General features: G+C 64.8%; 50 protein-coding genes and 1 riboswitch (2 of these 51 only partly in view). Of the genes, 19 read left to right on the forward strand and 31 right to left on the reverse strand.

Features of this window, described 5'->3' with window-relative positions:
- Positions 1 to 36, forward strand: partial view of an EAL domain-containing protein gene (locus PVA39_RS20830; RefSeq protein WP_274125657.1) — the 3' portion only. Its footprint begins 2,028 nt before the window's first position; 36 of the gene's 2,064 nt are visible here — the last part of the coding sequence; its start codon lies beyond the left edge, outside the window; its stop codon occupies positions 34 to 36.
- A 264-nt stretch (positions 37 to 300) separates the two neighbouring features.
- On the opposite strand, the gene serB is transcribed toward PVA39_RS20830, so the two are convergent.
- Positions 301 to 1,500 carry a phosphoserine phosphatase SerB gene (serB, locus tag PVA39_RS20835; protein WP_274125658.1) on the reverse strand — a complete coding sequence of 400 codons (1,200 nt, stop codon included), beginning with the start codon at positions 1,498 to 1,500 and terminating at the stop codon, positions 301 to 303.
- Positions 1,501 to 1,679: 179 nt separating this feature from the next.
- On the opposite strand from serB, the gene PVA39_RS20840 reads away from it, so the two are divergent.
- Positions 1,680 to 3,218, forward strand: coding sequence for an AhpA/YtjB family protein (locus tag PVA39_RS20840; RefSeq protein ID WP_274125659.1), 1,539 nt, complete (start codon positions 1,680 to 1,682; stop codon positions 3,216 to 3,218).
- Between the two features lie 153 nt (positions 3,219 to 3,371).
- Here the strand turns inward: PVA39_RS20840 and PVA39_RS20845 are convergent, their stop codons facing one another.
- The 10 genes from PVA39_RS20845 to PVA39_RS20890 form a co-directional block, all read right to left on the reverse strand.
- Positions 3,372 to 3,587: a TOBE domain-containing protein gene (locus PVA39_RS20845; protein ID WP_013793202.1), complete on the reverse strand. Its 216-nt coding sequence runs from the start codon at positions 3,585 to 3,587 to the stop codon at positions 3,372 to 3,374.
- Positions 3,588 to 3,638: 51 nt separating this feature from the next.
- Complete coding sequence (ssuB, locus tag PVA39_RS20850; protein ID WP_274125662.1) at positions 3,639 to 4,451, reverse strand: aliphatic sulfonates ABC transporter ATP-binding protein; 813 nt, start codon at positions 4,449 to 4,451, stop codon at positions 3,639 to 3,641.
- Complete coding sequence (ssuC, locus tag PVA39_RS20855) at positions 4,448 to 5,239, reverse strand: aliphatic sulfonate ABC transporter permease SsuC (RefSeq protein ID WP_274125663.1); 792 nt, start codon at positions 5,237 to 5,239, stop codon at positions 4,448 to 4,450. Before ssuC ends, ssuB begins: the two co-directional genes overlap by 4 nt.
- 52 nt (positions 5,240 to 5,291) lie before the next feature.
- Positions 5,292 to 6,440 carry an FMNH2-dependent alkanesulfonate monooxygenase gene (gene ssuD / locus PVA39_RS20860; protein WP_027908646.1) on the reverse strand — a complete coding sequence of 383 codons (1,149 nt, stop codon included), beginning with the start codon at positions 6,438 to 6,440 and terminating at the stop codon, positions 5,292 to 5,294.
- A gap of 55 nt (positions 6,441 to 6,495) precedes the next feature.
- On the reverse strand, positions 6,496 to 7,461 hold the full coding sequence (locus tag PVA39_RS20865; RefSeq protein ID WP_274125664.1) for a sulfonate ABC transporter substrate-binding protein: 966 nt from the start codon (positions 7,459 to 7,461) through the stop codon (positions 6,496 to 6,498).
- Positions 7,462 to 7,564: 103 nt separating this feature from the next.
- On the reverse strand, positions 7,565 to 8,152 hold the full coding sequence (ssuE, locus tag PVA39_RS20870; protein ID WP_274125665.1) for an NADPH-dependent FMN reductase: 588 nt from the start codon (positions 8,150 to 8,152) through the stop codon (positions 7,565 to 7,567).
- 9 nt (positions 8,153 to 8,161) lie between these two features.
- Positions 8,162 to 8,800 (reverse strand): peroxiredoxin, encoded by a 639-nt coding sequence (locus tag PVA39_RS20875; protein ID WP_274125667.1) that lies wholly within the window; start codon positions 8,798 to 8,800, stop codon positions 8,162 to 8,164.
- Positions 8,801 to 8,936: 136 nt separating this feature from the next.
- Positions 8,937 to 9,488, reverse strand: a complete 552-nt coding sequence (locus PVA39_RS20880) for a sugar O-acetyltransferase (protein WP_274125668.1) — start codon at positions 9,486 to 9,488, stop codon at positions 8,937 to 8,939.
- A 59-nt stretch (positions 9,489 to 9,547) separates the two neighbouring features.
- The gene (locus tag PVA39_RS20885) at positions 9,548 to 10,216 is read right to left on the reverse strand and encodes a DMP19 family protein (RefSeq protein ID WP_274125670.1); all 669 of its coding nucleotides are present in this window, start codon (positions 10,214 to 10,216) and stop codon (positions 9,548 to 9,550) included.
- A gap of 80 nt (positions 10,217 to 10,296) precedes the next feature.
- Entirely contained in the window at positions 10,297 to 12,654 is a 2,358-nt protein-coding gene (locus tag PVA39_RS20890) for a DNA polymerase II (protein ID WP_274125671.1), read from the reverse strand.
- 101 nt (positions 12,655 to 12,755) lie between these two features.
- On the opposite strand from PVA39_RS20890, the gene PVA39_RS20895 reads away from it, so the two are divergent.
- Positions 12,756 to 13,388, forward strand: coding sequence for a class I SAM-dependent methyltransferase (locus PVA39_RS20895; RefSeq protein WP_274125673.1), 633 nt, complete (start codon positions 12,756 to 12,758; stop codon positions 13,386 to 13,388).
- A gap of 150 nt (positions 13,389 to 13,538) precedes the next feature.
- Here the strand turns inward: PVA39_RS20895 and PVA39_RS20900 are convergent, their stop codons facing one another.
- The gene (locus PVA39_RS20900; RefSeq protein WP_274125675.1) at positions 13,539 to 15,413 is read right to left on the reverse strand and encodes a potassium transporter Kup; all 1,875 of its coding nucleotides are present in this window, start codon (positions 15,411 to 15,413) and stop codon (positions 13,539 to 13,541) included.
- A 166-nt stretch (positions 15,414 to 15,579) separates the two neighbouring features.
- Between PVA39_RS20900 and PVA39_RS20905 the strand changes: the two genes are divergently transcribed.
- From PVA39_RS20905 to PVA39_RS20940, 8 genes are all read left to right on the forward strand, one after another.
- Positions 15,580 to 17,106, forward strand: coding sequence for an ATP-binding protein (locus PVA39_RS20905; protein ID WP_274125677.1), 1,527 nt, complete (start codon positions 15,580 to 15,582; stop codon positions 17,104 to 17,106).
- Positions 17,103 to 17,786 carry a response regulator gene (locus PVA39_RS20910; RefSeq protein ID WP_274125678.1) on the forward strand — a complete coding sequence of 228 codons (684 nt, stop codon included), beginning with the start codon at positions 17,103 to 17,105 and terminating at the stop codon, positions 17,784 to 17,786. The genes PVA39_RS20905 and PVA39_RS20910 overlap by 4 nt, the downstream gene beginning before the upstream one ends.
- A 70-nt stretch (positions 17,787 to 17,856) precedes the next feature.
- A complete protein-coding gene (gene betI / locus PVA39_RS20915) occupies positions 17,857 to 18,447 on the forward strand; it encodes a transcriptional regulator BetI (RefSeq protein ID WP_274125679.1) in 591 nt (196 codons plus the stop codon).
- Between the two features lie 549 nt (positions 18,448 to 18,996).
- Complete coding sequence (gene betB / locus PVA39_RS20920) at positions 18,997 to 20,469, forward strand: betaine-aldehyde dehydrogenase (protein WP_274125680.1); 1,473 nt, start codon at positions 18,997 to 18,999, stop codon at positions 20,467 to 20,469.
- Between the two features lie 163 nt (positions 20,470 to 20,632).
- On the forward strand, positions 20,633 to 22,342 hold the full coding sequence (gene betA / locus PVA39_RS20925) for a choline dehydrogenase (RefSeq protein WP_274125682.1): 1,710 nt from the start codon (positions 20,633 to 20,635) through the stop codon (positions 22,340 to 22,342).
- A gap of 109 nt (positions 22,343 to 22,451) precedes the next feature.
- Positions 22,452 to 23,867 carry a multidrug transporter subunit MdtD gene (gene mdtD / locus PVA39_RS20930; RefSeq protein WP_274125683.1) on the forward strand — a complete coding sequence of 472 codons (1,416 nt, stop codon included), beginning with the start codon at positions 22,452 to 22,454 and terminating at the stop codon, positions 23,865 to 23,867.
- A 73-nt stretch (positions 23,868 to 23,940) separates the two neighbouring features.
- On the forward strand, positions 23,941 to 25,320 hold the full coding sequence (dbpA, locus tag PVA39_RS20935) for an ATP-dependent RNA helicase DbpA (protein ID WP_274125684.1): 1,380 nt from the start codon (positions 23,941 to 23,943) through the stop codon (positions 25,318 to 25,320).
- Between the two features lie 303 nt (positions 25,321 to 25,623).
- The gene (locus PVA39_RS20940; RefSeq protein WP_274125685.1) at positions 25,624 to 26,859 is read left to right on the forward strand and encodes a diguanylate cyclase domain-containing protein; all 1,236 of its coding nucleotides are present in this window, start codon (positions 25,624 to 25,626) and stop codon (positions 26,857 to 26,859) included.
- A gap of 4 nt (positions 26,860 to 26,863) precedes the next feature.
- Here PVA39_RS20940 and PVA39_RS20945 read toward each other — a convergent pair whose 3' ends face one another.
- On the reverse strand, positions 26,864 to 27,598 hold the full coding sequence (locus PVA39_RS20945; RefSeq protein WP_274125686.1) for a substrate-binding periplasmic protein: 735 nt from the start codon (positions 27,596 to 27,598) through the stop codon (positions 26,864 to 26,866).
- 269 nt (positions 27,599 to 27,867) lie between these two features.
- On the opposite strand from PVA39_RS20945, the gene PVA39_RS20950 reads away from it, so the two are divergent.
- Positions 27,868 to 29,052, forward strand: a complete 1,185-nt coding sequence (locus PVA39_RS20950; RefSeq protein ID WP_274125687.1) for an NAD(P)/FAD-dependent oxidoreductase — start codon at positions 27,868 to 27,870, stop codon at positions 29,050 to 29,052.
- A 59-nt stretch (positions 29,053 to 29,111) separates the two neighbouring features.
- On the opposite strand, the gene sstT is transcribed toward PVA39_RS20950, so the two are convergent.
- Together sstT and PVA39_RS20960 are read right to left on the reverse strand one after the other, a co-directional pair.
- Positions 29,112 to 30,353 carry a serine/threonine transporter SstT gene (sstT, locus tag PVA39_RS20955; protein WP_274125688.1) on the reverse strand — a complete coding sequence of 414 codons (1,242 nt, stop codon included), beginning with the start codon at positions 30,351 to 30,353 and terminating at the stop codon, positions 29,112 to 29,114.
- 134 nt (positions 30,354 to 30,487) lie between these two features.
- Positions 30,488 to 31,912, reverse strand: a complete 1,425-nt coding sequence (locus PVA39_RS20960; RefSeq protein WP_274125689.1) for an L-serine ammonia-lyase — start codon at positions 31,910 to 31,912, stop codon at positions 30,488 to 30,490.
- Between the two features lie 142 nt (positions 31,913 to 32,054).
- Between PVA39_RS20960 and PVA39_RS20965 the strand changes: the two genes are divergently transcribed.
- On the forward strand, positions 32,055 to 32,996 hold the full coding sequence (locus PVA39_RS20965; protein ID WP_274125690.1) for a LysR family transcriptional regulator: 942 nt from the start codon (positions 32,055 to 32,057) through the stop codon (positions 32,994 to 32,996).
- A 10-nt stretch (positions 32,997 to 33,006) separates the two neighbouring features.
- On the opposite strand, the gene PVA39_RS20970 is transcribed toward PVA39_RS20965, so the two are convergent.
- The 9 genes from PVA39_RS20970 to PVA39_RS21010 all read right to left on the reverse strand — a co-directional run bounded on the left by PVA39_RS20970 (position 33,007) and on the right by PVA39_RS21010 (position 42,317).
- A complete protein-coding gene (locus PVA39_RS20970) occupies positions 33,007 to 33,711 on the reverse strand; it encodes a PqiC family protein (RefSeq protein WP_093506359.1) in 705 nt (234 codons plus the stop codon).
- A 249-nt stretch (positions 33,712 to 33,960) separates the two neighbouring features.
- Entirely contained in the window at positions 33,961 to 36,210 is a 2,250-nt protein-coding gene (gene parC / locus PVA39_RS20975; RefSeq protein WP_274125691.1) for a DNA topoisomerase IV subunit A, read from the reverse strand.
- Positions 36,211 to 36,217: 7 nt separating this feature from the next.
- The gene (locus PVA39_RS20980) at positions 36,218 to 36,742 is read right to left on the reverse strand and encodes a retropepsin-like aspartic protease family protein (protein WP_093506355.1); all 525 of its coding nucleotides are present in this window, start codon (positions 36,740 to 36,742) and stop codon (positions 36,218 to 36,220) included.
- Positions 36,739 to 37,725 carry an esterase-like activity of phytase family protein gene (locus PVA39_RS20985; RefSeq protein WP_274125692.1) on the reverse strand — a complete coding sequence of 329 codons (987 nt, stop codon included), beginning with the start codon at positions 37,723 to 37,725 and terminating at the stop codon, positions 36,739 to 36,741. Before PVA39_RS20985 ends, PVA39_RS20980 begins: the two co-directional genes overlap by 4 nt.
- Positions 37,725 to 39,623 carry a DNA topoisomerase IV subunit B gene (gene parE / locus PVA39_RS20990; protein ID WP_013793230.1) on the reverse strand — a complete coding sequence of 633 codons (1,899 nt, stop codon included), beginning with the start codon at positions 39,621 to 39,623 and terminating at the stop codon, positions 37,725 to 37,727. The genes PVA39_RS20985 and parE overlap by 1 nt, the downstream gene beginning before the upstream one ends.
- A gap of 45 nt (positions 39,624 to 39,668) precedes the next feature.
- A complete protein-coding gene (locus PVA39_RS20995; protein ID WP_274125693.1) occupies positions 39,669 to 40,250 on the reverse strand; it encodes a YqiA/YcfP family alpha/beta fold hydrolase in 582 nt (193 codons plus the stop codon).
- Positions 40,251 to 40,323: 73 nt separating this feature from the next.
- Entirely contained in the window at positions 40,324 to 41,103 is a 780-nt protein-coding gene (gene cpdA, locus PVA39_RS21000) for a 3',5'-cyclic-AMP phosphodiesterase (protein WP_274125694.1), read from the reverse strand.
- A gap of 153 nt (positions 41,104 to 41,256) precedes the next feature.
- A complete protein-coding gene (locus PVA39_RS21005) occupies positions 41,257 to 41,709 on the reverse strand; it encodes a DUF1249 domain-containing protein (RefSeq protein ID WP_093506347.1) in 453 nt (150 codons plus the stop codon).
- Positions 41,700 to 42,317, reverse strand: coding sequence for an NUDIX domain-containing protein (locus tag PVA39_RS21010; RefSeq protein WP_274125695.1), 618 nt, complete (start codon positions 42,315 to 42,317; stop codon positions 41,700 to 41,702). The genes PVA39_RS21005 and PVA39_RS21010 overlap by 10 nt, the downstream gene beginning before the upstream one ends.
- Positions 42,318 to 42,490: 173 nt before the next feature.
- Between PVA39_RS21010 and PVA39_RS21015 the strand changes: the two genes are divergently transcribed.
- Positions 42,491 to 43,246, forward strand: coding sequence for a DUF3298 and DUF4163 domain-containing protein (locus tag PVA39_RS21015; protein WP_274125696.1), 756 nt, complete (start codon positions 42,491 to 42,493; stop codon positions 43,244 to 43,246).
- A 52-nt stretch (positions 43,247 to 43,298) separates the two neighbouring features.
- On the opposite strand, the gene thiC is transcribed toward PVA39_RS21015, so the two are convergent.
- Positions 43,299 to 45,185, reverse strand: a complete 1,887-nt coding sequence (thiC, locus tag PVA39_RS21020; RefSeq protein ID WP_274125697.1) for a phosphomethylpyrimidine synthase ThiC — start codon at positions 45,183 to 45,185, stop codon at positions 43,299 to 43,301.
- A gap of 175 nt (positions 45,186 to 45,360) precedes the next feature.
- A riboswitch (TPP riboswitch) is annotated at positions 45,361 to 45,467 on the reverse strand.
- Between the two features lie 140 nt (positions 45,468 to 45,607).
- On the opposite strand from thiC, the gene PVA39_RS21025 reads away from it, so the two are divergent.
- A complete protein-coding gene (locus PVA39_RS21025) occupies positions 45,608 to 47,038 on the forward strand; it encodes a TolC family outer membrane protein (RefSeq protein ID WP_274125698.1) in 1,431 nt (476 codons plus the stop codon).
- A gap of 283 nt (positions 47,039 to 47,321) precedes the next feature.
- On the opposite strand, the gene waaA is transcribed toward PVA39_RS21025, so the two are convergent.
- A complete protein-coding gene (waaA, locus tag PVA39_RS21030) occupies positions 47,322 to 48,602 on the reverse strand; it encodes a lipid IV(A) 3-deoxy-D-manno-octulosonic acid transferase (protein WP_274125699.1) in 1,281 nt (426 codons plus the stop codon).
- A 57-nt stretch (positions 48,603 to 48,659) separates the two neighbouring features.
- Positions 48,660 to 49,547, reverse strand: coding sequence for a LysR family transcriptional regulator (locus tag PVA39_RS21035; RefSeq protein WP_274125700.1), 888 nt, complete (start codon positions 49,545 to 49,547; stop codon positions 48,660 to 48,662).
- A gap of 86 nt (positions 49,548 to 49,633) precedes the next feature.
- Here PVA39_RS21035 and PVA39_RS21040 point away from each other — a divergent pair, with 86 nt between their 5' ends.
- From PVA39_RS21040 to PVA39_RS21055, 4 genes are all read left to right on the forward strand, one after another.
- Positions 49,634 to 49,966 (forward strand): DMT family transporter, encoded by a 333-nt coding sequence (locus PVA39_RS21040; RefSeq protein ID WP_013793240.1) that lies wholly within the window; start codon positions 49,634 to 49,636, stop codon positions 49,964 to 49,966.
- 39 nt (positions 49,967 to 50,005) lie between these two features.
- Complete coding sequence (locus PVA39_RS21045; protein WP_093506334.1) at positions 50,006 to 51,178, forward strand: NAD(P)/FAD-dependent oxidoreductase; 1,173 nt, start codon at positions 50,006 to 50,008, stop codon at positions 51,176 to 51,178.
- A complete protein-coding gene (locus tag PVA39_RS21050) occupies positions 51,175 to 52,011 on the forward strand; it encodes an aldo/keto reductase (protein ID WP_274125814.1) in 837 nt (278 codons plus the stop codon). The genes PVA39_RS21045 and PVA39_RS21050 overlap by 4 nt, the downstream gene beginning before the upstream one ends.
- A gap of 70 nt (positions 52,012 to 52,081) precedes the next feature.
- Positions 52,082 to 53,041 carry a metal ABC transporter ATPase gene (locus tag PVA39_RS21055; protein ID WP_274125701.1) on the forward strand — a complete coding sequence of 320 codons (960 nt, stop codon included), beginning with the start codon at positions 52,082 to 52,084 and terminating at the stop codon, positions 53,039 to 53,041.
- Positions 53,042 to 53,095: 54 nt separating this feature from the next.
- Here PVA39_RS21055 and hldE read toward each other — a convergent pair whose 3' ends face one another.
- From hldE to msbA, 4 genes are all read right to left on the reverse strand, one after another.
- Positions 53,096 to 54,517 (reverse strand): bifunctional D-glycero-beta-D-manno-heptose-7-phosphate kinase/D-glycero-beta-D-manno-heptose 1-phosphate adenylyltransferase HldE, encoded by a 1,422-nt coding sequence (hldE, locus tag PVA39_RS21060; protein WP_013793244.1) that lies wholly within the window; start codon positions 54,515 to 54,517, stop codon positions 53,096 to 53,098.
- Positions 54,518 to 54,584: 67 nt separating this feature from the next.
- On the reverse strand, positions 54,585 to 55,967 hold the full coding sequence (locus tag PVA39_RS21065) for a PIG-L deacetylase family protein (RefSeq protein WP_274125815.1): 1,383 nt from the start codon (positions 55,965 to 55,967) through the stop codon (positions 54,585 to 54,587).
- 4 nt (positions 55,968 to 55,971) lie between these two features.
- Positions 55,972 to 56,868, reverse strand: a complete 897-nt coding sequence (locus PVA39_RS21070) for a GNAT family N-acetyltransferase (RefSeq protein WP_274125702.1) — start codon at positions 56,866 to 56,868, stop codon at positions 55,972 to 55,974.
- Positions 56,868 to 57,671: the 3' portion of a lipid A export permease/ATP-binding protein MsbA gene (msbA, locus tag PVA39_RS21075; protein WP_274125703.1), read on the reverse strand. 1,026 nt of this gene lie beyond the right edge of the window; 804 of the gene's 1,830 nt are visible here — the last part of the coding sequence; its start codon lies beyond the right edge, outside the window; it ends in the stop codon at positions 56,868 to 56,870. The genes PVA39_RS21070 and msbA overlap by 1 nt, the downstream gene beginning before the upstream one ends.

Genomic DNA, 57,671 nt, shown 5'->3' on the forward strand with positions numbered 1-57,671 from the left:
CAGTCGATGGACTACAACTTCTCGTCGGACGATTGATCAGCGGGGCAGCCCGATTGCCCCGCTGCCGCCTCAAATGTCTTAAAACCTGGTCATACCTTTCAGCCCAGGCTCTTCGATTTTGCAGCTAGGTGGCGGTAGCGGCCGGTGAGTGAAATACGTTTGTAGGAGTGGCTTTAGCCGCGAGCTCTTTGTTTTGCCTTGATCAAAACTCGGCCCTAAAGCCCCTCCTACGAGCTCGCTGAATGTCCGCCTCTGCCTTGCAGTTGCCGCTTCATGCGCACAACGATCGTGAACAGGTGCTTAGCGCTGCAGATCGCGCTCGCGCACACCCAGCAGATACAAAACGCCATCCAACCCAAGGGTCGAGATCGCCTGCTTGGCCGATTGCTTGACCAGCGGTTTGGCGCGGAAGGCCACACCCAGGCCAGCGATGGCCAGCATCGGCAGGTCGTTGGCGCCATCGCCCACGGCGATGGTCTGCTCCAGCTGCAGGCCTTCCTTTTGCGCCAGCTCACGGAGCAGATCAGCCTTGCGCTGGGCGTCGACGATCGGCTCGACGGCAACGCCGGTGACCTTGCCATCGACCACCGCCAGCTCGTTGGCGAATACGTAGTCGATGCCCAGCCTGGCCTGCAGCTGCTTGGCGAAGTAGGTGAAGCCGCCGGACAGGATGGCGGTCTTGTAGCCCAGGCGCTTGAGCTCGGCGAACAACCGCTCGGCGCCTTCGGTCAGGCGCAGCGAGGCGCCGATCTCATCCAGCACGCCGACATCCAGGCCCTTGAGCAGCGCCAGGCGCTCCTTGAAGCTGGCGCGGAAATCCAGCTCGCCACGCATCGCCCGTTCGGTGATGGCCGAGACCTTGTCGCCGATACCGGCAGCCTTGGCCAGTTCGTCGATCACCTCGGCTTCGATCAGCGTCGAGTCCATGTCGAACACCGCCAGGCGGCGATGGCGGCGCTGCAGCGAATCGACCTGGAAGGCGATATCCATGTTCAGCTCGTCGGCCGCGCGCAGGAACTCCGCGCGCAGGCCGGCGGCATCACCCGGCTCACCGCGCAGGGAGAACTCGATGCAGGCGTTGGCCGGCTGCGCATCCAGCGCCACCGGCAGGGACAGCCGCTCGATGCGCTCGATGCTCAGGCCCTGCTCGGCGGTCAACGCGCTGACGCGCTGCAATTGCTCGGCGCTGACCTGGCGGCTCAGCAGGGTGACGATATGACGCTGGCTGCCCTGCCCTTCGACCCAACGCTGATAGTCGGCGGCATCGAGCTGGGTGAAATGCACCTGCTGACCCAGCGTCTGGGTCGCAGCCAGCACGGCTTCGTTCAGCGCCGCAGCATCAGCCACTTCCACCAGGATGCTCAGCGACGAAACGCCATGCACGGCGGACTGGGCGATATCGAGAACGGTGACGCCAGCCTGGGCCAGCACGCCGCTAACGGCTGCCGTGAGGCCGGGCCGATCTTCACCGGTAACGTTGATCAGGACGATTGGGCGCAAGGCTTACTCCGGGGCTCGCAGGACTATGAACGGTCTGCCGAACGGCAATGTGCAGCAGGGCCGGTGAAAAAACGCACATTCTAACCATTTCAGGCCTCTGCCGGCACGCGCGGCGCTTTGCCCTGTGCGGGCCGCTCGCTATACTGCGCGCCACTTCCAGTCAACGAGAGCCGAGCTCTGTGAACCGGCCCGCCCCCGTAAAGCCCGACAACTTCTTCCTCCTGCTCTTCCGTGCACTGCGCCAACGTCGCGTGCCGCTGGCATTGCGCATCGTCAGCCACAGCTTGTTGCTGGTGGCCATGGCGCTGGTGATCTATGCCTGGGTAATCGGCATGCAGTTCAAGCAGGCCATGCAGCAGCAGGCCGAAGCGCTGGGCAGCAGCCTGATCACCCAGACGGCCGCTTCGGCCACCGAGCTGCTGGTGTCCAACGACATCCTCAGCCTCAACGTGCTGCTCAATAACCTGGTGAAGAACCCGCTGGTGGCCCACGCAGCCATCTACAGCGTGGACAACCGCATCCTCGCCGAAGCCGGCACCCGGCCGAGCAAGAACATGCTGGGTGAAACCGAAGGCCTGTATTCGACGCCGATCACCTTCCAGGAGGTAATGGCCGGACAGCTGCGCATCAGCCTGGACATGCAGCAGTTCGAGCAGCCGATGACCATCAGCCTGCAGAGCATGGGCATTCTCAGCCTGATTCTGCTGGCCTTGACCCTGTCGCTGAGCCTGCGTCTGGGCCGGCAGATTTCCACACCGTTGATGCAGATGCGCGTGTGGCTACGTGACCCGGACGACTATGCCCCAGGTGGCAACCGCCAGGACGAGATCGGCGACCTGGCGCGCCAGCTACAGGCGCGCCTGGCGCCGGAGAAGCCGGAACCTGAGCCCGAGCCCGAGCCCGAGCCGGAATTCGACGACCTGGATGAGCTGGGTGAGGACTTTCTCGACGACGAGCAAGAGGACGACCGCAATCAGCGTGACGAGCGCCCTGCCCCGAGCTTCGCGATGCGTGACCTGCGCGACAGCCGCTTTGACAGCGATGACGACTACGACCCGCCGAGCCGCCGCCGTGACGAGCACGACGACGATGCCTTCGCCGACCTCTATGACGACGAAGACAGTCCGGCCGTGAGTGCGCCGAAGGCACCGTGCAAAAGCGCTGTGCTGGCCGTGCAACTGGGCGCCCAAGAGCAGCTGCGTCGCCTGCCGCGTTCGCGCCTGATGGAACTGCTGGAAAGCTATCGCGGCTGCCTGGACAAGGCGGCGACGCTCTACAAGGCCGAGCTGCACACCCTCAACGATGGCAGCAGCCTCATGCTGTTCCATCACGAGGCCAGCGGGGACGATTACCTGACCCATGCCATTTGCTGCGGCGAACTGCTGCGCGCCCTTGGCCACGCCCTGCAGATCGAGGTGGCCGACAGCGGCATCACCCTCCATCTGCAACTGGGCCTGACCCTGGGCGAAGGCCTGCAGGGCCTGAGTCAGGGCGACCTGCTGCTCAGCGAAACCGCCCAGGATGCCCTGGCGCTGTCGCAGCACAGCCGCAACCTGCTGCTGGTCGAGCGCCGCGTCGGCGAAGACGCCACCCTACGCCAGCGCGCACGCATCCGCGCCATCGCCAGCCCCGAAGGCGCCAGTTGCGTCGAGCGCCTGCTCGATCCGTATCCGGCACTGCTGGAACGACAGATGGCCAAGCTGCGCGAAGAGCGGTAGGGATTCGGCAGTAGAGATGAGAAAGGCCGGCATTTATGCCGGCCTTTTTAATGCGCGGTCCATTCGCAGTCAGCTTGTGGAAGCGCGGAGTGGGCAGGATTTTTCGCGGGCATGGCCCGCTCCCACAAATCGTTTCGTAAGGCGCGTCAGCAATCAGAGCTTGGCGATCGACACTTCGGTGGATTTCACGAAAGCGATCACTTCGCTGCCCACCCCCAGTTCCAGCTCGCGCACGGAACGGGTGGTGATCACCGAGGTGACGATGCCGGCGGCGGTCTGCACGTCGATTTCCGACAGCACGTCGCCTTCGACGATTTCCTTGATGGTGCCTTTGAACTGGTTGCGAACGTTGATGGCTTTGATGGTCATGGCTGAATCTCCAGGGGTCGTGAAGTGCCCACAACGGGCTTCAAGTCAGGGTTAGAGCGCCCAGCGCAGCTGGGTCGGCAGGGGTGAAACCGGGCCGGGTTCGGCAGGCAGCGCCGGTATCTGCATCACGCGGTTGAGCACGTCGGCTTCCAGGGCCGCCAAGTGAGCGGAGCCGCGGTTGCGTGGGCGTGGCAGGTTCACTTCGATATCGAGGCCGATCTCGCCGTCCTCGATGAGGATCACCCGGTCCGCGGTGGCTACCGCTTCGCTGACATCGTGGGTAACCAGCAACACGGTGAAGCCGTGCTGCTGCCACAGGCTTTCGATCAGTTGCTGCATCTCGATGCGGGTCAGCGCGTCTAGAGCGCCAAGGGGTTCGTCGAGCAGCAACAGGCGTGGTTCGTGAATCAGCGCGCGGGCCAGGGCAACACGTTGTTTCTGGCCACCGGACAGGGACGCCGGCCACTCGTTGGCGCGATCGGCCAAACCCACTGCTTCGAGCACCTGCTGGGCCTTGGGCCGCCAGTCACCGGTGAGGCCGAGGCCGACGTTGTCGATCACCCGCTTCCAGGGCAGCAGCCGCGCTTCCTGGAACATCAGTCGGGTATCCTCGCGGGTCGCTGCCAACGGCCCGTTGCCGGCCAGCAGTTCACCGCCCGTGGGCGCGTCGAGCCCGGCGAGCAGGCGCAGCAAGGTGCTCTTGCCGCAACCACTGCGCCCGACCACGGCGACGAACTGTCCGGATGGGATACGCAAGTCGATATCCCTGAGTACCTGGCGCTCACCGAAGGATTTCTGGATGCCGCGAATGGTCAGCGGCGTGCCTCGCTTGAGGTTGTGTAAAGCATTCAGTGGCGCATTCATTTCGCAGCCGCTCCCTGATAAGCCGGGTGCCAGCGCAACCAGGCACGTTCGAGGCCACGCGCGGCCAAGTCGGCCAGCTTGCCGAGCACGGCGTAGAGCAGGATCGCCAGCACCACCACGTCGGTTTGCAGAAACTCCCGGGCGTTCATCGCCAGGTAACCGATGCCGGCGCTGGCGGATATCGTCTCAGCGACGATCAGGGTCAGCCACATCAGGCCGAGGGCGAAGCGCACGCCGACCAGAATCGACGGCAGTGCACCGGGCAGGATCACCTGACGGAACAACGCGAAGCCGGACAGACCATAGCTGCGCGCCATTTCAACCAGCGCCGGGTCGACGTTGCGGATGCCGTGATAGGTGTTCAGGTAGATCGGAAACAGCGTGCCGAGGGCGACCAGAAAGATCTTCGCGCTCTCGTCGATGCCGAACCACAGGATCACCAGCGGGATCAGCGCCAGGTGCGGCACGTTGCGGATCATCTGCACCGAGCTGTCGATCAGGCGCTCGCCCCAGGTCGACAAACCGGTGATGAAGCCCAGCGCCAGGCCGATGCCACCGCCGATGGCGAAACCGACGCCGGCGCGCCAGCCACTGATCGCCAGATGCGCCCAGATTTCACCGCTGGCCAGCAGTTGCCAGCCGGCCTCGAGCACTGCGCTGGGCGCCGGCAGAATGCGCGTGGACAACAGCCCCAGCGCTACCGAGCCCTGCCAGGCGACCAGCAGCGCCACGGGCAAGGCCCAGGGCGCCAGGCGTAGGGCCAGGTTATTGAAAGATGTGTTGCTCATCGCGTACCTCGACGATCATCGCGAGGGCTGGGCGCTGCCGCCCGGCCGTTGTTCAACTGGCCGAAGCCGCCTTGGGCAGAATGTCGTTGGCGACCATCTCACCGAACGGACTCACGTAGTTGGCGCCTTCCGGCAGCGCCGGGCGGTTCACCTCCAGATGGGGGAACAGCAGCTCGGCGACGCGATAGGATTCTTCGAGGTGTGGATAACCGGAGAAGATGAAGGTATCGATGCCCAGCGCGGCGTATTCCCTGACCCGTTCGGCGACCGTCGGGCCATCGCCGACCAGCGCCGTGCCGGCACCGCCACGCACCAGGCCGACGCCGGCCCACAGGTTGGGCGACACTTCCAGATTGTCCTTGCTGCCACCGTGCAGGGCAGCCATGCGCTGCTGACCGACCGAATCGAAGCGCGCCAGGGACGCCTGGGCGCGGGCGATGGTGTCGTCGTCGACGTGGGCGATCAGCTTGTCGGCGGCCTTCCAGGCCTCTTCATTGGTTTCCCGCACGATCACGTGCAGGCGAATGCCGAAGCGCACTTCGCGACCCTGAGCCGCAGCCTTTTCGCGCACCTGGGCGATCTTCTCGGCCACCGCGGCGGGCGGCTCGCCCCAGGTCAGGTACAGCTCGACCTGCTCGGCAGCCAGATCCTGCGCCGCTTCCGAGGAGCCGCCGAAGTACAGCGGCGGGCGTGGTTGCTGGACAGGCGGATAGAGCAGCTTGGCGCCTTTGACCTGAATGTGTTTGCCGTCGTAATCGACCACCTCGCCTTCCAGCACGCGGCGCCAGATGCGGGTGAACTCGACCGAGGCTTCGTAGCGTTCGGCATGGGACAGATTGAGGCCATCACCGGCCAGCTCGTCCGGGTCACCGCCGGTCACCAGGTTGAATAGCGCGCGGCCACCGGACAAGCGATCCAGGGTTGCCGCCTGGCGTGCTGCCACGGTCGGGGAAATGATCCCCGGGCGCAGGGCGACGAGGAATTTCAGGCGCTGGGTCACCGGAATCAGCGAGGCGGCGACCAGCCAGGAATCCTCGCAGGAACGCCCGGTGGGAATCAGCACGCCGCCAAAACCCAGGCGGTCGGCCGCTTGGGCTATCTGCTGCAGGTAGCCGTGGTCGACGGCGCGGGCCCCTTGCGAGGTACCGAGGTAGTGGCCATCACCGTGGGTGGGCAGAAACCAGAAGATGTTGAGGCTCATGGAGTGGTCTCCTTGGAAATCGCAATGCCCCCGCCAAACGGGCGGGGGCGGGAAGTTATTGCTGGGCAACCTTGCTAGCCGGGGCGTGCCAGATCACGTCGCTGATCTTCAGCGGTTTTGGAATCAGCTTGAGCGCGGTGAAGGTGTCAGCGATCTTCTGCTGGGCCTCGACCACCTCTGGGGTGATCAGCTGGGCGCCGTAGCTCTGGCGCTGCACCGCCAGGCGAGTGATGTCCGGTGACAGGCCGAGCAGCGGCGCGACCTGGGCAACGGTCTGGTCGTTATTAGCCTTGACCCACTCGCCGATGCCGCGGATTTCCTCGACCAGCGCCTCGATCACCTCCGGGTGCTTTTCGGCATAGGGGCGGGTCGCCAGGTAGAACTGGTGGTTGCTGACCAGCCCCTTGCCGTCGATCAGGGTGCGCGCCTGCAGCTGCTGCTCGGCGGCGGCCTGGAAGGGATCCCAGATCACCCAAGCGTCGACGCTGCCACGCTCGAAGGCGGCGCGGGCATCGGCAGGTGGCAGGTACACGGGCTGGATGTCGCTGTATTTCAGGCCGGCCTCTTCCAGAGCGCGCACCAGCAGGTAGTGCACGTTGGAGCCCTTGTTGAGCACGACCTTCTTGCCCTTGAGCTCGGCGACCGATTTGATCGGCGAATCCTTCGGTACCAGGATCGCTTCGCTGGTCGGTGCTGGCGGCTCGAAGGCCACGTAGAGCAGATCCGCACCCGCGGCCTGGGCGAATACCGGCGGCGTTTCGCCGGTAGTGCCGAAGTCCACCGAGCCGACGTTCAGGCCTTCGAGCAGCTGCGGGCCGCCCGGGAACTCGGTCCATTTGACGTCGATGCCCTTGGCCGCCAGGCGCTTTTCCAGCGCGCCGTTGGCCTTGAGCAACACCAGCGTGCCGTACTTCTGATAACCGATACGCAGTGTCTCGGCCTGGGCTTGGGTGATGGCGCCGAAGGAAATGGCCGCGGCAAACAAGGCGACCAGACTCCGACGCAGGGTGACAGTGCGCATGGCGCTCTCCTCTGCATTGAGTGTGTGGCCACCTGCTGCCTCGTTGACGGGCTAGTAAGGTGGGGCGGCAGCGAACTGCCTGGAATTTGTAGGTTGACTCGCGTCAGGCGCTCCAGCGCCCACTGAGCAGCCGCTCGTTCAACAGGCCCGGCTCGATGGGCTGGGGCCGGCGATTGAGCGCCTGAATCAGGTGTTGCAAGGCGTCGTCCAGACGCTGCTCCAGGGCCGGCGCCAAGTCGCCACCGTCCTCGGTGTAACTGATCTGGCTGTCATCGGCGAACACGCCGTGCAGCACTTCCTGGGCCTTGAGCGCGGACAGCACCGGCTTCAGGGCGTAATCCACCGCCAGCATGTGCGCGTTGCTGCCACCGGTAGCCACCGGCAGCACCACCTTGTGGTGCAACGCACGCTCGGGCAGTACGTCGAGCAAGGTCTTCAGGGCACCGGAGAACGATGCCTTGTATACCGGCGTCGCCACCACCAGCCCGTCAGCCGCCGCCACATGGGCTTGCAGCGCCTGGATTCGCGGACTATCGAAGCGGGCAAAGAGCAGATCCTCGGCCTCGAAGTCGCGTACCTGATAGGTCACCACCTCGACACCATGGTCCTGCAGCCACTGCCTGGCCTTGCCCAGCAACACATTGGAACGCGACCTCAGGCTCGGGCTGCCGCCCAGAAAAACCACCAGCATGAGACGTCCTTACTTGTTGGGCTGCGGGGTGAGCCGCAGGTAGGGCTTCACGGCGCGATAGCCCTTGGGGAAGCGCTGCTTGATCTCGTCCTCGTCCTTGAGCGACGGCACGATCACCACCTCGTCACCGTCCTGCCAGTTGGCGGGCGTGGCCACTTTGTGGCTGTCGGTGAGCTGCAGCGAATCGATCACCCGCAGGATTTCATGGAAGTTGCGCCCGGTGCTCGCTGGGTAGGTGATGGTCAGGCGCACCTTCTTGTTCGGGTCGATGATGAACAGCGAACGCACCGTCAGAGTGTCGTTGGCATTCGGGTGAATCAGGTCGTAGAGCTCGGACACCTTGCGGTCGGCGTCGGCCAGAATCGGGAAGTTGACCGCGGTGTTCTGGGTCTCGTTAATGTCGTCGATCCATTTGAGGTGCGAATCGACCGGATCGACGGACAGGGCGATGGCCTTGACGTTGCGCTTGGCGAACTCGTCCTTCAGCTTGGCGGTGAAGCCCAGCTCGGTGGTGCACACCGGGGTGAAGTCGGCCGGGTGAGAGAACAGAATTCCCCACTGATTGCCCAGCCACTCGTGAAAACGAATGCGGCCTTCACTGGAATCCTGCTCGAAGTCGGGGGCGATGTCGCCCAGACGGATGCTCATGGCTGTGCTCCTCAGGTGAGTCGTTGCGTGGTGCTCACTATGCTGAGGAACAGAAAATATTAAAAAGAATAAATAATGATTTATTTATAACCAAATCAAAAAATCGTTATGACCCGCGACCCCGTCGTTCATCCGCTCAATCCAGCACCCGCGCCGGATTCCCCGCCACCTTGGCGCCAGCCGGAACATCGCGGGTCACCACGCTGCCCGCACCGATCAGCGCATCGTCGCCCACCGTCACGCCTGGCAGGATCAGCGCCCCGGCGCCAATCCACACGTTGCGACCGATACTCACCGGCCGCCCGAATTCCAAGCCGGACTCACGTTCACCCGGATCGCGCGGATGGTCGGCGGTGAGGATCTGCACGCCCGGGCCGATCTGCGTCTTGTCACCGATGCTCACCGCCACCACGTCGAGAATCACACAGTTGAAGTTGATGAACACGCCGTCACCCAGGCTGATGTTGAAGCCGTAGTCGCAATGAAACGGCGAGCGCACCACCACGCCCCTGCCGACCGCCGCCAGACGCTCGCCCAGTACCTGATTGCGCTCGGCCTGGGACAACCCCAGTTTGGCGTTGTAGCGCGCCAGCCAGGCCATGGTCGCGGCGCTGTCGGCCTGCAGCTCCGGGTCACTGGCCAGGTAGAGTTCGCCGGTGAGCATCTTGTGTTTTTCACTGAGCGCCATGGCGGGTCGCCTCCTTACGAATGTTCAGTAAGGAACCCAGTGGGGTGGGGAGGTTCCGGCTAATTGGCCGGCGGTCGCTCGGTGTCGATGATCAGGAAGTGATGCAGCGCACGAATCGGCAGGTCGGCGATCAACGCATCGAAGCCATCGTCCAACTCGTCGATGCGGGCGTTCTCCGCCTCGTCGAGCCAACTGCAGATGCTCCACAGCTCGATCTCCTCGGGTTCATCCTCCAGGCGAGCGAACACCGCATACAGATCACGCAGTGCCTGGCAGGCAGCCGGCAAGCCGATCAGGGTAAGCGCCTGCTGTGCCAACTCGAAGGTCGGCATGCCCCAGTTGGCGAAGAACTGCATCAGGCCGCCGTTGTAATAGTCGGCCTGCAAGCGCCACAGCACCACCAACTGCCGATCACGCTGGCTGATGGCTTGCAGGTCCCAGCCGGCTGCGTGCAGGCGCTTCAGGGCCTGATCCTGCAGCTCATCCCAGGCCAGGTCGATGCTGTCGCACAGCCCCGCGTCATGATGCCGCCAACTGGCGACGAAACCACCGCCCTCCAGCCGCACGTCGCCACGCTGCGCGGTCGAAAGGCGGTCGAGGCGCAGATAACCGTCGAGCTTGAGGGCAAACTGCTGGCCATCGCGCAGACGGATATGCGCGGCCTGGCTATCTACAACGACGCGTTCGATCTGCAAGCAGCCGAGCTCGGCATGCAGGGGATGGATCATCGGAGCTCCGGTGGATGGTGAAAGCAGCCTCGACGATGCCAGAGCCGCGGCGCGAGAGCCAGACGCAAGGCTGTGCAAACTCAAAACAGCTCCAGCTGCCCGCCGATCAGTGCACTGAAGTCATCGTCCACGAACGGCAAGATTGCGTCGGCCACCGGCTGCAGCTGCTTAGTCAGGTAGTGGCCGTAATCGATGGGCGCGCGGCGCAGCTCCAGGGGTTCCGGGCCGGCGACGCTGATCACGTAGCTGATCCAGCCGCCGCTCTGGTACTGGCGCGGGCGGCCCTGCTCGTCGTTGTGGGCATCGGCCAGGCGCGCGGCGCGCACATGGGGCGGCACGTTGCGCTGGTAGTCGTCGAGGCGGCGGCGCAGGCGTTTGCGGTACACCAGACGCTCCTCGAACTCGCCAGCCAGGGTGCGCTGCACGTAGTCGCGCACGTAGTCCTGGTAGGGCTGGCCCTTGAAGATGCGCAGATACAGCTCCTGCTGGAACTGCTGGGCCAGCGGCGACCAGTCGCTGCGCACGGTTTCCAGGCCCTTGAAGACCATGTCCTCGCGGCCATCGACGCGGCGGATCAACCCGGCATAGCGCTTCTTGCTGCCCTCCTCCATGCCGCGGATGGTGGGCATCAGAAAGCGGCTGAAGTGGGTCTCGAACTGCAACTCCAGGGCGCTCTGCAAACCGAACTCGGCCGCCAGGTGCTCACGCCACCAGGCGTTGACGCCCTGCACCAGGCCACGGCCGATACGCTCGGCGTCTGCCTCCGAATGAGCGCGGCGCAGCCAGACGAAGGTGGAGTCGGTGTCGCCGTAGATCACCGTGTGGCCTTCGGCCTCGATCAGCTCGCGGGTGCGCCGCATCACTTCGTGACCGCGCAGGGTGATGGACGACGCCAGGCGGGTATCGAAGAAGCGGCAGCCGCTGGAGCCAAGCACGCCATAGAAGGCGTTCATGATGATCTTCAGCGCCTGGGACAGCGGCGCGTTACCGGCGCGCTTGGCCGCCTCGCGGCCCTGCCACACGCGCTCGACGATGGCCGGCAGGCAATGCCTGGTGCGCGAGAAGCGCGCGCCACGAAAACCGGGAATCGAATGTTCGTCGTCGGGCTGGCGCAGGCCCTCGATCAACCCCACCGGGTCGATCAGGAAGGTGCGGATCAGCGACGGATACAGGCTCTTGTAATCGAGCACCAGCACCGACTCGTAAAGCCCCGGCCGCGAATCCATCACGAAACCGCCGGGGCTGGCTTCGGGTGGGCGCTCGCCCTGATTGGGCGCGACGAAGCCCTGGCGGTGCATCAGCGGCATGTACAGGTGGCTGAACGCCGCCACCGAGCCGCCGCTGCGATCCACCGGCAGCCCGGTGACCGTGGCGCGTTCGAGCAGGAAGGTGAGCAGCTCGGTCTTGGCGAAGATGCGCGTGACCAGCTCGCAGTCCTTGAGGTTGTAGCGGGCCAGGGCCGGCTTGTCCTCGGAGAACATGCGGTTGATCTCGTCCATGCGCTGATAGGGGTTGTCGATCGCCTTGCCCTCGCCGAGCAGTTGCTGGGCGACGCTTTCCAGGCTGAAGGACTGGAAGCTCCAGGTCGCCGAACGCAGCGACTCGATGCCATCGATGATCAGCCGGCCCGGCGCGCTGGCGAAGAAATGCTGCTTGGAACCATGCTCGCGCCAGCTCAGCAATTCGCCGCCACGGCCCAGGCGCAACGGCACCTGCAGGCGCTGAGCATGTTCGTGCAGCACGCGCAGGTCGAACTGCACCACATTCCAGCCGATGATGGCGTCCGGATCGAAGCGCTCCAGCCAGCCGTTGAGCGCTTCCAGCAGCGCGGCGCGGCTATCCAGATAGTCGAGATCGAAATCGACCTCGGCGTGACCGTTCGGCGGCCCGAGCATGTACACCTGGCGCTGGCCGCAGCCTTCCAGGGCGATGGAATACAGCTCGCCACGGGCGGTGGTCTCGATGTCGAGGGACACCAGCTTGAGCTGCGGGCGGTAGTCCGGCGCCGGCTTGAGCTGGGCGTCGACCAGCACGCCGTCTGCCGTCTCGGTACCGCTGAACAGCACCGGGGCGGTGATGAAACGCTCCATCAGGTAGCGTTCGGGCGGGCGGATATCGGCCTCGTAAACGGCCACACCGCCCTGGCGCAGGGTCTGCTCCAGCTGAAGCAGCGGACGTTGCTGCCGGCAGTACAGGCCCAGCACCGGCCGTTGGTGGAAATCCCGCAGCTGCAACGGGCGCAGCTCGAATTGCTTGTCGCCGGCGATCAGGGCCTCGGCGCGGGCACGCTGCTCGGCGGGAATGAAGGCCACCGAGGTTTGCGGCGGCAGGCGCACCAGGCGCGGGCCGGCGTCGGTCGACAGCCAGAATTCCACCTGGGTACCGGCCGGCGTATCGCGCCAGTGCCGGGTCAGGACGAAGCCCTGCTGTAGATCCACCCTGCCACCTCGAATGCTGTTCAGGGTGCGATGGTAACCCGGCGGCGCAACGCCTGCAGAATGGGGTTAAATGGCCGCCAGGTTTTGTACGGAGGCTCGCCATGCCCCTCGATCATCAACAGCTGCAACAGATCACCACCCGCACGCTGGCCCATTACCAGGCCGGCGCCGAAGACTTTCGCGAGGGCACCCGCGACCACGACGTCAGCCAGAACATCGCGGCGCTGCTGCGTCATGTGCACGGCAGCGCGCCATTGAGCATCCTCGACTTCGGCTGTGGCCCGGGTCGGGATCTGCGCGCCTTCAAGGCCCTGGGCCACCAGCCTGTCGGCCTCGACGGTTGCCCCGAATTCGTCGCCATGGCCCGCGCCGATAGCGGCTGCGAAGTCTGGCAACAGGACTTTCTCGCCCTGGATCTGCCGGCCGAACGCTTCGATGGCATCTTCGCCAATGCCGTGCTGTTCCATATTCCAAGCCAGGAGCTGCCGCGCGTACTAGGCGAACTGCGCAGCAGCCTGAAGCCAGGCGGCGTGCTGTTCAGCTCCAACCCGCGCGGCGAAAACCAGGAGGGCTGGAGCGGCGAACGCTACGGCGCGTGGCACGACCTGGCCAGTTGGCGCCGCCTGCTCGACGCCGCCGGTTTCGAGGAGCTGGAACATTACTATCGCCCCACCGGCCTGTCGCGGGAGCAGCAGCCGTGGCTGGCGAGTGTTTGGCGGCGCTGCGATGCCTGACTCGGTGACTGTTATAAGGCAGAAGCGGACGGTGAGCAGAACTTTTGTGGGAGAGGCTTTAGCCTCGATTTTGCCTAACCAGGCGTAAAGAGCTCGCGGCTAAAGCCCCTCCCACGAGATAGCGAACAGCGGCTTACGCCTTTCCGCAACCTAAATCTCCACCTGCGTCCCCAGCTCGATCACCCGATTCACCGGCAGCCTGAAGAAGCCCAGCGAACTCCCAGCATTCTTCTGCAGCACGGCGAACAGCCGCTCGCGCCACATGGCCATGCCGATGCGCTCGGACGGGATCACCGTCTCCCGGCTGAGGAAGTAGGTGGTCTGCATCGGCAGGCAGTCGATGCCCTTGTCGCTCAGCTGTTCCAGAGCACGGGGAATGTCCGGGGCCTCCATGAAGCCAAAGCGCAGGCGCACGCGGTAGAAGCCCTGGTCATAGGTTTCCAGATCGAAGCGTTCGGCCAGCGGCACCCGCGGTCGGTCCTCGTAGAGCACGGTGAGCAGCATCACCCGCTCATGCAGCACCTGGTTATGCAACAGATTATGCAACAGCGCGTGGGGTACTACGTCCATGCGGCTGGTCAGGAACACCGCGGTGCCGGCTACCCGATGAGGCGGTTGCAGGGCGATGCTGGCGATGAAGTCGCGAAGCACCAGGGAGTGTTCGTCGAGCCGTTCGAGCACCAGTTGGCGACCGCGTTTCCAGGTGGTCATCAGGCCGAACAGCAGCAGGCCGACGACCATCGGCACTGCACCGCCGCCGATGATCTTCGGCAAGTTGGCGGCGAAGAAGATGCCGTCGACCAGCAGGAACACCGCCAGCAGCGGCACGGCCAGCACTTTCGGCCAGCGCCACAGCAGCAGGATCACCGACGACACCAGCAGCGTGGTGCACAGCATGGTGCCGGTCACCGCCACGCCGTAGGCGCCAGCCAGGCCGCTGGACGACTGGAAGCCGAGCACCAGCAGCACCACACCGACCAGCAGCATGCTGTTGATCAATGGAATGTAGATTTGCCCCTGCTCGGCGCTGGAGGTGTGCAGGATCTGCATGCGCGGCACGTAGCCGAGCTGGATGGCCTGGCGAGTCACCGAGAAGGCGCCGGTGATCACCGCCTGGGAAGCGATGATGGTGGCCAGCGTGGACAGGCCGATCAGCGGGATCAGCGCCCAGCCCGGCGCCAGCAGGTAGAAGGGGTTGCGCACCGTCTCCGGGTCGATCAGCAACAGCGCACCCTGGCCGAAGTAATTGAGCAACAGGCCCGGGAAGGCCAGGAACAGCCAGGCATGCACGATGGGCCGGCGGCCGAAATGGCCGAGGTCGGCATACAGCGCTTCGGCGCCGGTGATGGTCAGCACCACGGCGCCCATCACCGTCAGGGCGATCAGCGGGTTGGCCAGGAAGAAATGCAGCGCCCAGTATGGGTTGAGCGCGAGCAGCACTTCCGGGCGCTGCACGATGCCGTGCACGCCCAAGGCTCCGAGGGTCACGAACCAGATCACCATCACTGGCCCGAACAGGTAGCCGATGCGCGCGGTGCCGTGACGCTGCAGCACGAACAGCGAGATGAGGATCACCAGCGCCACCGGCACCACCCAGTGGTCGATGCCGTCGACCACCAGGCCGACGCCCTCCACCGCCGAAAGTACCGACACCGCGGGGGTGAGCATGCTGTCGCCGTAGAACAGCGCGGCGCCGAACAGGCCAAGCATGATCAGCAATGCGCGCAGCCGCGGATGGCCGGCCGCTGCCCGTTGCGCCAGGGCGGTGAGCGCCATGATGCCGCCCTCGCCGCCGTTGTCGGCACGCAGGATGAACATCACGTATTTGACGGTGACCACCAGGGTCAGCGACCAGAAGATCAGCGACAGAATGCCCAGCACGCTGTCCTGGGACAGGCCGACGCCGTAATGCGGCGAGAAGATTTCCTTGAGGCTATACAACGGGCTGGTGCCGATATCGCCATAGACGATACCGGCCGCGCCGATCAGCAGCGCGAAGTGCGAGGAACGGGGGGCAGTGCTCACGTTCGGGAAGTCCCTTGAAACATCGATGCTTCAGATATAACCCGGCTTCGCGCGCGTGGCAGCCTTGGTGGCCAGACTTTTACGGCATTTTTACGCGCGGCCGTGCTTCTTTACGCCAACCTTGCACAGCGCCATGATCTGCCCACACCCTGCTCCGGAAACCCAGATGCCGCCCGCCGCTGCTCGCCCCTCCCGCCGCACGCCCGCGCCACCGCGCGAGTACCTGCTGGCCGCGCTCGCGGCGCTGCTCGGCTGCGCACTGGCCCTTTTGGTGTCGCGCTGGCTGGACCTGCCGAACATCTCCCTGCTGTTTCTCGCCATGGTGCTGGTGGTGGCCGCGCGCAGCAGTGTCGGCCCGGCGCTGCTGTGTGCCCTGCTGTCGTTCGCCGCCTACGGTTTCTTCTTTCTACCGCCCACCTGGTCGGTGGTGGTGCACCGCGAGCAGGACGTGCTGACCCTGCTGTTCTTTTTGCTCATCGCCCTGCTCACCGGCAACCTCGCCGCGCGCCAGCGCCAGCAGTACCGTGACCTGCAGATGGCCCAGCGGCAGACCGAAAGCCTGCTGGGCTTCGCCGGCAAATTGTCCAGCGCCCAGGACCAGGGCGACCTGCTGGCCGCCATGCTCGGCCAGCTGGATTTGCCAGCCGAGCGCCTGTGTCTGCTCAGCCGCGACGCCCAGGGCAACTGGCATCAGGCCGACGGCAGCGCGCTGGCACTCAGCGAGCTGGAGCGCATCAGCGCCGAGCACGCCTGGCAGAACCGACACCCGCGTGGCTACGACAGCCACAGCCTGACCCACCCGCACTGGTGGTGGTGGCCATTGACGGACGGCGACCAGCCACTGGCCCTGCTCGGTATGCGCACGGCCCAAGGCGACCCGCCGGCCGGCGAGCAGCGCCAGCTGATCGACGTGCTGCTGCCACTGCTGGCCCATGCCCTGGCCCGCGTGCAACTGGTCGAGACCCTCGGCCATACTCGCCTGCAACATGAAACCGAGCGCCTGCGCAGCGCCCTGCTCGCCTCGGTGTCCCACGACCTGCGCACGCCGTTGACCGCCATGCGCGGCAATATCGAAACCCTGCAGCTGTTCATCGACAGCCTGGACGCAGCGACCCGCGACGATCTGCTGCAAAGCACCGCCAGCGAAGCCTCGCGCCTGGACCGCTACATCCAGAATCTGCTGGACATGACCCGCCTGGGCCATGGCGGCCTGCACCTGGAGCGCGACTGGGTCGCCGCCAGCGACCTGCTCGCTGCCGCTCTGCAGCGCCTGCAACCGGTGCTGAAGCACCTGCAGGTGCGTATGGAGGTACCCGCCGACCTGCCGCTGCTGTGGGTGCAGGGCGCACTGATCGAACAGGCCCTGGTCAACGTGCTGGACAACGCCGCGCGCTTCTCGCCGCCCGGCGGCGTCATCGACATCCGCCTGAGCCACGATGGCGAGACCTTCAGCTTCGCCATCGCCGACCAAGGCCCGGGGATTCCCGCCGACGAACAGGCGCAGATCTTCGACCTTTTCTACACCGCGGCTCGGGGCGATCGCGGCGGCCAGGGCACCGGCCTCGGCCTGGCGATCTGCCTGGGCATGCTCAACGCCCACGGCGGCACGGCGCGGGTCGAATCGATGCCCGGCCAGGGCACCACCCTGATCCTGCAACTGCCCCTGCAAGCCCCTGACGAGAACCCGGCATGACTGAAGCGCGCATCCTCCTGGTCGACGACGAAGCGGCGATCCGCAAGTTCCTGCGCATCGGCCTGCAGGCCCACGGCTACCAGGTGCTGGAAGCCGACGGCGGCGAGGCGGCCCTGCGCCTGGCGGCCTTGGAACAGCCCGACCTGGTGGTGCTCGACCTCGGCCTGCCAGACCTGGACGGCCAGGAAGTGCTGACCCGACTGCGCGAGTGGTCAGCTGTGCCGGTGCTTGTGCTATCGGTGCGTGCCGGCGAAAAGGACAAGGTGCAGGCCCTGGACAACGGCGCCAACGACTACGTCAGCAAGCCCTTTGGCGTGCAGGAATTTCTCGCCCGGGTGCGCGCTCTACTGCGCAGCCGACCGGCCAGCGAGAAGCCTGCTGCGGCTCTCGCCAGCGGCCCGCTGCGGGTCGACTTCGCCTTTCGCCGCGTCACGTTGAATGACCAGGAAATCAGCCTGACCCGTAAGGAATACGCGGTGCTCGAAGCCCTGGCGCGCCACCCCGGCATGGTCGTCACCCAGCAGCAACTGCTGCGCGACATCTGGGGCCCGACCCACACCGAACACAGCCATTACCTGCGCATCGTCATCGCCCACCTGCGCCAGAAGCTCGGCGATGATCCGGCGGCGCCGCGGCTGATCGTTACTGAAGCGGGTGTCGGCTATCGGCTTATCGCCTGAGAAACCTGAGCGCGCCGACAACTCCCCGCGCTCTGTTAGACTCCGGCAACACCACTCGCCGGAGAACACGATGCCCAAGGTCGGAATGCAGCCGATCCGCCGCTCCCAGCTGATTGCGGCAACCCTGGAAGCCGTCGACCAAGTTGGCATGAGCGATGCCAGTATCGCCTACATCGCACGCCTCGCCGGCGTGTCGAACGGCATCATCAGCCACTATTTCCAGGACAAGAACGGCCTGCTCGAAGCGACCATGCGTCACCTCATGCAGGCGCTGCGCGAAGCGGTGCATGCACGCTACCGGCTGCTGCGCGAAGACACGCCACGAGCCCGCCTGCGCGCCATCATCGACGGCAACTTCGACGAAACCCAGGTCAGCGGCCCGGCGATGAAAACCTGGCTGGCGTTCTGGGCCAGCAGCATGCACCAACCGGCCTTGCGCCGCCTGCAGCGGGTCAACGACCAGCGCCTGTATTCCAACCTGTGCGGCCAGTTCCGCCGCGCCCTGCCGCAAGCACAAGCCCGCGCCGCCGCCCGCGGCCTGGCAGCGCTGATCGACGGCCTGTGGCTGCGCGGCGCCCTGACCGGCGAGAACTTCGACACCCGCCAGGCTGCGCAGATCGCTTACGACTACCTCGATTTGCAGCTCGCCAAAGCCGAGTAGAACCAGCCGACTTTCCGTAGGATGGCTCGGGCCGCTTAGGTGCAACCCATGCCCCCGATGGGTTGCACTCAGCCTACAAATCTGAGGCGTATGTGGGAGCGCGCCATGCGCGCGAATCGCGGGCACGGCCCGCTCCCACAAGATTGATGACATCCTTCGACACTTGATCGATTCACCTACGCTGCTCGATCCATCCCACAAATCTTCCCCAGCCCTTCCGTAGGATGGGTGAAACCCATCACACCTTGATGGGTTTCACCTACGCAGCCCGATCCATCCACATTTTGATTCGCATGTGGAAGCGTAATTGAGGGCCTGGTCCGCTCCTTCAGCAATCATTCGCCTGCCCCCTGAAAATACCTGAAGCCCTGCACTCATGCCGCTCCTGGCACGTTTTCGGTCGTCTTCAGGATCTTTATTGATTGATCGATCAATAAAAATAAAGTAGGCTGTTTTTTAACCAAATCGGCTGACATCCCTTTTCATCTCGTTCAGTCGATCCATTCGCCAAGGCGCCAAGTGCGTCTTGCCCCGATCAGGAGACGCCCCATGGCCCGATTCGCAGATCAGCAGCTCTACATTGGCGGCCAGTACGTCGACGCCAGCAGCGGTACCACCTTTCAAAGCATCAACCCGGCCAACGGCGAGGTGCTGGCCAACGTGCAGCGCGCCAGCCAGGACGACGTCGAACGCGCCGTGGCCAGTGCCGAACAGGGCCAGAAGGTGTGGGCGGCGATGACCGCCATGCAGCGCTCGCGCATCCTGCGCCGTGCTGTGGACATCCTGCGCGAACGCAACGATGAGCTGGCCGAGCTGGAAACGCTCGATACCGGCAAGCCGCTGTCGGAAACCCGCTATGTCGATATCGTCACCGGCGCCGACGTGCTGGAGTACTACGCCGGCCTGATTCCTGCCATCGAGGGTGAGCAGATCCCGCTGCGCGACACTAGCTTCGTCTACACCCGCCGCGAGCCGCTGGGCGTGGTCGCCGGCATCGGTGCCTGGAACTACCCGATCCAGATCGCCCTGTGGAAATCCGCGCCGGCCCTGGCTGCCGGCAACGCGATGATCTTCAAGCCCAGCGAAGTCACCTCGCTGACCGCCCTGAAGCTCGCCGAGATTTACACCGAGGCCGGCGTGCCGGACGGCGTGTTCAACGTGCTGACCGGCCTGGGCGCCGAGGTCGGCCAGTGGCTGACCGAGCATCCGCGCATCGAGAAAATTTCCTTCACCGGCGGCACCGTGACCGGCAAGAAGGTCATGGCCAGCGCGTCCAGCTCGTCGCTCAAGGAAGTGACCATGGAGCTGGGCGGCAAGTCGCCGCTGATCATCTGCGAAGACGCCGATCTCGACCGCGCCGCGGACATCGCCATGATGGCCAACTTCTACAGCACCGGTCAGGTGTGCACCAACGGCACCCGGGTGTTCGTGCCCCGTGCCCTGCAGGCACGCTTCGAGAGCAAGATCGTCGAGCGGGTCAAACGCATCCGCCTGGGCAGCCCCCAGGACGACAACACCAATTTCGGCCCGCTAGTCAGCTTCGCCCACATGGAGCGCGTGCTCGGTTATATCGAGCAGGGCCGCCAGCAGGGCGCGCGTCTGCTGATCGGCGGCGAGCGCATCACCGACGGCGACTACGCCAACGGCGCCTACGTGGCACCCACGGTGTTCACCGACTGCCGTGACGACATGACCATCACCCGCGAGGAAATCTTCGGCCCGGTGATGAGCATCCTCGTCTACGACAGCGAAGACGAAGTGATCCGCCGCGCCAACGACACCACCTACGGCCTGGCCGCCGGCATCGTGACCCGCGACCTGAACCGCGCGCACCGGGTTATCCACACGCTGGAAGCGGGCATCTGCTGGATCAACACCTGGGGCGAGTCGGCGGCCGAGATGCCGGTCGGCGGCTACAAGCAATCCGGCGTGGGCCGCGAGAACGGCCTGACCACCCTGGCCCATTACACGCGCATCAAGTCCGTGCAGGTCGAGCTGGGCGACTACGCCTCGGTGTTCTGACCGCCAGCACAGCGTGGGAGCGAGCGGGCAGCGCATCGTTTCAGCCGAAAAAGCATCGCGGATGAATCCGCTCCCACAAGAAAGTCGCAGCCCCGTAGCCCGGATGCCATCCGGCAACAGTCACCGTGTTCTCCCGGACCACAGCCGGGTAACAGGAGGAGCCATGACCCAGGAATTCGATTACATCATCATTGGCGCCGGCTCGGCCGGCAACGTGCTGGCGACCCGCCTGAGCGAAGATGCGGATGTCAGCGTACTGCTGCTCGAAGCCGGTGGCCCCGACTACCGCCTCGATTTCCGCACCCAGATGCCGGCCGCCCTGGCGTTTCCCCTGCAAGGCCGCCGCTACAACTGGGCCTATGAAACCGACCCGGAGCCGCACATGGGCAATCGCCGCATGGAGTGCGGGCGCGGCAAGGGCCTGGGCGGCTCGTCGCTGATCAACGGCATGTGCTACATCCGCGGTAACGCCATGGACTTCGACAACTGGGCCAAGCAGCCGGGTCTTGAAGACTGGAGCTACCTGGATTGCCTGCCGTATTTCCGCAAGGCGGAAACCCGTGACATAGGCGCCGACGACTACCACGGCGACAGCGGCCCGGTCAGCGTGACCACGCCCAAGGCCGACAACAACCCGCTGTTCCACGCTATGGTCGAGGCCGGCGTGCAGGCCGGCTACCCACGTACCGATGACCTCAACGGCTATCAACAGGAAGGCTTCGGCCCGATGGACCGCACCGTGACGCCCGAAGGCCGTCGCGCCAGCACCGCCCGCGGTTATCTGGACCAGGCCCGCGAGCGACCGAACCTGACCATCGTCACCCACGCCACTACCGACCGCATCCTGTTCGAAGGCAAGCGCGCCAACGGTGTCGCTTACCTGATCGGTAATGCGAACGAGGCGACCATCGCCCATGCACGCCGCGAGGTGCTGCTGTGCGCCGGCGCCATCGCCTCGCCGCAGATTCTGCAGCGTTCCGGTGTTGGCCCGGGTGAGCTGCTGCGTGGTCTGGATATCGACGTGGTGCACGAGCTGCCGGGCGTCGGCCAGAACCTGCAGGACCACCTCGAGGTTTACGTGCAGTACGCCTGCACCCAGCCGGTGTCGCTGTACCCTGCGCTGAAGATGCTCAATCAGCCCGGCATCGGCGCAAAATGGCTATTCGCCGGCGAAGGTGTTGGCGCCAGCAACCAGTTCGAGGCCGGCGGCTTCATTCGCTCGCGCCCGGAATTCGAGTGGCCGAACCTGCAGTACCACTTTCTGCCGGTGGCGATCAATTACAACGGCAGCAACGCGGTGAAGGAACATGGCTTCCAGGCTCATGTTGGCTCCATGCGCTCGCCGAGCCGTGGCCGCGTGCACTTGAAATCCAAGGACCCGCGTCAGCACCCGAGCATCCTGTTCAACTACATGAGCAGTGAGCAGGACTGGCAGGAGTTTCGCGACGCCGTTCGTATCACTCGCGAGATCATGGCGCAGCCTGCCCTCGACCCCTACCGAGGCCGCGAGATCAGCCCGGGTGCTGATGTGCAAACCGATGAGCAACTGGATGCCTTTATCCGCGAGCACGCGGAAACCGCGTTCCATCCGTCCTGCTCTTGCAAGATGGGCACCGACGACATGGCGGTGGTCGACGGCCAGGGCCGCGTGCACGGCATCCAAGGGTTGCGCGTGGTGGATGCGTCGATCATGCCGGAGATCATCACCGGCAATCTCAACGCTACCACCATCATGATCGCCGAGAAGATTGCCGACCGTATCCGTGGCTGTGAGGCGCTGCCACGTAGCACCGCGCCTTACTACGTGGCCAATGGCGCGCCGGTACGCGGCACGCCACAGCGATTGGTCGAGGAGATGCGTTCGGCCTCGTGAGGCGACTCACACACCTGCGCCTGATCGGGGCGCGGGTGTGTCTGTTTGTTGCGACATTCGCCGCCATGTTGGGTCACACTGTTCCAACCACCGCAGATCGCCGATCGCCATGACTTTGCTCGACGCCCGCACTGCCCGCCTGCTGCCCTGGATCGTCGCCATCGCCTTCTTCATGCAGACGCTGGACGGCACCATCCTCAACACCGCCCTGCCGAGCATGGCGGCGGATCTGTCCGAAGATCCGCTGCGCATGCAGTCGGTGATCATCGCCTACATGCTCACCGTGGCGTTGCTGATTCCCGCCTCCGGCTGGCTGGCCGATCGTTTCGGTACGCGGCACATCTTCTTTGGCGCCATCGCCCTGTTCAGCCTCGGCTCGCTGCTGTGCGCGGTCTCGCAGTCGCTGACCATGCTGGTGATCGCGCGCATCATCCAAGGCCTGGGCGGTGCGCTGATGATGCCGGTGGGGCGCCTGGTGGTGCTGCGCGCCTACCCGCGTACCGAGCTGGTACGCATCATGAGTTTCATCACCCTGCCCGGCCTGCTAGGCCCACTGATCGGACCGACCCTGGGTGGCTGGCTGGTGGAATACGCCAGTTGGCACTGGATCTTCCTGCTCAATCTGCCGGTAGGCGCCCTGGGTTGCTGGGCTGCCTACCGTTTCATGCCGGAGCTGCGCGGCAGCGAACGTACCCGTTTCGATCTGATCGGCTTCCTGCTGTTCGGCGCCAGCATGCTGTTGATCACCATGGCACTGGAAGGCCTGGGCGAGCTGCACCTGCCGCACATGCGCGTGGTGCTTCTGCTGCTCGGCGGTCTGGCGTGCCTGGCGGCCTACTGGCTGCGCGCCGCACGCACGCTCAACGCGCTGTTCCCGCCGCGGCTGTTCAATACCCGCAGCTTTGCGGTGGGCATCTTCGGCAATATCTTCGCGCGCCTGGGTACCGGCGCCCTGCCGTTCCTCACTCCGCTGCTGTTGCAGCTGGGCATGGGCTACTCGCCGGCCCAGGCGGGCATGAGCATGATTCCCCTGGCGCTGGCCGCCATGGCGATGAAGCCGTTGGCCAAGCCGTTGATCGACCGCCTCGGCTACCGACGCATCCTGACCTTCAACACCGTACTGCTGGGCCTGCTGATCACCAGCATGGCGCTGGTCGACGGCGAGACTTCGCATGTGCAACTGGCCATCCAGCTGAGCCTCATCGGCGCCTTCAACTCGCTGCAGTTCACCGCCATGAACACCGTGACCCTGATCGATGTGCCCGATAGCGAGGCCAGCAGCGGTAACGGCCTGCTGTCGGTGGTGGTACAGCTGTCGATCAGCATGGGTATCGCCACCGGCGCCGCGCTGCTCAGCGGCTTCAGCCTGGACAACCCGGATGCGGCCGGCGGCGTGCTCAGCGCCTTCAAGTCGACCTACCTGTGCATCGGCCTGTTGACCATCCTGGCGGCCGGCATCTTCCTGCAGCTGGCACCAGAAGGCGGGCGCAGTGCCAGACGGGTGAAGGTAGACGTCGACGAATGACGAGCAGTCGGCAGGCCATGGCGTGGCGCCTGTTACACTAGCGCTCTTTTCGAACGCTCTTCAGGCCCGTACCGTGACCGTCACCGCTTTCTCCTCGCTTGCCCTGTCGCCCGCCATGCTGGCGAACCTCGAGTCCCTCGGTTACGCGCAGATGACGCCCATCCAGGCGCAGAGCCTGCCAGTGATGCTCAAGGGCATGGACCTGATCGCCCAGGCCAAGACCGGTAGCGGCAAGACCGCGGCCTTCGGCATCGGCCTGCTGGCGCCGCTCAATCCGCGCTACTTCGGCTGCCAAGCGCTGGTGCTGTGCCCGACCCGAGAGCTGGCCGACCAGGTCGCCAAGGAATTGCGCCGCCTGGCGCGCAGCGAAGACAACATCAAGATTCTCACCCTGTGTGGTGGTGTGCCCATGGGCCCGCAGATCGGCTCCCTGGAGCATGGCGCGCAGATCATCGTCGGCACCCCGGGTCGTGTGCAGCAACACCTGGCCAAGGGCACGCTGAAACTGGACGGCCTCAACACCCTGGTGCTCGACGAAGCCGACCGCATGCTCGACATGGGCTTCTACGACAGCATCGCCGAGATCATCGGCCAGACCCCTGAGCGCCGCCAGACGCTGCTGTTCTCGGCCACCTACCCGGCCGGTATCAAGCAGCTATCGGCGACCTTCATGCGCAACCCGCAGCAGGTCAAGGTCGAGGCGCTGCACGACGACAGCCAGATCGAACAGCGCTTCTACGAAATCGCCCCGGAAGAGCGCCTGGACGCCGTGGTCAAGCTGCTCAACTGCTTCCGCCCGACCTCCTGCGTGGCCTTCTGCTTCACCAAACAGCAGTGCCAGGAGGTGGTCGACCATCTCACCGCCAAGGGCATCTCCGCCGCCGCCCTGCATGGCGACCTGGAGCAACGTGACCGCGACCAGGTGCTGGCGATGTTCGCCAACCGCAGCCTGTCGGTACTGGTCGCCACTGATGTGGCCGCCCGCGGCCTGGATATCGACGCCCTGGACATGGTGATCAACGTCGAACTGGCGCGCGATTCGGAAATTCATATCCACCGCGTGGGTCGCACCGGTCGTGCCGGCGAGAAAGGCCTGGCGGTGAGCCTGGTCGCCCCGGCCGAAGGTCATCGCGCCCAAGCCATCGAGAACCTGCAGAAATCGCCGCTGAACTGGCACCCGCTGAGCAGCCTGAAACACCAGGGCGGCGCGCCATTGCAGCCGCTGATGATGACGCTGTGCATCGGCGCCGGGCGCAAGGACAAGCTGCGCCCCGGCGATATTCTCGGTGCCCTGACCGGCGAAGGCGGTATCCCTGGCGCAAAGGTCGGCAAGATCGCTATCTTCGACTTCCAGGCCTATGTCGCCGTTGAACGCAGCCTGGCCGTGCAAGCGCTCAAATGTCTCAGCGAAGGCAAGATAAAAGGTCGCTCGCTACGCGTGCGCACGCTTTAGGGTCTGTTGACATTTCACGCACGGCCGCGCCGGAGCCCGTTTTTGCGCGAGGCAAGGCACGAGATGCGAAGTTTGGTGGGCCAAATGAGCCATCGAGTAACGCCGCATCGCGCAAAAACGGGCCCGGCCCTGCGGGTTGCGCGAGAAATCTCGCCATGCGTTGTTGGAGGACTTGGCAAGGGAACAGCCATTCCCTGCGTCCTCCGCCTAGCCTGGCGAGATTTCTCGCGGCAACGCGGCTCGCGTTGAAACGTCAACAGACCCTAGACTCAAGCTATCGGCAGAGCGGGTATAGGGGGCTCCGTGCGCAATATTCTGGTCATCGAAGACAGCCCGCTGGTGCTCAAGATCCTCGAGCACCTGTTTCGCCACGAGCCGAACCTGCAACCAGTGTTCTGCGCCTCCCTCGCTGAAGCCGAGATGATGCTCGAAGCCTCGGCCGAACTGTTCTTCGCCGCCATCGTCGACCTGCACCTGCCCGATGCACCGGATGGCGAAAGCGTCGACCTGGTGATGCGCTACGGTTTGCCGTGCATCGTGCTCAGCGGCTCGTACAACGAGAAGCGCCGCGACGAGCTCCTGCTCAAGGGCGTGGTCGACTACGTGCTCAAGGAAAGCCAGCACTCCTACGAGTATGCGTTCCGGCTACTGCATCGCCTGGAGAGCAACAGCCACGTGAAGATCCTGGTCGCCGAGGACTCCGAGGCCACCCGCAACTTCATCCGCCACGTACTGGTGCCGCACCGCTACCAGATCATCGACGCGCACGACGGCGATGAAGCCCTGCGCATTCTCAAGGAGCAGCCGGATGTCGACATGCTGGTGGTCGACCACAGCATGCCGGGCATCAGCGGCTTCGAGCTGGTCAAGCTGCTGCGCCAGAAGATGAAGCGCAATGACCTGGTGATCCTCGGTCTGTCCGCCGACACCAAGGGCTCGCTGAGCGCCATGTTCATCAAGCACGGCGCCGATGACTTCCTGCGCAAGCCGTTCTGCCCCGAAGAGCTGACCTGCCGGGTGATGTTCACCCTGGAGCGCCGCGACATGCTGCGCGCCCTGAAAAAGGCCGCGCAATACGATGCCCTGACCGGCCTGAACAACCGCCGCGCCTTCTACGAACAGGGCATCCAGCAGTTCCAGCAGGCTCAGCGCAGCGGTCACAAGCTGAGCGTGGCGATGCTGGATATGGACCTGTTCAAGCAGATCAACGATGAATACGGCCACGCGGCCGGCGATGCCGCGCTGATCGGCTTCAGTCGGGCGTTCCGGGCGGCCTTTCCGGACACGCTGCTCGGCCGCCTGGGCGGCGAAGAGTTCGCCATGGTCAGTCCGCAGGATGGCGAGTCATTGCGCCTGGCGCTCGATGAACTGCGCGAACAATGCCGGCAGGTAAAATACGCCACCAGCGCGCCGCCGCTGTCATTCAGCGCCGGCATCTACCATGGCGCACCCGAAGACCTGGAAAGCCTGCTGCACCTGGCGGACCAGCAGCTCTACCAGGCCAAGCGCCAGGGCCGCGGGCGCACCGTCTGGCAGTGACCGCTCACTGCAAGCCGTAGCGCGCCATGATCGCCGCATAGCTGCCGTCCGCCTGCATGGCGGAGATGGCGGCATCGAAACGGCGAGCGATCTCGGCATGCTCACCGTGAGTCAGGCGAATCAGAATGTGCAGGCCGTTCTCGCTCAGCGGCATCGGCAGAAACTCGAGATCGTCGGCTATGTCGCGCAGCGCGTTGTTGAACAGAAAGCGCGCCACGTACTCATCCTCCAGCGCCAGCTCCACCCGGCCGTGGTGCACCATCTGCGCGGCACTCTCGAAGCTGCTGACCTCGACCGTCTGCAACTGGTCGTCGGCCATGAACGCCGGCGAGTAGGCATAGCCGCGGCGCACGGCAATCTCGTGGGCATGCAGGTCGGCGAGCTGATTGAAGATAACGCCACCGCCCTTGCGCTGTACCACGCGAATGCGGTTGACCAGATAAGGCGCCGAGAAATGACCGAAACCCTCGCGTTCCCGGCTGTACCAGGCGGTGATCAGCACATCGTAGTCGCCACGCTGCAGGCCCAGCACGGCGCGCTGCCAGGGCACTTCACGGTAGTCGCTGGCGTAGCCGGCACGCGTGAGTGCGGTGCTTACCAGCTCCACCGCCAAACCGCCGCCGGGTAGGCGCTGATCGGTGAACGGCGGCCAACTGTCGGCGACCAGACGCAGGGGATGCGCATTGGCAACCCACGGCAACAACACCAGCGACAGCAACCAGACACGCCCGATTTTCAATTGGTGGCAAGCCCTGCAAGGTGGACAGGAAGGAAGCCGCGACAGAACACGGCAATAAGGCTGATAGACAAGATAGCGGCAAATCGCCAGTCCGGCTCGCGATTGACGCATATCTGCTAGACCTGAATCGCGCAGCCACGGTTCGAAGAATCCTGCCAGCCGGACGCGCGGCCAGGCAGGCCTCCACAGCGCCCGCATGCCTTCAGGTAAACTGCGCCGTTTCGCGCCGGCCCAGCCACGCCGGCGCCCCAGCGTATGAGGAACATGCCGTGCTTTCACCCCAGGTTGTCATCATCGGTGCTGGCGCCGCCGGACTGATGTGCGCGATGACCGCCGCAGCCCGCGGGCGCCGCGTGCTGCTGCTCGACCACGCCAACAAGGCCGGCAAGAAGATCCTCATGTCCGGCGGCGGGCGCTGCAACTTCACCAATATGTACTGCGAGCCCGGCAACTTCCTCTCCCACAACCCGCACTTCTGCAAGTCGGCACTGGCGCGCTTCACCCAGTGGGATTTCATCGCCCTGGTCGCCAAGCACGGCGTGCCCTACCACGAGAAGAAACTCGGCCAGCTGTTCTGCGATAACAAATCCAGCGACATCCTCGCCATGCTGTTGGACGAATGCGAACAGGCCGGCGTCGACCTGCGCCTGGACACTTCGGTGAGCGCCATCGAGCGTGCTGACAGTGGCTACCGACTGACCACCAGCCTTGGCGCGGTCGCCTGCCAATCCCTGGTGATCGCCACCGGCGGGCTGTCGATCCCGACGCTGGGCGCCACCGGCTTCGGTTACCAGATCGCCCGCCAGTTCGGCCACGAGCTGCTGCCGACGCGCGCTGGCCTGGTGCCCTTCACGCTCACCGACCCGCAGCTGAAAACCCTGTGCACGGAGCTCTCCGGCACATCGGTGGAAGATTGCCGGGTCAGCTGCAACGGCCAGAGCTTCGTGGAAAACATCCTGTTCACCCACCGCGGCCTCAGCGGCCCGGCGATCCTGCAGATTTCCTCCTACTGGCAGCCCGGGGACACGGTCAGCATCGATCTGCTGCCGCATATCGATCTGCCCGAGTGGCTGCAAACCCAGCAGCGCGAGCGCCCCAACAGCGAACTGAAAACCCTGCTGGGCGAGCTGTTCACCAAGAAGATGGCTGGCCTGCTGGCCGACCAGTGGTTCGTCTCCAAGCCGATGAAGCAATACGCCCCGGCCGAGCTGAAGGCGATTGCCCAGCGCCTCGCGGACTGGCAGCTGGTGCCGGCCGGCACCGAGGGCTACCGCACCGCGGAAGTCACCCTGGGCGGCGTCGACACCCGCGAGGTGTCGTCCAAGACCATGGAGTCGCTGAAGTCACCGGGACTCTACTTCGTCGGAGAGGTGCTGGACGTCACCGGCCACCTGGGCGGCTTCAATTTCCAGTGGGCCTGGGCTTCGGGCTATGCCGCGGCGCAGTATGTATAGCGGATAGCCGCCCACAAAAAAACGCGCCCTGAGGCGCGTTTTTTCATTTGCCAAGCGAATCAGGCATCGGCCTGACTGGCCTGCTCGGCCCGCGCCTGGCCCGCGTAGGACACCGCGGCGGTGAACAGCACATCGGTGTGGGAGTTCAGCGCGGTTTCGAAGGAGTCCTGCACCACACCGATGACGAAGCCGATGGCCACGACCTGCATGGCGATTTCGGTATCCACACCGAACAGGCTGGTGGCCATCGGGATCAGCAGCAACGAGCCACCGGCCACACCGGACACACCAGCGGCAGCCAGCGACGACACCACGCACAGCAGCAACGCAGTCGGCAGATCGACGTTGACACCCAGGGTGTGGGTGGTAGCCAGCGCCATCACCGAAACGGTGATCGCCGCGCCGGCCATGTTGATGGTCGCGCCCAGCGGGATGGTGATCGAGTAGGTGTCCTTGTCCAGCTTGAGCTTCTCGCACAGGCGCAGGTTGACCGGAATGTTGGCGGCCGAGCTGCGGGTGAAGAAGGCCGTCACCGCGCTCTCGCGCAGCACCGTGAACAGCAGCGGATAGGGATTGCGGCGCATGCGAATGAAAGCCAGCAGCGGGTTCACCACCAGCGCCACCACCAGCATGCAGCCGACCATCACCAGCAGCAGCCGCGCGTAGCCGTAAAGCGCCTCGAAGCCCGAGTCCGCCAGGGTGCTGGCCACCAGACCGAAGATGCCGATGGGCGCCTGCTCGATGACGAAACGCACGATACGGGTGAAGGCGTCGGACAGGTCGCTCAGCAGCACCCGGGTAGTCGGCGCGGCGTGGCGCAGGAACAGGCCCAGCCCGATCGCCCAGGCCAGGATGGCGATGTAGTTGGAGGTGCTCAGCGCCTGTACCGGGCTGACGAAGATGCTGACCAGCAGGTTGTGCAGCACGTCGATGATGCTGCCAGGCGGGTCACCGGCTGCCGAGCCGATATCCAGAGTCAGGGTGGTTGGGAACAGGAAGCTGGCAAACACGGCCAGCGCCGCGGCGCTGAAAGTGCTGATCAGGTACATCGCCAGCACCGGGCGCACGTGGGTGGGTTGGCCACTTTGGTGGGCCGCCAGCGAGGAAGTGACCAGTACCAGCACCAGTACCGGTGCGACGGCCTTCAGGGCCAGCACGAACAGCTCGCCGAGCAGGCCGACTTTGAGCGCAGCCGACGGCGAGAAATAGGCGAGCAGAATGCCCAGCACCAGACCAATGAAGATGCGCAGCACCAGGCTGGTGTTCGAGTAGGCGGAAGCAATGCGTTTTAATGTATTCATGTTGTAGACGCCGTCCAGATTCTAGGCTTGGTGGCCTTGGGGGACAGGTCAGCAGGGGCATATGCCACGCCAAACGGGCAGGTCACCCCAAGACAGCCGGCAATTATAAGGGAGGAGACAGGGGACAGCGCCAGTCAGGTGGTGCGAATGGTCATGCGGAAAAGTCTGATTGTTATTGTTGTGGGGTGGGGGGGCGCGCAACCACGGGCGGTTTCCTTGTACTTGGTCAGCATGTCGGCGCCGGTTTCGCGCATGGTCTTGATCACCTTGTCCAGGCTCACGTAGTGCGAACCATCGCCATACAGCGCCATGCGTGCGGCGTTGATGGCCTTTACCGAAGCGATGGCGTTGCGCTCGATGCAGGGAATCTGCACCAGGCCACCGACCGGGTCGCAGGTCAGGCCCAGGTGGTGCTCCATGCCGATCTCCGCGGCGTTCTCGACCTGCTCGGGGGTGCCGCCGAGTACCGCGCACAGCGCACCGGCAGCCATCGAACAGGCCACGCCGACCTCACCCTGGCAACCCACTTCGGCACCGCTGATCGAAGCATTTTCCTTGTAAAGGATGCCGATGGCGCCAGCGGTGAGCAGAAAATCGATGACGCCGCGCTCGTTGGCACCGGAAATCGCGTTGGCGTAGTAATGCAGCACGGCGGGGATGATGCCGGCGGCGCCGTTGGTGGGCGCGGTCACCACGCGGCCACCCGCAGCGTTTTCTTCGTTCACCGCCAGGGCCCAGAGGTTGACCCAGTCGAGCATGCGCAGCGGATCTTCGGTGTAGCTGCGCTGGAAGCCGCCCAGCTTACGCGCCAGGATCGCCGCACGGCGACGCACCTTGAAGCCGCCGGGCAGAATGCCTTCGGTACGGCAGCCGCGCTCGACGCAGCCCTGCATCACCTTCCAGATCCCCAGCAGACCGTTGTCGATTTCTTCATCGGTGCGCCAGTGACGCTCGTTGCGGCGCATGATCTCGGCGATGCCCACGCCATGCTCGCGGCTCAGACGCAGCAGGTCGGCACCAGTGCGAAACGGCAGCGGCAGCGTAGTGGCGTCCGGTGCGATGACCTTGTGCTTGGAGCCGTCGGCGAGCACCGCCTCGCTTACCACGAAACCGCCGCCTACCGAGTAATAGGTGGCCTCGTGCACCTGCAGCCCGGCCTCATCGAAGGCGGCGAAGCGCAGGCCGTTGGCGTGCAGCGGCAGCGCCTTGCGGATCATCTTGAGGTCGTTCTTCTCGTTGAAAGCGACCGAATGACCGCCCGGCAAGGTGATGCGCTTATCGATGCGAATGGCATCGATATAGCCAGGAACCTGCTCGACATCCACGGTATCCGGCTCATAGCCGCTAAGCCCGAGCAGTACCGCCTTATCGCTGCCGTGGCCCTTGCCAGTGGCGCCCAGCGAACCGTACAGCTCGGCGACCACGCGCGCCACATTGGGCATGTGGCCCTGGTTTTCCAATGCATGGGTGAACAGGGCGGCCGCACGCATCGGGCCAACGGTGTGTGAACTCGATGGGCCGATGCCCACTTTGAACAGGTCGAATACGCTGACGGCCATGGCTGTATTTTTCTTCTGTGAGTTGAGACGGATACCCGGTTACGTACCGTCGACAGGAAAAATCTAAGACGGCCATTCCATTATGTATACTGATTTATTCTTACCATATTGATTAGCGAATCTTACCTTTAAGGTATCACCCATGGATCTGATCCGCCTGCGCACCCTTCGCGAGCTGGCCCGTTGCGGCACCATGGCGGCGACCGCCGAGTTTCTGCACCTGACGCCCTCGGCGGTATCCCAGCAGGTCGCCCAACTGGAACGTGAGGCCGATGTGGCGTTGATCGAGCGGCGTGGCCGCGGCGTGGCGCTCACTCCCGCCGGTACCCGGCTGGTGACCCACGTGGAGCGGATTCTGGTGATTCTCGACGAGGCGCGCTCGGAACTGGCGCAGCTGCGCAGCGAGATCGCCGGTGAGCTGCGCGTTGCCGCCTTCCCGTCCATCGCCGTGGCTCTGGTCGCGCCCATCGTCCACAACCTGCGCCAGGCCTACCCGCGCCTGGAAGTGGTGGTCGCCGACCTGGAGCCTCAGGAAAGCCTCAGCGCCCTGAGCGCCTGGCAGATCGACGTGGCGGTGGTCGATGACCTGGCCGGCGCCAGCAAGGCGCGCCAGGAACATTACGAACTGATTCCGCTGACCGAGGACCGCCTGCACGTGCTGCTGCCGGTCAGCCACCCACTGGCTTCGCGCACCACACTAACCATTGCCGACCTGCAAGATGAAGCCTGGGCGCTGGACTCCACCAACAGCTCGTTCGGCGAATTCATCGCCAACCTGTGCCGCCGCTCGGGCTTCACGCCGCGCATCAACGCCCACTGTGCGGGCTTCGAGATGGTCGCGGCGATGGTCGCCTCGGGCAATTCGATTTCGGTGGTTTCCGGCCTGCGCCTGCTCAGACCCGTGGAAGGCGTCACAGCCGTGCGCCTGGCCCCGGCGATCCAGCGCAAGATCTTTCTGGCCTACCGCAAGGGCGAGCGCGCGCATCCGGCTGTGACCGTATTTCTCGACGAGGCGGTACGCACGGCGGGTGTGCTGGAAGGTTACCAGCGTGAGGAAGGCGAAAACGAGTCAGGCCAAGCCTGACCCGTCAGCCTCAAAAGCGGAACACTTCGGCGTCGATACGAATCGGCTCGGCCACCGGCATCTTCGGCGGTTCCTGCCGTGCAGCCGGCACCGGCGCCTTGCGACGCGGTTCTTCGGCGGCAATCGGATTGCTGCCGCTGTTCTTCACCGCAGTGGCCAACTGGTCGACCAGTTGCTGCACTACAGCGCTTTGGGCACGCACCTGATCGGCGATCGGGCCCTTGTGCTTCTCTTCCAGGTGCACCAGGCGGGTGTCGAGCAACTGCCCGTCACGGCCGACCAGGCGCCACTGACCTTCGAGCACCGCCGGTTGGCGCGGGCCGGAATCCAGGCGGGTAATGGACAGCAGCACCTGCACCTGAGCCTTGTAGTTGGGGTTGTCCGAGGCCAGCACCAGACGCTGGCTGTTGATGCGGTTGGACAGCTGGCGCAGCACCTGACGATCCAGGTCCGTGGCCAGGCTGCCGGCCCAGCGCGAGGTCATCGCGGGGCTCAGGCTGCCGTCATCCTGGCGTTGCAGCAGGGCTTCACGCTGCAGGTAATCGGCCACGGTAATCGGGCCCAGCAATACGCTCATGCCATCCTTGTCAGCCGTCTTGGTAGCCGCCGGGCCGCCGTCGAGCTGATAAAGGGATACGGGCATCAGGTGCGAACAGCCGGTCAGCATCAGCAGACCGGTGAGAAGCAGGGTGAGAGGAAGCCGCTTAGCTATCATCAATGTCTTCCAGCTGGCAGCGGGGCCAGCGATCGTGGCAGGTGAACATGCCAATACAAAAATAGGTGAATCACCACGCCGGCTTACGCCTGCGCGGTGCAAATAATCCCTGTCTGCATGCAATGCGCCTGCCACCCGACGACTTGAATAAAGGATGGCAGATGGCCCACCGTCCGGCGGGCATGCGAGGGGCGGTATCATCCGATAAACCGCCCGCGAACTCCAGCCCCAGGCCATTGGCCAGCAGAGTTACTCGACCAACAGGCCGTCCACACGCTGGAAGCCACGCGGCAATTTGTTGCCGCGCCGGCCGCGCTCGCCCTTGTAGTGTTCGAGGTCATCGGCCTTCAAGGACAGCGTACGCTTGCCAGCCTGCAATACAAGAGTGGCGCCCGCCGGCAGCACCGCCAGGTCGGTGAGGTACTCCTCGCGGCTGGCCACGCGGTCACCGGGAATGCCGATGATCTTGTTGCCCTTGCCCTTGCCCAGTTGCGGCAGGTCGGCGACCTTGAACAGCAACAGGCGGCCTTCGGTGGTCACCGCCGCCAGCCAGTCTTCCTCGCGGTTATTCAGCGGCCGTGGCGGCACCACGCGCGCACCATTGGGCAAACTGAGCAGCGCCTTGCCGGCCTTGTTCTTGGCCTGCAGGTCCTCGCCCTTGACCACGAAACCGTAGCCGGCGTCGGAGGCGATCACGTACAGCGCCTCATCATCGGGCAGCAGCACGCACTCGAAGGAGGCGCCCGGCGGCGGCGTCAGGCGGCCGGTCAGCGGCTCGCCCTGGCCACGGGCCGACGGCAGCGAATGGGCGGCCAGCGAGTAACTGCGCCCGGTGGAATCGATGAACACCGCGTACTGGTTCGAGCGCCCGGGCGCCGCGGCCTTGAAGCCGTCGCCAGCCTTGTAGGACAGGCCGGTGGCGTCGATATCGTGGCCCTTGGCGCAGCGCACCCAGCCCTTTTCGGAAATCACCACGGTGACCGGCTCGGTCGGCATCAGCTCGGTTTCCGACAGGGCGCGGGCTTCGGCGCGGGCGACGATCGGCGAACGGCGGTCGTCGCCGTACTTCTCGGCGTCCTCGAGAATTTCCTTGCGTACCAGCTTCTTCAGCTTGGCTTCGCTGCCCAGCAGGGCCAGCAGCTTGTCGCGCTCCTTCAGCAGCTCGTCCTGCTCGCTGCGCAGCTTCATCTCTTCCAAACGCGCCAGCTGACGCAGACGGGTGTCGAGGATGTAGTCGGCCTGGATCTCGCTCAGTTCGAAACGCTCGATCAGGCGCGCCTTGGGATGCTCCTCGGTACGGATGATGTGGATCACTTCGTCGAGGTTGAGGAAGGCGACCAGCAAGCCTTCCAACAGGTGCAGGCGCTTCTCGACCTTGTCCAGACGGAACTGCAGGCGGCGGCGCACGGTGCCCAGGCGGTACTGCAACCATTCGACGAGCATCTGCCGCAGGTTCTTGACCTGAGGCTTGCCATCCAGGCCGATGACGTTGGTGTTGACCCGGTAGCTGGATTCCAGATCGGTAGTGGCGAACAGGTGAGTCATCAGTTCGTCGGCATCGACGCGATTGGAGCGCGGGATGATAACGATGCGGCACGGGTTCTCGTGATCCGACTCGTCACGCAGGTCGGCGACCATCGGCAGCTTCTTGGCCTGCATCTGGCTGGCGATCTGCTCCAGCACCTTGGAACCGGAAACCTGATGTGGCAGCGCGGTGACCACGATGTCACCGTCCTCGACGCTGTACACGGCGCGCATGCGCACCGAGCCGCGGCCGGTTTCGTAGATCTTCAGCAGGTCGGCACGCGGCGTGATGACTTCCGCCTCGGTCGGGTAATCCGGGCCCTGCACGTGCTCGCACAACTGCTCGACCGAGGCATTGGGCTCGTCGATCAGGCGCACGCAGGCGGCGGCGACTTCGCGCAGGTTGTGCGGCGGCACGTCGGTAGCCATGCCCACGGCGATGCCGGTGGTGCCATTCAACAAGAGGTTGGGAAGCCGCGCCGGCAGGGTCGCCGGCTCGTTCAGCGTACCGTCGAAGTTCGGCACCCAGTCAACGGTGCCCTGGCCCAGCTCGCTGAGCAGCACCTCGGAATAGCGCGACAGGCGCGCCTCGGTGTAGCGCATGGCGGCGAAGGACTTGGGATCGTCCGGCGCCCCCCAGTTGCCCTGACCGTCGACCAGCGTATAGCGGTAGCTGAACGGCTGCGCCATCAGCACCATGGCTTCGTAGCAGGCGCTGTCACCGTGGGGGTGGAACTTGCCGAGCACGTCGCCGACGGTACGCGCCGACTTCTTGTGCTTGGCATCGGCGTCCAGACCGAGCTCGCTCATGGCGTAGACGATGCGCCGCTGCACGGGCTTCAGACCGTCACCGATATGCGGCAGGGCGCGATCCATGATCACGTACATGGAGTAATTGAGATAAGCCTGCTCGGTGAAGTCGGCAAGGGAACGGCGTTCGACGCCGTCCAGGCTCAGATCGAGGGTTTCGCTCATGCGTGCCTCATTGCAAGGTTGATTGGCGCAGCACCAGGCTGCCGCCCTTCTGACTGAATTCGAGTTGTTTCAAGGCGCTCATGCCCAGCAGGATCTCGTCGCCATCCATGCCCGGGGCGATCAACGCCGACACGTCGTGCAGCACGATATCGCCGAGTTGCAGACGCTCCAGGCGCGTGCGATGCGCCGTGGCGATGCCGTTGGCGGTACGGATCTGCACCGGCGCGCCGGCTTGCAAGCCAAGATCGCTGGCGACCTGGCTGGGAATCGCCACCTGGGTGGCGCCGGTGTCGAGCAGAAAGCTCGCCGCCTCGCCGTTGATCTGCCCGTCGACCCGGTAATGGCCGCCGGGGCTGCTGGCCAGGCGCACTTCGACGTAGCCGCTGCCGTGCACCGATTCCGGCTGGCGATTGGGATGGCTCTTGTCCTCTTCCCACTTGCCGAAGAAATGCGTGGCCAACAGCAGGCCGGCGCCCCAGGCGAGCACCAGCATCACCCGGCCGGCTCGACGCCCGACGGTCTGCTCGCTCACTGCACGGCACCCCAGCCACCGGCCGGTGCGGCGAAGCGCCAGACGATCGGGCGCTTCTCGCCATCGCTGCGGGTTTGGCTACCGTTGTCGACGCCGATCCAGGCGCCCTGCGCGTCAACGGACAACGCCTCGGCCATGCCGTAATGCACGGGATAGCGGCGCGCGTCGGTCAGCGCTTCGGCGACGAACGACCAGCAGCGCTCGACCTCGCCATTGGCCGGCGTGCGCCGGCAGATGCGATGGGCCTGGCGCTCCAGGGTGTAGAGTTTCTCCTCGAAGAAGGCCACATCGGAGAAGTCCACCGGCGCGGACCGGCCGCCCAGCGCTTCGGGCGAGATTTCTTCACCGCCCTCGTTGAGCAGCACGCAACCACCCTCGCAGCGCCAGGCGTTGTTGCGGTTATGCACAATCACCAGGCCACGACGCTCCTTTTCCGCCGCCAGCCACAGGCGCTCGCCGGCCGGGTCGATGGCGATGCCTTCGAACAGCGCGTTGAAGTTCAGCAGCATGCCGCTGGCCCGGGCCTGGCGCACCATGCCTTCAGGCAGCTTCAGCCACTGCGCGTCGGCAGCCGGCGGCACCTGCAGCACCGCCGCGCGGGCTTCGCTGACCAGGTAGCGATTGCCCTTGGCGTCACAGGCAATGCCTTCGAAGTCGAGATGCCCGCCGCGCACCAGCCCGGCCATCCAGGTGCGCATGCGCAAGCCCCAGGGCAACGGCATCGACGGCGCGGGCGGCGCCACGAAATGCTCGGCTTCGGCCTGCCAGACGGTGGCCGAGGAATCCAGGCGGTACAGGCGATCATCTTCACGGTCGGACACCGCCCACAGCGCATCGCCGCACCAGGCCAGGCCCGACAGGTTGCCGGCGTCCATGCCGTCCACCGGGTGCTCGCTGACCAATTTGAGCTCTTCCAGCGGCGGCATGTCGGCAAGTGCCGGCGTCATGGCGGCGAGCAGCAAGGCGCCGACCAGTCGGCGCATCAGAGCAGCACCTCAGCCAGGTTGCCCTTGGACTCCAGCCAGGATTTGCGGTCGCCGGCGCGCTTCTTGGCCAGCAGCATGTCCATCACTTCGCGGGTGCCCTCGAAGTCTTCGAGGGTCAGCTGCACCAGGCGGCGGGTGTTGGGGTCCATGGTGGTTTCGCGCAGCTGCGGCGGATTCATCTCGCCCAGACCCTTGAAGCGGGTGACCTGGGGCTTGCCGCGTTTCTTCTCGGCGACCAGGCGATCGAGAATGCCGTCGCGCTCGGCCTCGTCGAGGGCGTAGTAAATGTCCTTGCCCAGATCGATGCGATACAGCGGCGGCATGGCCACGTAGACGTGACCGGCGTCGACCAGCGGGCGGAAGTGACGCACGAACAGCGCGCAGAGCAGCGTGGCGATGTGCAGGCCGTCGGAGTCGGCGTCGGCGAGGATGCAGATCTTGCCGTAGCGCAGCCCGGAGAGATCGTTGGAGCCGGGGTCGATACCGATGGCCACGGCGATGTCATGCACCTCCTGGCTGGCCAGCACCTCGCCGCCGTCCACTTCCCAGGTATTCAGGATCTTGCCGCGCAGCGGCATGATCGCCTGGAATTCCTTGTCCCGCGCCTGCTTGGCGCTGCCGCCGGCCGAGTCACCCTCGACCAGGAACAGCTCGCAGCGCAGCGGGTTCTGGCCCGCGCAGTCGGCCAGTTTGCCGGGCAGCGCAGGGCCCTGGGTGATCTTCTTGCGCTCGACCTTCTTGCCCGCCTTGAGGCGGCGGCTGGCATTGCTGATCGCCAGCTCGGCGAGCTGCTGGCCGAACTCCGGGTGGGCGTTGAGCCACAGGCTGAAGGCGTCCTTTACCACGCCGGAGACGAAGGCCGAGGCCTCGCGCGACGACAGGCGCTCCTTGGTCTGCCCGGAGAACTGGGCGTCCTGCATCTTCATCGAGAGGACGAAGGCGATGCGCTCCCAGACGTCTTCCGGCGCCAGCTTGACGCCGCGCGGCAAGAGGTTGCGGAACTCGCAGAACTCGCGCATAGCATCCAGCAGGCCCTGACGCAGGCCGTTGACGTGGGTGCCGCCCTGCGCCGTGGGGATTAGGTTGACGTAGCTTTCCTGCACCGCGTCGCCACCTTCGGGCAGCCACAGCAGCGCCCAGTCCACGGCTTCCTTGTTGCCGGCCAGGCTGCCGCAGAAGGGTTCGTTGGGCAGGCGCTCGAATTCGCTGACCGCATCGACCAGGTAGGAGCGCAGGCCGTCTTCGTATAGCCACTCGACCTTCTCGTTGCTGGCCTTGTCGTGGAAGCTGACCGCCAGGCCCGGGCACAGCACGGCCTTGGCCTTGAGCACGTGCTTGAGGCGGCTGACCGAGAACTTGTGGGAATCGAAATACTTGGCGTCCGGCCAGAAGTGCACGCTGGTGCCGGTGTTGCGCTTGCCGACGCTGCCAATCACTTCCAGGTCGCTGGCCTTGAAGCCGTCGGCGAAGGCCATGGAGTACTCGCTGCCGTCGCGCTTGACGCGCACCTCCACGCGGGTCGACAAGGCGTTGACCACCGAGATGCCGACGCCGTGCAGCCCGCCGGAGAACTGGTAGTTCTTGTTGCTGAACTTGCCGCCGGCGTGCAGCTTGGTGAGGATCAGCTCGACACCGGGCACGCCTTCTTCAGGGTGGATGTCCACCGGCATGCCGCGGCCGTCGTCGATCACTTCCAGGGAGTTGTCCTCGTGGAGGATCACCTGAATGGACTTGGCGTGGCCGGCCAGGGCTTCGTCGACACTGTTGTCGATGACTTCCTGGGCCAGGTGGTTGGGGCGCGTGGTGTCGGTGTACATCCCCGGGCGCTTGCGCACCGGGTCGAGGCCGGAAAGCACTTCGATGGCATCGGCGTTGTAGGCGTTTTGCTGGGCCATGGGTCTCTGCAATGCTCTGATTGATCGGGGATTGGCAGCGCCCGCTCAGCTGGCGGGCGCAATGCCGGCAAAGGCGAACAACATCGGCAGGCGCTCGGCGAAACCCTGGAAACCGTGGTCGCCACCCGCTTCGATGCGCAGGGCGCAGTGCCGGTAATAGGCCTGGGCGCGCCGGTAGTCGAGGGTTTCGTCGCCGGTCTGCAGCCACACCTGATAACGCGCCGGGTCCGCAGGCGGCTCGACGGCCAGTTCAGCCAGGGCCGCCACGTGGTCCTCGGTCAGTTCCCAGGTTTCGCCGCTGTAATGGTTGGTCTGCGTGCCCAGGTAGCCGTCGAACAACTCGTGGGGCCGCACCGCCGGGTTGATCAGCAGCGCCTTGAGCCCGTGCAGCTCGGCCAGGTGGGTCGCATAGTAGCCGCCCAGGGAGCTGCCGACCAGCGTGGGGCGTCCCAGCTCGGCGATCAGGGCTTCGAGCTGGGCGATGGCCTGGCGAGGATGGTGATGCAGGGCCGGAACCCGCAACTGGTTCTGCAGGCCGCAGTCGGTCATGGCGGCGATCAACTGGCTGGCCTTGGTGGAAACCGGCGAACTGTTGAGGCCGTGGATATAAAGAATGCTATTGGTCATAACGGGAGGCTACTAGCGCCAGCCTGCAGGCTGCAAGCATTGCCGTCTCGGCCATGAGCCCCCGCGCCGAGCCCTAGTAGCCGCCAACGCTGTAGTCGGGCTCGAACACGAAGCCCTCGACCCGCGACACGCCAGTGTCCAGCCGACCATCATCGTGCAGACGCAGCCAGCGATAACCTGGCGCCGCACTGTCGGCCTGGAAGTCTTCACTACCCGGGGTGAACTGCACGCAGGTCGACGGCGACGCCAGCAGGCGCAGGTCGTCACGGCGGGTATCGATGGTCTGGTGCACGTGGCCCCAGAGCACGGCGCGCGCCTGGGGAAAGCGTTGCAGCAGCGAGAACAGCGCATCCGGATTACGCAGACCGATCGGCGCCATCCACTGGCAGCCGATATCCACCGGGTGGTGGTGCAGGCAGATCAGGTGGTGGCGATCCGGCGCTTCGCTCAGCGCACGTTCCAGCAGCACCAGCTGGGATTCCTGCAGGTAACCCGGCACAGCGCCCGGGATCGACGAGTCGAGCAGCGTGACCCGCCAGTTACCCAGATCCACGATCGGCTCGAGCAGGTCGGTGCCCATGCAGGCGGCCTGCATGGTGGGAATGTCGTCATGGTTGCCGGGAATCCAGCGGGCCGGGGCGTCGATGGCGTCGCTCAGTTCGACGAAGCGCGCGTAGGAAGCCGCCGTACCGTCCTGGGACAGGTCGCCGGTGGCCAGGATCATGTCGACGGCCGGCTGCTCCTTGAGCACCTGCTCGACCACCCGGCGCAGGCTGTCGGCAGTGTCCATGCCCAGCAGCCGGCCGCTGTCATCGGCGAACAGATGGCTGTCGGTGAGCTGCACCAGCAGCACCTAGGAATCGACAGAGGGGGGAACGGCCGCACGCGCCAAGGTACGTCTCCTTGAATGAGTGCGAATTATGGAAGCGTCAAACGAGGTGGTAAACCCGCAAATAAGCACTGGTTCACAGAAAGCCGATGCATTTTCATGGCCATAGGCCATCAATCAAATCAATGACTCGGTTTCGTGCCCGCATGCTAGGCAGTGGCTCAACCATTCGCCGAGAAACACGTTGAGCTGAGTTTTCTCGTCCGGCTGATGCATGGCGGCGTTGGGATAGGGATAGATGCCGCGAAAGCGCCGTGCGCTCTGGGCGCCGGTGACTTCGGCCATGCGCGCGTCATGGTAGACGCGCACTTCCAGCTGCGGCACCGGCAGCCACGGCAGGCTGTGCTCCTGACGCACCTGCACCGTGGAGGTATAGGGGCAGCTCTCGACCACCTCCAGAGCCAGCACGCCCAACTGCCGCTCGCCCTGACTGAGAGCCACGCGCCGCGCACCCTGGGCCTCACGCATGCCAGGCAAGAGGCGCATCAGCCGCGCATAGTTGGCTTCGCAAGCCGCTTGCAGCTCGATCAAGTCGACCCGGTAGCGCTCGCGCAGCAGATTCAACCCCATAGACCCCGGACCTCGGCACGGTTGAGCGCCAGCCACTGCAGGGCGATGATGCTCGCCGCGTTGTTGATCTTGCCGTCCTTGACCGCCTGCAGGGCGTCCTCGAAGGGCCATACCTGCACGCGAATGTCTTCGCCCTCTTCCTCCAGGCCATGGATGCCGCCTACGCCAGCGCTGTCGCAGCGGCCGAGGAACAGATGCACGAATTCATCCGAGCCGCCGGGCGACGGGAAGTAGCGGGTCATCGGCCACAGCGAGGTCAGCGTCAGGCCGGCCTCCTCCTCGGCTTCGCGCAGGGCGACTTCGTCCGGCTCCTCGTTCTTGTCGATCAGCCCGGCGACCAGTTCGACCAGCCAGGGATTGGTGGCCTTGTGCATGGCGCCGACCCGGAACTGCTCGATCAGCACCACGCTGTCGGTTACCGCGTCGTAGGGCAGCACACACACCGCGTCGTGGCGGATGAACAGTTCGCGACGCAGCACCGGACCCATTTCGCCGGAGAACTGCCGATGACGCAGGTGGAAACGATCCAGGCTATAGAACCCGCGAAAGCATTCCTCACGCTCGATGATTTCCACCGCGTCCGGGCCGGGGGTAAAGGTTTCGGTCATCTGCTGGTCTCTCGTTGAGCTGTACACAATGTGGCCATCCTAGGGGCTGTTAAGGCTCCCCGGCAAGCGATGCGGCGAAAGCCTGGCCGATCCGCCTGCATTGACGAATAATCGCGAACTACCCTGCCGTCAGGCAGTCGAACGCCCGTCCTCTGCCAATGGCTTTTTCCTGCATGAACATGTCACGCATTGCCCGTCTCGGCACCCTCCTCGGCCTCGCCCTGCTGCTTGGCGCCTGCCAGAGCCTGTCCCGCTCCGAACAGCCTGAAGGCATCGCCACCACCCACGAGAAATGGGAACACAAGCCGGCCGACTGCAGCGGCCCGGATTGCCCGCTGGTCAATGTGGAACTGCAGCCAATAACCGGCCAGCCCGCGCTCAATGCGCGCATCGAAGCCACCCTGCTCGACCTGGTCAAAGCCGCCACCGGCAGCCGCCCGGCATCGCTGGCCGAACACGAGCGCGAGTTTCTGGCCAATGGCAAACCGGGCTGGGTCAGCTACCTGCAGGCCAAGGTACTCAGCCAGCATGACCAACTGGTGGTGATCGAGCTGTCCAGCTATCACTTCATCGGCGGCGCCCACGGTGTACCCGGGCGCACCTACCTGAACTACGACCGAACGCAGAACAAGGTGCTGAGCCTGCAGGACATGCTGGTGCCGGGCGAGCAAGCGGCGTTCTGGCAGATCGCCGCGCGCGCCCACCAGGCCTGGCTGATCGCCCAGGGCCACAGCAACGATGCGGAGTACCGCAAGACCTGGCCGTTCGAGCGCACTGCCAACATCGCTCTGAACCCCGATGCGGTGATGCTCAAGTACGACGTGGCACGCCTGGCGCCTTACGCCGACGGCCACCCGGAAATTCTGATTCCTTACAGCCAGCTGCAGGGCATCCTGCGCCCGGCGTATATGCCCGGCGCAGCACGTTAAAGAGGGATAGTCAGCCGCAAGCGCGATGCTCATTGCGCTTGCGGCTGCAGTTTTACACCTGCCGGTAAATCACCGAGCCCTCCTCCTTGAAACGCTCGGCCTGCTCCTTGAAGCCCGCCTCCACCGCCTTGCTCTCGTCCGACAGACCGTTCTCCCGGGCGTACTCGCGTACTTCCTGAGTGATCTTCATCGAACAGAACTTCGGCCCGCACATGGAGCAGAAGTGGGCGACCTTGGCCGACTCCTTGGGCAGCGTCTCGTCGTGATAGGCGCGTGCGGTGTCCGGGTCCAGGCCGAGGTTGAACTGGTCTTCCCAGCGGAACTCGAAACGCGCCTTGCTCAGCGCGTTGTCGCGAATTTGCGCCCCAGGGTGCCCTTTGGCCAGGTCGGCAGCGTGGGCGGCGATCTTGTAGGTGATGATGCCGGTCTTGACGTCATCCTTGTTCGGCAGGCCCAGGTGTTCCTTCGGGGTCACGTAGCAGAGCATGGCGCAGCCGAACCAGCCGATCATCGCCGCGCCGATGCCCGAGGTGATGTGGTCGTAGCCCGGCGCGATATCCGTGGTCAGCGGGCCTAAGGTGTAGAACGGCGCCTCGTCGCAGCACTCGAGCTGCTTGTCCATGTTCTCCTTGATCAGCTGCATCGGCACGTGGCCGGGGCCTTCGATCATGCACTGCACGTCGTGCTTCCAGGCGATCTTGGTCAGCTCGCCAAGGGTCTCCAGCTCGCCGAACTGGGCGGCGTCGTTGGCGTCGGCAATCGAGCCGGGGCGCAGGCCGTCACCCAGCGAGAAGCTGACGTCGTAGGCCTTCATGATTTCGCAGATTTCCTCGAAGTGGGTGTAGAGGAAATTCTCCTTGTGGTGCGCCAGGCACCACTTGGCCATGATCGAGCCGCCGCGGCTGACGATGCCGGTAACCCGCTTGGCGGTCAGCGGTACATAGCGCAGCAGCACGCCGGCGTGAATGGTGAAGTAGTCCACGCCCTGCTCGGCCTGCTCGATCAGGGTGTCGCGGAACAGCTCCCAGGTCAGGTCCTCGGCCACGCCGTTGACCTTCTCCAGCGCCTGGTATATCGGCACCGTGCCGATCGGCACCGGCGAGTTACGGATGATCCACTCGCGGGTTTCGTGGATATGCTTGCCGGTGGAGAGGTCCATCACCGTGTCCGAGCCCCAGCGGATGCCCCAGGTCAGCTTGGCGACTTCCTCCTCAATGGAAGAGCCCAGCGCCGAGTTGCCGATATTGCCGTTGATCTTCACCAGGAAGTTACGGCCGATGATCATCGGCTCCAGCTCGGTGTGGTTGATGTTGGCCGGGATGATGGCGCGACCGCGAGCCACTTCATCACGGACGAACTCGGGGGTGATTTCCTTGGGAATGCTGGCGCCGAAGCTGTTGCCGCCATGCTGCTCGTTCAGCAAACCGGCTGCGCGGTGCTCGGCGAGCTTCATGTTCTCGCGGATGGCGATGTATTCCATCTCCGGGGTAATGATGCCCTGGCGCGCGTAGTGCATCTGGCTGACGTTCTTGCCGGGCTTGGCGCGGCGCGGGTTGCGCACATGGGCGAAGCGCATCTTGGTCAGCTCTTCATCGGCCAGGCGGCGCTGGCCGAACTCCGAGGACAGGCCATCCAGGCGCTCGGTGTCGCCACGATCCTCGATCCAGGCGCTGCGCACATCGGCCAGGCCCTTGCGCACGTCGATGGTCACGCTGGGGTCAGTATAGGGGCCGGAGGTGTCGTAGACGGTGACCGGGGCGTTAATCTCGCCGCCGAAGTCGGTCGGCGTGACGTCCAGGCTGATCTCGCGCATCGGTACGCGAATATCCGGGCGACTGCCCTGCACGTAGATCTTCTGGGAACGGGGGAAAGGCTGGATCGACTGCTGGTCGACCTTGGCCGACTCACTGAGGTTCTGCTGTTGTTGTTTGACGCTCATCGGTTGGCTCCTCGGCTGGATGTCGGGGAGAACCTGACGGGCACGCGCGATGAGCCAACGCCGGGCCCGAGCTGCTTGAACATGCGGAGATCGTGACGAGCGCCGGCATGATCAAACAGCCAGGGCGCGGGCACACCACGAGTGCGGTGTGGGGGAATCCATCCAGCGGGTGCCGGAGCGGATACCTCTTGTTCCCTACGCAGGCCTTAACCTGATCAGGTTCAACGGGATCCGGAACTCTCCAATCTCAGCCTCCGATTCGAGGCACCCCGACAAGAACCCGACCAGTCTACTAACAGCCGCGGGTAGCGGCAATCGCCAGCAGACCCGCTGGTCGCATTGCGGTCACTGGCGCCGCGCCTTGACCACCCCGGTGGCCGGGCTTAGTCTCGCCTGCTACTGCCCCTCTAGGATCCACCGACATGCTGCGCAGACTCTCCCTGGCCGTTGCCGTGACCGCCACATCAACCGCCACGGCCTGGGCAGACCCCGCACCGCCCTCGGTGCGTACCGACCTGATGTCGGTGTATCAGGAAGCCGCCACCAACAACGCCGACCTGGCCGCCGCTCGCGCCGATTACCTGGCGCGCCGCGAGGGCGTGCCCCAGGCCCGCGCCGGCCTGCTACCCAACCTCAGCGCCGGCGCCCAGGTCAGCGACACCCGCACGGCCCTGGAACAACCCGCTGCCACCCAGTCGCGCAGCGCCACGGTGTACCAGGCCAACCTCAGCCAGCCGCTGTTCCGTGCCGATCGCTGGTTCCAGCTGCAGGCCGCCGAGGCGGTGAGCGAGCAGGCGGCGCTCGAGTTGTCGGCCAACGAGCAGAACCTGATCCTGCAAAGCGCCGAAGCCTACTTCTCGGTGCTGCGCGCCCAGGACAACCTGGCCTCGACCAAGGCCGAAGAAGCCGCCTTCAACCGCCAGCTCGACCAGGCCAACGAGCGCTTCGATGTCGGCCTCTCGGACAAGACCGACGTGCTGCAGGCCCAGGCCGGCTTCGACAGCGCGCGAGCCAACCGCATCGCTGCCCAACGCCAGGTCGAGGACGCCTTCCAGGCACTGGTCACCCTGACCAACCGCGAATATCACAGCATCGAAGGCATTCAGCATAGCCTGCCGATCCTCACCCCGATGCCCAATGACGCCACCGCCTGGGTCAATACAGCGGCGGCGCAGAACCTCAATCTGCAGGCCAGCAACTTCGCGGTGGATGCCGCCGAACAGAGCCTGCGCCAGCGCAAGGCCGGCCACGCGCCGACCCTGGATGCGGTGGCCAGCTACAAGCGCGGAGACAACGACGGTTTCGGCCTGAGCAACCCCAACTACACCGGGCAAAACTACGGCAGCGACGTGTCGCAGCGCACCATTGGCCTGGAGCTGAACATCCCGCTGTACAGCGGCGGCCTGACCAGCTCCCAGGCACGCGAGGCCTATCAGCGCCTGAGCCAGTCCGAGCAGCGCCGCGAAGGCATGCGCCGTGAGGTGGTGCAGAACACCCGCAATCTATTCCGCGCCGTGAGCACCGACGTGGAAACCGTACAGGCGCGCCGCCAGTCAATCATCTCCAACCAGAGTGCGCTGGAAGCCACGGAGATCGGCTATCAGGTCGGCACGCGCAATATCGTCGACGTGCTCGACGCTCAGCGCCAGCTGTACAGCGCGGTGCGCAATTACAACGACGCGCGCTACGACTACATCCTCAACAACCTGCGCCTCAAGCAGGCCGCCGGCACCCTCAGCCCCGCCGACCTGCAAGCGTTGGGCGCCTACCTCAAACCGGACTACAACCCGGACCGCGACTTCCTGCCAGCGGATCTGGCCAAGGCTGGGGAAGCGAAGCTGCAGGGCGAGTAAGCACGTGGGCGATCTGGAGGATTAATACAAAGGCAATTGTTAAGCAGCCAATTGTGGGAGCGCGCCATGCGCGCGAATTCGCGGGCATGGACTAGGCGCCCCCTCCCGCTCCCACAATGAATCGCGACTGTCCAAGCCCGTAGCGTTGCGGCCACATCAAGGCCAATTGCAGTCCGTAGGATGGGTGAAACCCATCAATTTCCATGGGTTTCATCCATCCTACAACCGGCCGTAACAGTCCCTTTGCCCGCTAAAAACCTACCTAGAAGGTGACGAGCAGGTTCTAAACGAACAACCTTGCCAACCCATCCAGCAGTCGCTTCAGCGCGCCCTGATTGGCCTTGAGCACCGCCAGGCCGGCATCGCGCATCTCAGCTGCTCGCGCGGGGTCACTCAGCAGCATTGCGACCTGATCGCCAAGCGCCTGGGCATCCGCCACTTCGCAGAGCGCGCCGTGCTCCAGCAGCTGGGCGGTGATTTCCAGGAAGTTGAAGCGATGTGGCCCCATGATCACCGGCAAGCCCAGCGCTGCCGGCTCCAGCGGGTTGTGGCCGCCGGTCTCGACCAGGCTGCCGCCGACAAAGGCGATATCGGCCAGGGCGTAGAGAAACATCAGCTCGCCCATGCTGTCGCCAAGCAGCACCTGCACCTCGGGACCGACCGCTTCGCCCGAAGAGCGACGCACGGAGGTCAGCCCCGCTTCACGCAGTTGCGTCGCGGCCGTATCGAAACGCTCCAGATGGCGCGGCACCAGAATCAGCAAGGCATCCGGCTGGCTGGCGAGCAATCGCCGGTGCGCCTGAATCACCAGCGCATCCTCGCCCTCGCGGGTGCTCGCAGCGATCCACACCGGCCGCTGACGCGCCTGCCATTGCTCGCGCAGCGCGCTGGCGCGGGCGCTCACCTCGGCGTCCACCTGTTGGTCGAACTTGATGGAGCCGGTCACCTCGACGGCTTCGGGTCGCGCACCAAGGGCGATAAAGCGCTCGGCTTCGACCTGCGTCTGCACTGCGAGCAGGTTCAGCTCGGCGAGCATCGGCGCGGTGAGTTTGGCGAAACGCCCATAACCCCTGGCCGAGCGCGCGGACAAGCGACCATTGGCCAGCGCCACCGCAATGCCGCGGCGGGCGCACTGGTGGATGTAGTTGGGCCACAGCTCGGTCTCCATGATCACTGCGAGCTTCGGTCGCGCCTGCTTGAGAAAGCGCGCCGCAGCCCAAGGCAGGTCATAGGGCAGATAACAATGCTGCACCCGGCCGGCGAATTGCGCCTCGGGAAACAGCGCACGGATGCGCTCGGAGCCGGTGGGCGTCATGCAGGTCAGGGTGATCGGCAGATCCGGGTAGCGCGCCAGCAGCTCGCGCACCAGCGGCGCCGCGGCGATGCTCTCGCCCACCGACACGGCATGCACCCAGATGCCACCGGGCCGCAGTGGCGGCAGCAGGGCGAAGCGTTCGCCGATACGCTTGGCATAGGCCGGCGCACGCCAAGCGCGCCAGGCCAGCCGCAGGCCGATCAGCGGCAGACAGAAGTGAAACAGCAGACTATAGAGATGTCGGTTCATGGCGGCGAAGCTTAGGGATGCCGGCTGAGCAGCACAAGTCGCGCCATGGGCCGGCGCTCATGCCTTGAGCACCCGCAAACGCTCGGTCAGCGCCGTTGCCAGCCACTGGGCGGCCGGACCCAGCGCCTCGTCACGGCGAAAGACCATTTCCAGCGGCAGGGGTGGCGCGATCCAGTCGCTGCTCAGCTCTACCAAGTGGTCCCGATAGGTCGGGTACTGGGCCACATGTCGCGGCAGACAAGCCCAGCCCAAGTTGCGCATCAGCAGCTCGGCCATCGAATAGAAGCTGTCCGCATGCCAGGCTGATGGGCTGATCCGTTCGTTGCCCGGGTATTGGGTGTCTTGCAGGGTGATCAACAGCTGGCGGTGGCGCGCCAGCTCCCGCCGCCCGACCGCACCGGCCTGCGCCAGCGAATGACCGGCGCCGCAGACCATGACCATTTCCACCATGCCCAAGCGCCGGCGCTCCAGCTCTGCCGGCATGCCTTCGTGGTGGAACAGCAGGCCAAGATCGGCACGCCGCTCGATGAGCCGGCGCGCCACCACGCCCTGCCCGCCACTGGTCATCTGCACTTCTACACCGGGAAAAGCCCGCGCCAGGCCCTCCAGGCTGTCGAGTACGGGCGGCAGCGGCAGGGCTTCATCCTGGGCGAGTCGCAGGCAGGCCTCTTCGCCCTGGGCCAGGCCGAGCGCCCGCCCCTCCAGCCACTCGCACTGGCGCAGCAACTCGCGGGCTTCCTCGAGCAGCGCCTGCCCCGCGTCCGTTAGGCGGGGCTGACGGCCGCTGCTACGCTCGAACAGGCGCACACCGAGATCGTCTTCCAGCGTCGCCACTGCTGTGCTAACCGCAGACTGCACACGGCCCATCCGGCGCGCCACCGCCGAAAACGAATGCCCTTCGGCAACGGCAACGAAAACTTCCAGCTGCTCAAGACTCCAGCGCACAACCTATCTCCCATATAGATAGGTAATGAGTTTACCTAACAGCATGCAGCGGTAAAATCGACAGCCTGTTAAGAGGAGTGCTGCCGATGAATGGTTATCTCTATCTCGCTCTGGCGATTGCCGCCGAAGTCGTCGCCACCACCTCCATGAAGGCCGTGGATGGTCTCAACAAGCCCCTGCCGCTGCTGCTTGTGATCGCCGGTTACAGCATCGCCTTCTGGATGCTGATCTTGGTGGTCCGCACCATTCCGGTGGGCATCGCCTACGCCATCTGGGCCGGCCTGGGGATCGTGCTGGTCAGCATCGCGGCGATGTTCGTCTACGACCAGAAACCGGATCTTCCGGCCGTGCTGGGCATGGGCCTGATCGTCAGCGGCGTGGTGGTGATCCAGCTGTTCTCCCGCGTCACCGGCCACTGAGCGTTATACTGGGCGCCGGTTTTTCTGAGAGGCGCCCGCATGTCCCAAACTCTGAGCACAGACGTCCTGATCGTCGGCGGCGGCGTCGCCGGCCTGTGGCTGAACGCGCGGCTGCGCGCCAAGGGCTACGCCACCTTGCTGGTGGAGCGCGAAAGCCTGGGCGGCGGTCAGAGCGTCAAGTCCCAGGGCATCATCCATGGCGGCGCCAAGTACGCCCTGCACGGTGCTTTGACGGGTGCCTCCGAGGCCATCGCGGATATGCCGCGGCGCTGGCGCGAGGCGCTGGACGGCGCCGGCGAACTGGACCTTTCCGGCGTGCGTCTGCTCTCCGATGCCCATTACCTGTGGTCGCCGGGCACCCTGGCCGGCAACCTGACCAGTTTCTTCGCCAGCAAGGCGGTGCGCGGCCGCGTCGACCAGGTCAAGGGCGAGCAGCTACCGCCGGCGCTGCAGCATCCGAAATTCAAGGGCAAGGTCTATCGCCTGGCCGAACTGGTGGTCGACGTACCGAGCCTGATCGCCCGTCTGGCCGAACTGGCCGGCGATAGCCTGCTGGCCGCCGATGCCATCGAGCCGCTACACGAGAATGGCCGATTGGTCGGCCTGCGTGTTGACGGTCGCGAGATCCGTGCCCAGCGCATCGTGCTCAGCGCCGGCCGTGGCAATGCCGATCTGCTGGCCAGCCTCGACGTTCCTCAGCCAGCCCAGCAGCTACGCCCGCTGCACATGGTGATGGTCAAGGGCTCGAGCCTCAAACCGCTGTACGCCCACTGCCTGGGCGGCGGGCCGAAGCCGCGTGTCACCGTAACCAGCCACCCGAGCGCTGATGGCGAGTGGGTCTGGTATCTGGGTGGCGACCTCGCCGAAGCCGACGGCGTGGCCCGCGACGAAGCCGCGCAGATCGAAGCAGCGCGCAAGGAGCTCAGTCAGTTGCTGCCGTGGATCGACTTGTCCACAGCCCAGTGGGCGACCCTGCGCGTCGAGCGCGCGGAACCGGCACAAAGCGGCCTGGTGCGTCCCGACAATGCCTTCCTAAGCGACCAAGGCGCCCTGTTGGTCGGCTGGCCGACCAAGCTGGCCCTGGCACCGGACTTCGCCGATCGCGTGCTGAGCCATCTCGAACGCGACGGCATTCGCCCGGCTGCTCACCCTGCCCTGCCCGAACTGCCGCGCCCGGTGATCGGTCGCACCGCGTGGGAGGCGGCGTTCTGATGCGCGACCTGCACAGCCTCCACCGCCCGCTGGGCTCCACCGGCCTGAGCGTTTCCCCCCTTGGCCTGGGCACCGTCAAGCTGGGCCGCGACCAAGGCGTCAAATACCCCAACGGCTTCACCATTCCCGATGACCAGCAGGCCCTTCAGCTGCTCGGCCTGGCCCGCGAGCTGGGCATCAACCTGCTCGATACCGCGCCAGCCTATGGCACCAGCGAACAGCGCCTCGGCCCACTGCTGCGTGGCCAGCGCCATGACTGGGTGATCGTCAGCAAGGTCGGCGAGGAGTTCGACAACGGCCTGTCACATTTCGATTTTTCCGCCGCCCACACCCGGCGCTCAGTGGAACGCAGCCTGAAACGTCTGGAAACGGACTATATCGACCTGGTGCTGGTGCACTCCAACGGCGACGACCTGGCAATCCTGCAGCACGAAGCGGTCTACGACACCCTGGCCGAACTCAAGCAGGCCGGGCTGATTCGCGGCTTCGGTTTCTCCGGCAAGACGGTCGAGGGCGGCCTGCTGGCCCTGGAGCGCGGCGACTGCGCCATGGTCACCTACAACCTCGGCGAGCAGCAGGAGCGCCCGGTATTGGACTATGCTGCCAGTCACGCCAAAGGCGTGCTGATCAAGAAAGCCTTGGCCAGCGGCCATGTCTGCCTGGACAGCGGCGTCGACCCGGTACGCGCCAGCTTCGAGCTGATCTTCGGGCACCCCGGAGTCGCTAGCGCCATCGTCGGCACCATCAACCCGCTGCACCTGGCCCACAACGTGGCCGTGGCAGCCGAGGTTATTGTAGGCACTAAAAGTGGTAACAGAGGATCAGCAGAGTGATGGACAGGCGTTCCGATTACGCCTTTTGACGCCGCCCAGGCGGCCGACCCCGACGCAAGAAGGAGCCGACATGCCGCGCATCATTTCCCGCAAGGACCCCGCCACCTTCAAGACCCTGCCGTTGTACGTCGAGGCCACGCCCGACGGCATCGCCTACCAGAGCCTCGGCCGCCCGCTAAATTTCAGCGAAATGCTCGAACGCCGCAAACCGGTCGAACTGCCCGACAGCCAGCGCTTCGCGGTGGAGCTGGCCAACCTGGGCGTCTCGGTACGCCTGACGCTGCACTGGCAAGGCCGCGACTACTGGCTGCTGGTGCGCCAGCGCCGCCATGACCGCGGCGATGTGGTGCTCAAGCTGATCTCCGGTTACGTGCCCGCCCATGAACTCAACCTGCCGCTGTTGACTGCCCTGCAGGAAGTGGCCGAAGAGTGCCTGCTGGAAACCAGCGAAGGCTGGCTCTACGGCCGCTTCGGCGACACCTGGCTGCCGGCGCCTTACGAGGGCGCGCTCAAGTACCGTGACAACGTCCACTTCCGGCTAAGCCCGCTGTCCGGCGCCGCCCGCCCGGTGCAATGCGGCAACCTGACCCTGCTGGAGCGCCCGCGGGCCTACGTGCATGTGCCCACCGCCTCCCTGCAGCTGGTCTACGACCTGCGCCTGGACCTGCCTAAAGAGGCGAAGCAACCCAGCCTGCTGCACGTCGACGAGCACCTGGAGAATGGCAAACTGATTGCCCGCTTGGATCACGCCCGCCCCGATCTGTACTTGATTCCCCTGGAGCAGGGTCGCCCCACCGCCGAGTTGTTGACCCTGCGCCAAGGCCAACTGGTGCCTGCCAATACCCGTGGACTGTGGCTGGCGGAAAGCTTCGCCGCCCAGGACGGCTGGCTGGTTCGCGATGAACGCATCCGCTGGAAGGATTGGCTGACGCTGCAGAACCTGACGCCGAAGCCCGGCAAGCCCGAATTGTTCAGCGCGCGCCCCGAGGCTTCTTCAAAGGTTCGCCTGGATACCGCCGCGGCGTGCTGACCAGAAGCGCCACAAACCAAAACCCCGCCAAGTGGCGGGGTTTTGTTTGCGCGATCAGCGACTGCGGATCTTCTCGACGATGGCCGTGGTCGAGCTGTTCTCGACTAGCCCCAGCACGCGGACTTCGCCGCCGTAGGCCAGCACGATATCGGAACCGACCACCTGGTCGATGCCGTAATCACCGCCCTTGACCAGCACATCGGGCTGCACCTGCTTGAGCAGGCGCTCGGGCGTGTCCTCGCTGAAGCTCACCACCCAATCCACGGCGCCGAGCCCAGCCAGCACCGCCATGCGGCGATCCACGGCGTTGATCGGCCGGCCGGGCCCTTTGAGGCGGCTCACCGAGGCATCGTCATTGATCGCCACGATCAAGCGATCGCCCTGCGCCCGCGCCTGCTCGAGGTAGGTCACGTGGCCGGCATGCAGGATGTCGAAGCAGCCATTGGTGAAGACGATCTTCTCGCCATGGGCGCGAGCATCCTCGGTGGCCAGCAGCAACTGCTCCAGGCTCAGCACACCGCGCTCGGAGCCCTCTTCACGCTGCACGGCACGGCGCAGTTCAGGCGTGCTGATCGCCGCGGTGCCCAGCTTGCCCACCACGATACCGGCGGCCAGGTTGGCCAGGGCTACGGCCTGGGGTAACTCCTCACCTGCCGCTATAGAGGCGGCCAGGGTGGAAATCACCGTATCGCCTGCACCAGTCACATCGAACACCTCGCGCGCCCGCGCCGGCAGGTGCAGCGGCGCATGATCGGGCCGCAGCAGCGTCATGCCGTGCTCGCCACGGGTAACCAGCAAGGCGCCCAGGTCGAGTTCACGCATCAGGCGCGCGCCACGGCTGACCAGCTCGGCTTCATCCTCACAGCGGCCGACGATCAACTCGAACTCACTGAGGTTCGGGGTGATCAGGCTGGCGCCGCGGTAAATGGAGAAATCCTTGCCTTTCGGGTCGGCCAGCACCGGAATGCCACGCTTACGCGCCGCCTTGATCAAGGCCTGATGATTCTGCAGCGCACCCTTGCCGTAATCGGACAACACCAGCACCTTGACCTGATCGAGCAACTGCTCGACCTGCCGCGCCAACGCCTCGGCATCGGTCTGGAATGGCTCTTCGAAATCCATGCGCAACAGCTGCTGATGACGGCTCATGACCCGCAGCTTGACGATGGTCGGCTGGTTTTCGATGCGCTGGAAGTGAGTGGCAACGCCTGCGCCACGCAGGCTGTCGGCCAGGCTCTCGGCGGCCTCGTCCTCACCGGTTACGCCCACCAGAACCGCTTTTGCGCCCAAGGCAGCGATATTCAGTGCGACGTTCGCGGCGCCACCTGGGCGATCTTCGATCTGGTCGACACGTACCACCGGGACCGGTGCTTCCGGCGAAATTCGCGATGTACCACCATGCCAGTAGCGATCGAGCATCACGTCGCCCACCACCAAAACGGCGGCTTTGTCATAGTGGGGCATGGTTAGTTTCATGGCAGCTCCAGAGGGGAGAGAAAACAGAGAAAATCATAGCATGGCAAATTTTGCGGTCGGACAGCGCTCAGCGCTCTCGAACCCAGAACAACTCGTGCAGACGCACCGCTTTGCGGAAGAATTCGTCCTCGCCGCTGGCCGGCCAGCGGCGCCCAGCGAGCACACGCTGTATGAGGCGTCGCAACCGTCTTTTGAGCGGCAGACGCCCCTGCAGGTCGTGCTGCAGGGCAAGCGCCATGGCCTTTTCCAGCTGCTGTTGGGCATCCAGCGTCGGGCTCCACAGCCGGTCAGCCGGTAGCGCCGTGATGGCCGGAGGTAGCGCAATGCCGTTGCCCGCCGGGCCCATTGGCCAGCGATCGTTGTCATGCAGGTGGTTGGCATAGAGCAGCAAGGTTTTCGGCTGCCAGGCACTTAGGGCAAAAGCCTCAAGCAGCGCTCTGGTGCTCGCCACATGGTCATGGTGCGGGTCCAACTCCGGGTGCGGCGTCAACACCACCTCCGGTCGGTAGTGATCGATAAGAGCAGCCAGATCCGCGACCAGATTGCGCCAGGTCGGCAGACCATCCTCATCAGCAGGCAGGCGCAACGGATTGTACTGGCGGGCAGTGCGAATATCGGCCTCGCCGGACTCGCGGGAGCCAAAGGGCGTTTCTGGCTGCTCAGCCATAGCCGGTAACTGCAGGCAGTAATAACCCAGTTGCACGCATTGTTCCTGGCGCACGCCCCCCCATAACGGCGCCGCGATGCTGTCCCAGGTACGCAAGCGTCCTTTCAGGCGCGCAGCAGCGGCCTTGTCCAAGCCAAGTCGCTCATAGGCTTCGGCTTCGATTTCACCTTGAGTCAGGGTGGCGATGGCGACGTCAGAAGCCCGGCTATACAGTCCAAAGGCAGCCAGCTCGGCATCGTCGGCATGGGGGGCGACGATCATCAGGCGCTGCTTGGCGAAGTCTGGACTGCGCATGGCATGCAGGCGCAGCTCACCGACCACGCGGCACCAGCGGCTGGCGATGCTCAGCCCATTAGCTTGCTGCCCAGACAGATTGAGATAGCGTCGCCCCGACACGCCGCGCTCGAAATCCTGGCGATCATCGCCGAGTAGCACATAGGGATCGAGCCAGCGTCCCAACCGGGTTGCCTTCAGCTGCAGCTCGAGAATCAGCGTTTCGTAGCGCTCGAGATTTTCATCGACGCGAAGCGAGCCCTGCTCGAGCCTGGCCGGGACACTCAAACAATCGCCTGGAAACTCGTGCTGATAGTCGTCGCGGGGCGAATAGAAAAGATGGTCCGCGAACCAGGCTTCATGGGCAACCCATCCCCCAACCAGCAGGAGCAGCGGCACCCACCACGCCAGCAATATGCCAGTTACCAGCAGCACCGCTAGCGCAACGGCAAGTACTACCCGCTTGTTGCGCCGATGGCGCTTGAGCAATTGCTGCTTGCGTCCTGTCATTGATTCAAACCTGATAGACCGGCACGCGGTTGCACCAGCGATCTTTGTACTCGCGATCAGCGCGGCCGAACGAATAGCGCAGCGGCTTGCCCTGAGCACGGGCCTGCTCCCACTCACTTTGCGTGTTGACGAAGCTCAACACGCTACCTGGGCTGAAATCGCGCTGCTGTGGATCCACACCGCCATTGATGTATTCGAGGCTGACCCATTGTGGGGCCTGGACACGATAGAGAATCTGGATCGCCACCGGCTGGTCAGCCAGATAGATCAGCGAGCCGGTCATGAAGTCGCGCATCAGCGCGAATACTTCAGCCAGATTCTCCTTGCCGGTGGCTTCGAAGCCCCAGCGCCGCTGGAACAGATCCGCGTATATGCGCGCCTGCTCTTGCGCAGTGAGCTCCAGCATGGGGCGAATCACGCCGCCAGCTTCTTCGAGAAGGCGCAGCTCACGACGCTGGTTGTAGCGAAATTTCTTGCTGTACTGCTCCGGCTCCCTGGCCAGCGCCAGGCCCTCGGGCTGCTCACGCAAGCCGACGAGCTGCCCGGCATTACATTCGGATACGTAACGCAGCTGGTGCCGCACCTGGACGCGCGCCGTCGGGGCAATCGGCAGAATCACCTCGGCATTGCCAAGGTCGAACAAGCCGCGCTTGCCCTGCTGCTTCAACACATCCTTGCTAAGAGCAAGATGCCGACCCCACGTCGGCATTGCTGCCCGCACCTCACCCTCGACGAAATGCCCGAGGTAACGCACAGGAATACCCGCCAAACCGCCCAGCCGTGCCACCACCTCGGGATGAGTGGCGACACTGCCCCCAAAGGTATTCCAGGCAGCTGCGTAGTCATCCGCCGAGATAGGCACCCAACCCCGTTCACGCCAAAAACGCACACGACTTAGCATCAGGCGTCCTGCTTGGAAGCAGCGGAGTCGTCATCGTCCTCGAACTGCTTGGCATGCAGTCGGGAGTAATAGCCGTTTTGCGCGAGCAGCTCAGCGTGGGAGCCACGCTCCACGATCTGCCCCTGATCCATCACCAGGATCAGATCGGCCTTCTCGATGGTGCTCAGACGGTGGGCGATCACCAGTGTCGTACGCCCTTGCATGACCTGATCCAGCGCAGCCTGAATATGCCGCTCGGATTCGGTATCCAGCGCTGACGTGGCCTCATCGAGAATCAGCACCGGCGCATCCTTGAGCAGCGCGCGGGCAATCGCCAGGCGCTGGCGCTGACCACCGGAGAGCAACACGCCGTTCTCACCGACCAGGGTATCGTAGCCCTGAGGCATCTTCTCGATGAACTCCGCGGCATACGCATCGCTTGCCGCTTGTTGCACGGCCTCCAGTGGCGCCCCGGCAAGATCGCCATAGGCAATGTTGTTGCGCACCGTATCGTTGAACAGAGTGACGTGCTGGGTTACCAGCGCGATATGACGGCGCAGGTTGCGCAGGGTGTACTCCTCTACATCCAGGCCATCGAGCAGGATCTGTCCTGTCTCATGGTGGTAGAAGCGCGGAATAAGATTGGCAAGAGTTGACTTCCCGCTTCCCGAGCGGCCGACCAGAGCGACCATCTGCCCAGGCTCGGCGACAAAGGAAATATGGTTCAGTACCGGCTTTTCAGAACCGGGATAAGTAAAGCTCAGATCTCGCACTTCAAGACGACCGCCGACGCGTTCGCGCTCCTGAGTACCGTTATCCACTTC

Origin of the sequence: Pseudomonas sp. CNPSo 3701 (assembly GCF_028674975.1) — a bacterium.
Taxonomy (GTDB): Bacteria; Pseudomonadota; Gammaproteobacteria; order Pseudomonadales; family Pseudomonadaceae; genus Aquipseudomonas; species Aquipseudomonas straminea.

Bases quoted from the DNA above. Each gene is read 5' to 3' on its own strand.
- ssuB (WP_274125662.1), bottom strand. From the start codon at position 4,451: ATGAATGCGCCACTGAATGCTTTACACAACCTCAAGCGAGGCACGCCG.
- PVA39_RS20875 (WP_274125667.1), bottom strand. From the start codon at position 8,800: ATGAGCATCCGTCTGGGCGACATCGCCCCCGACTTCGAGCAGGATTCC.
- PVA39_RS20895 (WP_274125673.1), top strand. From the start codon at position 12,756: ATGCCCCTCGATCATCAACAGCTGCAACAGATCACCACCCGCACGCTG.
- PVA39_RS20965 (WP_274125690.1), top strand. From the start codon at position 32,055: ATGGATCTGATCCGCCTGCGCACCCTTCGCGAGCTGGCCCGTTGCGGC.
- PVA39_RS20865 (WP_274125664.1), bottom strand. From the start codon at position 7,461: ATGCGCACTGTCACCCTGCGTCGGAGTCTGGTCGCCTTGTTTGCCGCG.
- PVA39_RS21065 (WP_274125815.1), bottom strand. From the start codon at position 55,967: ATGACAGGACGCAAGCAGCAATTGCTCAAGCGCCATCGGCGCAACAAG.
- PVA39_RS20905 (WP_274125677.1), top strand. From the start codon at position 15,580: ATGCCGCCCGCCGCTGCTCGCCCCTCCCGCCGCACGCCCGCGCCACCG.
- ssuC (WP_274125663.1), bottom strand. From the start codon at position 5,239: ATGAGCAACACATCTTTCAATAACCTGGCCCTACGCCTGGCGCCCTGG.
- PVA39_RS21025 (WP_274125698.1), top strand. From the start codon at position 45,608: ATGCTGCGCAGACTCTCCCTGGCCGTTGCCGTGACCGCCACATCAACC.
- PVA39_RS20880 (WP_274125668.1), bottom strand. From the start codon at position 9,488: ATGGCGCTCAGTGAAAAACACAAGATGCTCACCGGCGAACTCTACCTG.
- PVA39_RS21070 (WP_274125702.1), bottom strand. From the start codon at position 56,868: ATGCTAAGTCGTGTGCGTTTTTGGCGTGAACGGGGTTGGGTGCCTATC.
- betI (WP_274125679.1), top strand. From the start codon at position 17,857: ATGCCCAAGGTCGGAATGCAGCCGATCCGCCGCTCCCAGCTGATTGCG.
- PVA39_RS20995 (WP_274125693.1), bottom strand. From the start codon at position 40,250: ATGACCAATAGCATTCTTTATATCCACGGCCTCAACAGTTCGCCGGTT.
- PVA39_RS20885 (WP_274125670.1), bottom strand. From the start codon at position 10,216: ATGATCCATCCCCTGCATGCCGAGCTCGGCTGCTTGCAGATCGAACGC.
- mdtD (WP_274125683.1), top strand. From the start codon at position 22,452: ATGACTTTGCTCGACGCCCGCACTGCCCGCCTGCTGCCCTGGATCGTC.
- ssuD (WP_027908646.1), bottom strand. From the start codon at position 6,440: ATGAGCCTCAACATCTTCTGGTTTCTGCCCACCCACGGTGATGGCCAC.
- PVA39_RS21055 (WP_274125701.1), top strand. From the start codon at position 52,082: ATGCCGCGCATCATTTCCCGCAAGGACCCCGCCACCTTCAAGACCCTG.
- PVA39_RS21010 (WP_274125695.1), bottom strand. From the start codon at position 42,317: ATGACCGAAACCTTTACCCCCGGCCCGGACGCGGTGGAAATCATCGAG.
- ssuE (WP_274125665.1), bottom strand. From the start codon at position 8,152: ATGCTGGTGGTTTTTCTGGGCGGCAGCCCGAGCCTGAGGTCGCGTTCC.
- waaA (WP_274125699.1), bottom strand. From the start codon at position 48,602: ATGAACCGACATCTCTATAGTCTGCTGTTTCACTTCTGTCTGCCGCTG.
- PVA39_RS20985 (WP_274125692.1), bottom strand. From the start codon at position 37,725: ATGCGCCGACTGGTCGGCGCCTTGCTGCTCGCCGCCATGACGCCGGCA.
- parC (WP_274125691.1), bottom strand. From the start codon at position 36,210: ATGAGCGAAACCCTCGATCTGAGCCTGGACGGCGTCGAACGCCGTTCC.
- parE (WP_013793230.1), bottom strand. From the start codon at position 39,623: ATGGCCCAGCAAAACGCCTACAACGCCGATGCCATCGAAGTGCTTTCC.
- betA (WP_274125682.1), top strand. From the start codon at position 20,633: ATGACCCAGGAATTCGATTACATCATCATTGGCGCCGGCTCGGCCGGC.
- thiC (WP_274125697.1), bottom strand. From the start codon at position 45,185: ATGAGCGTCAAACAACAACAGCAGAACCTCAGTGAGTCGGCCAAGGTC.
- sstT (WP_274125688.1), bottom strand. From the start codon at position 30,353: ATGAATACATTAAAACGCATTGCTTCCGCCTACTCGAACACCAGCCTG.
- PVA39_RS21045 (WP_093506334.1), top strand. From the start codon at position 50,006: ATGTCCCAAACTCTGAGCACAGACGTCCTGATCGTCGGCGGCGGCGTC.
- PVA39_RS20845 (WP_013793202.1), bottom strand. From the start codon at position 3,587: ATGACCATCAAAGCCATCAACGTTCGCAACCAGTTCAAAGGCACCATC.
- PVA39_RS21040 (WP_013793240.1), top strand. From the start codon at position 49,634: ATGAATGGTTATCTCTATCTCGCTCTGGCGATTGCCGCCGAAGTCGTC.
- PVA39_RS21005 (WP_093506347.1), bottom strand. From the start codon at position 41,709: ATGGGGTTGAATCTGCTGCGCGAGCGCTACCGGGTCGACTTGATCGAG.
- betB (WP_274125680.1), top strand. From the start codon at position 18,997: ATGGCCCGATTCGCAGATCAGCAGCTCTACATTGGCGGCCAGTACGTC.
- PVA39_RS20960 (WP_274125689.1), bottom strand. From the start codon at position 31,912: ATGGCCGTCAGCGTATTCGACCTGTTCAAAGTGGGCATCGGCCCATCG.
- PVA39_RS21015 (WP_274125696.1), top strand. From the start codon at position 42,491: ATGAACATGTCACGCATTGCCCGTCTCGGCACCCTCCTCGGCCTCGCC.
- hldE (WP_013793244.1), bottom strand. From the start codon at position 54,517: ATGAAACTAACCATGCCCCACTATGACAAAGCCGCCGTTTTGGTGGTG.
- PVA39_RS20970 (WP_093506359.1), bottom strand. From the start codon at position 33,711: ATGATAGCTAAGCGGCTTCCTCTCACCCTGCTTCTCACCGGTCTGCTG.
- PVA39_RS20910 (WP_274125678.1), top strand. From the start codon at position 17,103: ATGACTGAAGCGCGCATCCTCCTGGTCGACGACGAAGCGGCGATCCGC.